Genomic DNA, 57524 nt, shown 5'->3' on the forward strand with positions numbered 1-57524 from the left:
GGCCCGCATATTGACCTGCAGCGAGGGCAAAATCAGGCGCGGCATCGCCAGGGTCGCATCCCGCGCATCACGCATCTCGACAAATTCTTCGACGCTGCGGCCCTGACCGATATGAACGTTCAGCGCCTTCTGTTCGCCAACCGTGGTCTCCCACGCGTATTCATCGCGACCAGGCGCTTTGTAATCATGGCCTACAAAAATCCGCGTCTCGTCGGGCAGAGACAGGATTTTCTGGATCGAGGCATACAGGTCCGCCGATGACCCGCCGGGAAAATCGCATCGGGCAGTTCCGAAATCCGGCATGAACAGCGTATCGCCCACAAAGGCCGCATCGCCGATCACGTAGGTCATGCAGGCTGGCGTATGGCCTGGCGTGTGCAAAACGTCCCCGCGCATCTGGCCGATGTGAAAGCTGGACCCTTCGGCAAACAGTTCATCGAACTGGCTGCCATCACGCTGAAACTCGGTGCCTTCGTTGAAGACCTTGCCGAACGTGTCCTGAACGACCACGATATTCTCGCCAATCCCGATCTGACCACCCAGCTTTTCCTGTAGGTAAGGCGCTGCTGACAGGTGATCGGCATGGACATGGCTTTCCAGAATCCATTCCACCTTCAGTCCCTGTGCCGTCACATAGTCGACAATCTGGTCGGCCGAGCTGGTGTCGGTCCGCCCCGAGGCGTGATCGAAATCCAGTACACTGTCGATGATGGCGCAGGCCTGCCCCTGAGGTTCCTGCACAACGTATGAGACGGTGAAGGTCTGCGGGTCGAAAAAAGCTTTCACACTGGGCGTCATGGGTTCCTCCGTTCAGCTTGTATACATATAACAATAGTGGAATATGTTTAAAGCCCCTAATCACGAGTTGATGTCTGTCAAAGCAATCTCCGCAATTTGAGCGTATGCTTTAGGCGACCACGGACATATTGACGGTTTTTTGCCTGAATAGGCAAGAATTCGCGATGTTTTGTTCCGGTCTCGTGCTCGTCTTAAACTCGTTACCTATATCAGGCACATTGGCACCATATGGGAGGAAGGAAATGACTGCTCAGGATCTTTTTACCGAAGCGGAACGGCTTGAACAAAAGCTGAATGGTGCGTGTCTTGAGACCCGGCTAGAGCTTCAGCCACATGTCAGCATGGTTCTGGATAAAATGCGCGCGCAGGGGGTTCATATCCCATCGCGCTTGCGTCGGCTGGATGCTGCGCTATGCGAAGACGTGCTTGAGGCGCGGTTCGACAATATGCCGATCTGATCGATCTGGTTATCCCAGCGAAATGCCCAGGATAACCATCATCAGCCCAAGTACCGACAGGAAAAGCGACGCCAGATTCCAAGGCAGAACACCCTGAACTGCAGCGCGCAACTCGTCATCCGTCAGGTTGGCTTTGCGCGCTTTCATCACTTGCAGGATGCACCAGACCAGACCGACCAGCCCGGCCACAGACAGGGCGGCCCCGCCCCAGACGATAATGTCGAACATGGTTGTTTACGCTCACCCTTTGAATCCGTGACCGCGCTTATCGGATCGGCGCAGGTCAGACAAGCCCGCCGTGCAGAATGCACGCTTGCGGTCGGGTCAGTGCCGATGTATCCGGCACCTTATTTTCAGCCCTTGGGAGAGACGCAGATGGAAGACATCACCGAAGATCAGGCCGCAGCCAACTACCGAGTGACCGCAGGCGAGCTGCGCCAGTTCGTCGAACGGTTCGAGCGTCTTGAGGCCGAAAAGAAAGACATCGCCGACCAGCAGAAAGAGGTCATGGCCGAGGCCAAGGCCCGCGGCTACGACACCAAGGTCATGCGCAAGGTCGTCGCTCTTCGCAAGCGCGACAAGGACGACATCGCCGAGGAAGAGGCGGTACTGGAAATGTACAAGGAAGCGCTGGGCATGTAGCACCAGCCGCTTACGGGTTCAGAAAACGGATATCTGGCATGGTCTGCAGCCGTGCCAGATCCTGCTCATAAAGCTCGGTAAAGGCGGTAACGATATCTTCGTTCCAGCCAGGCAGCTCCACCTCTTCTTCGATTTCATCCGTCAGCGCATGCTGCTGAAACACCTGCGCCAGCCTGCCCCTGAGTACGGGATCATTGGGGGCCGCTTGATGCTCTAACAAGCTCTGAATCTCCTGTTTGCCCATGTCTGAGACAAGTGAGGACAGCAGCGCGTATTCCTGTTCCAGCGGCGTGTCCTCGGGTAGCCCCACTAGCGCGCGCGCGATGTCGCCGCAGATCAGCGGCGAATCCTCGTTGCTCCACAAGGTGATTTTGACATCTGGCGCTAGGTCGCGAATGTCTTCGATCATGGCGAGCCAACTCAGGCAACTCAGATCGGTGGTGGCAATGATATGCTCGCGCTCAGGCGCCGACAGCAGCATCAGCACCTTGGGAATAAAGCTGCCGGGATTACGTAGCCCCACGAATAGCTCAACCGTCGAATCGCTGAACAGATTATCCAGATAGGCCAACCTTTGACCGGCATTCGCGTAAAATTGCCCATCCATGATGATGGAAGGCCGTTCCCCCAGGTAAAGCGCGCTCGACAAGATCGCCCGGTCAACCTGCTGCCCGTTGGGGAACAGTTTATGAAATCGCGCCAGTGTATCCTGATGTGATGGCCGGTCGGCAGAGGGTTTCAGCGCAGGTCGAAAGATCTTTCTGAACGGACGAAGCCCCCAAAAGGCAGTATGATTTCCCGCAACCAGATCCGCATTCACCTGCAGTAGATTGAGCAGGTGATCATGGTCGGTAAAGTGCGCTCCGGCTTGGATGACCATCTGCATATCGGAATTGTCCTTACCTCGGTCGGGATCGCCGCTTGGGTTACAACCTGTCCCCGGTGCAGTCAAATTCGGATGAGGCCTGTTATTACTGTTATCCTAAGGCAAACCAGCACAAAGTTAAGATGACCCGAAATTTCGGGCTTGCAGTCCCTGTTCCGAGATATTAATCGACACCCAGTGCCCCTATAGCTCAGCTGGTAGAGCAACTGATTTGTAATCAGTAGGTCCGCGGTTCGAGTCCGTGTGGGGGCACCATCTCTTCAGATATCTATGTATATTTGCTCGATCTGGCTCGCGACCTATGTGGTCTTGGGGGCAAATATAGGGGAACAAAAGACTCAGAAGTCGTGCTTTATTGCGCCTCAAAACTTACTGTGATGCTCCGCGCTCATCGCCCGTTTTCTACAATTAGTACGCGGCCGTCCAATGTCGGGGTTTACCAGGAACCCGGCACCCGCAACCATCGGAAACCAGCAAATATCGTATTAAGCGCTCGACCCTTAGTCTTCTTTATTAAGTTTTGATTAATCTCGAATCAAACAGACGTTGATCTCTTGTACGCTAGACGCGCCAGAGCCACTTACTCAGATAACTATTTGGTATTTGAGAGGCAATCGAGATGAACAAAGCACTGACAACCTGTGCGCTTGCGACCTCACTGCTCTTGGCTGCTTGCGGGGCTCCGACGACGCCAACTCAGGCGCAGGTACAGCAAGACGCCCGCTGCGCTGCGGGAATCCTTGGTGGCGCTGCCCTTGGGGGAGTGGTTGGAAATCGGTTCGGTGGCGGTACAGGCAAGACACTCGCGACTGCAGCAGGTGCAGGCGCTGGGATGTATGCAGGGCAATCAGCTTGCAATTGACAACCTTGCAATAAACCCTCTTACCCCAAGCTCGTTTTTGGCTCCGCAAATATTGTTTTCGCAGGTCATTTAGTTGCCCTGTCTGGCGGTTGCGCGCCTAGCTTCCTGGATGTGCCAAATTCAAGGTCAACTGGCTCAGCAGCAATCCCATTACTGCGTCGTTTCTCGCCGATGGGGTTCGCGGGTCGGAACTGAGAAAGCATAACCGTTATGGGGCAGGGTATAAGGGCCTTGCCCCTTCACGCGGTATCCTTCGATTGATTGTTATCCAATCACGGCTCGGCTGGGCGTGCTTGCTCGGGGCGCACTTCATCATCCGCCACTTCGTCCGAAGGTTTCAAAGACAAGGGCGGGTCTTCGGGCTCTTCCGAGATTGGGGCAGGGGCGGCAGGAGTTTTGGCCAAAACCTCTTCGGGTCCCGGGACTGCGCGCGCGGTTGGGGCGGTGTCCTCTTCGACGAGTTCGGGCTGTTCAGGTTTTTCCAACGCCAGAGCCCGGCGGAAAACCAACACGTTGCGCCAGTTGGTGGTTGACCCGGTCAGCCCCGAACGTTCTTCGCTGGGCAGCAATTCGGCGCGCTGATACTCCCAGCCATCCTGTCCCATCTGGTTCAGCAGTTGCTCGATCGAGGTGGCAAACCGGCCCTCGGGCGTTTTCACGCCCTTCGCCTTGGTGCCCTTTTGCGGAGCGGGGACAACTTTGTATTCGTAGCGCTGCATCAACTGGTCCTGATTGCCGTGTCGGGGCAAATTAACATTTTGACAGGCGGGCGAAAGCCAAGATCGCGCATTGGCGAATTTCGGCCCGCACTGTGGCCTTAGCTCCGCGCTGCTTTGCCTACGAGTGACAAGCAGGTTTCTGTCGCGACCGCCATGTCCTGCACCGAAATCCACTCTAGCGGTCCGTGAATACACTGCATACCCGTGAAGATATTAGGTGTCGGTGTGCCAAATTCGGTCAGGCGCGAGCCGTCGGTGCCACCCCGGATCGGCACCGAGACCGGCTCGATCCCTTGTTCACGGCAGGCCTCGCGGGCCAGATCAACCGGCGTCATGTCATTTTCCAGCCAATAGCGCATGTTGCGATACTGATGGGAGATGTCGCAGGTGATGGTCGCACGCGGCTCGGTGGCTTGTACGGCGGCGCAGACTTGTCGGACGATCTCGCGCTGGGCTTCCAGCGCATCCATCTCAAAATCGCGCAGGATCAGTTTTATCTCCATCTCGGACGAGCCGCCGTTCATATCGGTGACATGGATGAACCCCTGGCGCCCATCCGTCACCTCGGGCGTCATCGTTGCCTGAGGTAGGGTCTGCACGATCTTTGCAGCCAGATGCGCCGCGTTTACCATTTTGTCCTTGGCCAGTCCGGGGTGGATCGAAACACCGGTGATCTTGATCACCGCGCGGTCTGCTGAGAAGCTTTCGTATTCGATTTCACCCAGTTCCTGTCCGTCCAGCGTATAGGCGAAATCCGCGCCCAGATCTTTGGGCAGCTGTTCGGTAACACCGCGCCCGATCTCTTCATCCGGGGTAAAGGCGATGCGAATCGGACCATGGTGCATGTCCTTGTTCTCAAGCAGGTGTCGCGCCATCGTCATCAGGATCGAAACGCCCGCCTTGTCATCAGCCCCCAGAAGCGTGGTGCCTGAGGCGGTGATCAGGTCATGCCCGATCTTCTCGGCCAGATAGGGGTGTTCTTCGGGCGAAAGCACCAGATCGGGGTCATCGGGGAATGTAATCTCGCCCCCATTATACCCCTTGATCACCCGAGGCTTGACCCCGGTTGCGTTGAACTGAGGCGCGGTGTCGACATGCGCCAGAAACCCGATGGTCGGTCCTTCGGCCGTACCGGGGATGGTTGCCACCACGACGCTGTCACCAGTCATCTCAACATCCTGCGCACCGATTTCGGTAAGCTCTTGCTTCAGCAGGTTTAGCATGTCGAACTGGATTTCGGTGCTGGGGGTCGATGGCGAGGTCTCATCGCTCTGGCTGTCGATGGCGGCATAGCGCACCAGCCGGGTTTCCAGTTCCTGATCGAAACGATTTTTCATAGATGCTCACCTCTCTGACTTGGCGAGATGAGAATGCGCATTCGGGCAGGGAGTCAAGCCGATGGCTTGTCCGATTTGAGCGCTCTGAAATTAAGTTTTCGTTATGTACAAGTCGAACAAACCCCTGTCCGGGGTTTGTACAACTCGGAAGATTTACGAACCCAGCTTCTTGCTGACCAATTCGTTAACGGCCTTCGGGTTGGCCTTGCCACCGGTGGCCTTCATCACCTGACCGACGAACCATCCGGCCAGTTTCGGGTTCACCTTGGCCTTCTCAACCTGTGCCGGATTGGCCGAGATGATCTCGTCCAAAGCGGCCTCGATCGCGCCGGTATCTGTCACCTGTTTCATGCCGCGGTCTTCAACGATCTGCGCCGGGTCACCTCCTTCGGTATAGACGATTTCGAACAAATCCTTGGCAATTTTGCCCGAGATGGCATCCGACGAGATCAGATCAATGATACCCGCCAACTGAGCCGGAGACACCGGAGACTCGGTGATGTCGTGGTCTTCTTTTTTCAGGCGACCAAACAGTTCGTTGATGACCCAGTTCGCGGCCAGCTTGCCGCTGCGCCCCTTGGCGACCTCTTCGAAATACGCAGCCGACTCCACCTCGGCGGTCAAGACCGAAGCGTCGTAGTCGGTCAGTCCGAACTCGCTGATAAAGCGTGCTTTTTTGTCGTCTGGCAGCTCGGGCAGCTTGGCAGCGATGTCGTCGACCCACGCTTGTTCGATCTCCAGCGGCAGCAGATCGGGGTCAGGGAAGTAGCGATAGTCATGTGCTTCTTCCTTGGACCGCATCGAACGTGTCTCACCCTTGTCCGGGTCGTACAGACGGGTTTCCTGATCAACCGTGCCGCCGCCTTCAACGATTGCGATCTGGCGACGTGCTTCGACCTCGATCGCTTGCTGGATAAAGCGCATTGAGTTCATGTTCTTGATCTCGCAGCGCGTGCCCAGATGCGAAAAGTCCTGTGTTTCCTGATACTTCTCGTAAGCACCCGGCAAACAGATCGAAACGTTTACGTCCGCCCGCAGGTTGCCGTTTTGCATGTTGCCGTCGCAGGTGCCTAAGTAACGCATGATCTGACGCAGCTTGGCGATATATGCCGCGGCCTCTTCCGGCCCGCGAATATCGGGGCGCGAAACGATCTCCATCAGGCACACACCGGTCCGGTTCAGGTCGACAAAGGACATATGCGGGTCCATGTCGTGGATCGATTTGCCCGCGTCTTGCTCCATGTGGATGCGTTCGATGCGGACCATGCGCGCGGTACCGTCGCCCATCTCGACCAGAACTTCTCCTTCACCTACAATAGGCTGATAAAGCTGGGAAATCTGGTATCCTTGCGGCAGGTCGGGATAGAAGTAGTTCTTGCGGTCAAAGGCCGATTTCAAGTTGATATCCGCTTTCAGACCCAGCCCGGTGCGCACGGCCTGTTCAACGCAATACTCGTTGATCACCGGCAGCATCCCCGGCATTGCGGCGTCCACAAACGCCACGTTCGAATTCGGCTCGGCCCCGAATTGGGTCGACGCGCCCGAGAATAGTTTGGCGTTGGACGAGACCTGAGCGTGCACCTCCATCCCGATCACCAGTTCCCAATCGTGCTTGGCCCCGGCAATGGTTTTGGGTTTGGGCATTTCGTATGTCAGGTCGAGCATGGCGCGCCTCATTTCCGCAGAAGTCTAAGCCTGCGTATTAGGCCCGGCGCGCCAAAGGGGCAAGGGGCAATGGCGCTTTAGTTCCCCGAGAACTGCAGCCCCGACGGTGTAAAGGTCACACTCTGCCCACTGCGCAACTCATCCCGCAACAGATTGGCGATTGCCTTCAGCGCATCGCGGCGACCACGGGCGGCAAAACGCTCGGCCGAGTTGACGCGAAGGCTGTTATTGAACCCGTTCGCCGCGTGGGCCCAGATCAGCGGGTGCAGTTCAGTCATGTGATCGCGGATCAGCCAGTTTGCGGCCTCGCAAATCTGTTTGCGGGCGATATCGGCGCGCGGGTTCTGGCCCATTCTGTTCTGCAATGTGACCGAGCAATAGGCCGCCAGCAGGTTGATTGTCTGCTGATCCGGACGACGTGCAACGATATCGCGCAAACCTTCAAGGAAGTATTCGACATCTACCCGCGCGCAGGCCTCGTCATCCAGCGCGATGGCGTCGAATTGCACCCAGGTATACCCACCCGCACCCCAGTTTTTCTGGGTCCGTGCGGCGTTTCGCAAGGCTTGCACCTCAAGCTGTTCATAGCTGCCGAACCAGCGTGGCAGAAGGTGGCTGCCCATCGCGCGCATGTGGCGATGGTTCTGGGGATCCAGCGTGATCAGGGCCTCGTATTTATCAGCAACGCGGGTGCGCGGATCAATGTGTCCTGCCAGCAAGGCGCAATCCGCTGCAGCAATCGCCGGACTGTCGGGCAGCGCAGCGCGGCATTTCGGAAGCAGCGCAGCAGCCCGGTCGAAATGCGCGGCACAACGGGATTGGTGCAGCGCCGGCAGCGTGTCCGGGTGCGCCGTCCCGCGCCAGGCCCACGCCAAATCGATATGGGCCAAGGCAACCACAAGCGTGATCATCGGATCATCGGGATGGTTCTGAATCTCGCCTTCCAATTCCGAGATCCCGCCCAGCAGATCATAGTCTGACAGTGCTTTGCCGTCCGACAGCGCGTGCTCGGCCGCCAAAACCACATCGGACCGGGCCCCAAATGCCAACAGCTCGGAGATCGGCTGCCCGCAAGGGGTAGCCTTGCGCCCCTCATCTGCAGCGCGCATCTCCAGCGACAGTTCTGCCCACATATCCTGCCGCGCCAGATGGCGGCCACGTTCGATCACCTGATGCCCGATTGCATCATTTTCATCTGATTCTGCGATTGGGATGTTCAACTGCCCCGAGGCGACAAGCCATGCAGTAGCATCGGCGACGGACGCAGGCAGAGGTGTAGGGGTGGGATCAGAAGAACCGACAATACGGGCGGCAAAAGCCTTCAAAGACCAAAACATGGCAAAACTCGAACTGGAACAAACTTGTAACCCGTCCAGTTTGCCAAAAAATCTGCTCAAATCAAGACTGCGTCGCGGAGAACCCGCGATTCAGGTGCCAATGTGGCCCAGACTCCATGAATCGTTTCAGAAAACTCTAAAATGATGTCGTTCGACCGCGAATCCCGCCTGATTCAGGACCATTTCGAATTGCTTGTGTGGTGGCAGTGATTCATCGGGTAAACGCACGCGTTTGTCGGATTTCAGAACCGCTGAGACGCGCACCGAGAAATCCCACCGCGTGTCAAACCGGAATCGATCCACCTCGGACAGCTTGAGTTGTCCCTGACGTTGGCCGGTGTGCCAACGCAGGGTTTCATCGGTCAGCTCCATACCTGCGCTGGTGTCCTTGATGACATCCCACAGCGCGGGCAGGGTAGTCAGGGCCAGAAGCGCCATCAGCCACCAGACCGCGTTCAGCAGGATCATCAAAGCGATCAACATCGCGTAAACGCCGATCAGGATCAGAACCGTTCGCTGATTTCGGTTCTGTCGAGTGAACGTAAACGCGGTCATGCGCCCAAGATGCGCGTGACCATTTCGGTCGTGTCCCGGGACAGGTTCGGCGTGTCGGCAATGCGATTCAGTTGTGCAAGTATTAAGGCCTGACGGTCGGCGTCATAGCGTTTCCAAGTTTGGAACACGCTGCACATCCTGGCGGTGGTCTGCGGGTTTACGGGATCAAGTCGGATCAACCAGTCTGCCAGCAGCGCGTAACCTGCTCCGTTCGCTTGGTGGAAGCCGGCGTGGTTGCCTGCCAGGGATCCCATTAAGGCGCGGAAACGATTTGGGTTCTTCCAATTAAAATCAGCATGCTCGGTCAACCTGCGCGCTGTCTCAACCGATTTTTCCGGTCCGGTCATCAAGACCTGCATGGCGAACCACTTGTCCATGACCAGCCGGTCATACTGCCATTGATCATAGAAGGCGGCCAGCTCACATTCGCCTTTGCCCGCGCGTAGCAGACAAGACAACGCGGCCAACTGCAGGGTCATGTTGTCAGCACGTGCATATTGCTCTGCGGCCTTGGCACCTCCATCCAGTCTCGAGGTCAGCGCAAGCGCCGCGCTGCCCAAGGCGCGTTTGCCTGATTGTTCAGCGTCCGGCTGATAAGGCGCGTCCACCAGCGTTTCACTGTTCAGACGAGGGAGCAGGTCTTGAACGTGTTGCGCCGTGGCTTGACGCAAAGTCTCAACCGCTCGCCAGATCGCCATCGGGTCGGGGGTGATGCCCTTGTCAAATAGTGTTGCGGCCAGTTCCGATTGCGTCGGCAGACCCAGCATCAGTGCCCGGTAGGCCGGGTCCAGCGCCTCATTCCGTAGCACTGCCAGCAAGCCGTCAAGGTAGTCGGTATCAGGCGTTGCCTCATCGGTGATCATGCGCAGCAGGGTGTCCTCGGCTAGCGACCGCCCTGCCTGCCAGCGGTTGAACGGGTCGGTGTCATGAGCCAGAAGGAAGGCGCGTTCGGCATTGCTGATCTCATGTTCAAGGATCACAGGGGCCGAGAAATCGCGCAGGATCGAGGGCACAGGTTTGGCCGCGAGACCGGTAAAGGTAAAACTCTGCTCGGCTTCGGTCAGTTCCAGCACTTCGGTCGCACGTATCTCGTCCCCGTTCGGGCCAAGCAGACCCACAGCGATAGGGATGACCTGAGGTTGCTTGTCTTCTTGCCCCGGCGTCGGCTCGCTCCGTTGGCGCAGCGTCAGGGTATAGGTGCCATCGGTCCAGTCTTCGGCAACTGAGACACGGGGGGTACCGGATTGGCTGTACCAACGTTTGAACTGGGTCAGGTCGCGGCTCGTAGTGTCTTCGAATACTTTCAGCCAATCTTCGATCGTGCAGGCCTGCCCGTCGTGGCGATCGAAGTACAGGTCCAGTGCTTTGCTGTAGGCCTCATCCCCGACCAGCCGTTTCAGCATCCCGATCACCTCGGCGCCTTTTTCATAGACGGTTGAGGTGTAGAAGTTGTTGATTTCCTGAAAGCTTTCGGGTCGGACCGGGTGCGAGAGCGGCCCGTTATCTTCGGGGAATTGCCGCGCGCGCAGGTCGATGGCATCATGGATACGTTTCACAGGGGCCGAGCGCATATCCGAAGTGAACTGCGCGTCGCGGAACACAGTCAGGCCCTCTTTCAGGCACAGCTGGAACCAGTCACGGCAAGTGATGCGGTTGCCGGTCCAGTTGTGGAAGTACTCATGTGCGATGATCGCCTCGATCCGTTCGAAATTCATGTCGGTCGAGGTTTCAGGGCTGGCAAGAACGGCGGAGGAGTTGAAGATGTTCAGCCCCTTGTTCTCCATTGCGCCCATGTTGAAATCGTCCACGGCCACGATGTTGAACACGTCCAGATCGTATTCGCGGCCATAGACATCCTCATCCCATTTCATTGACTTCTTAAGGGCTTCCATGCCAAAGGCGCATTTGCCTTCATCGCCGGGGCGGACCCAGAGATTTAGTTCGACGTCGCGACCGGATTTGGTGGTGAACTGGCCGGGATGGGCGATCAGCTCTCCGGCGACCAGCGCGAACAGATAGGCGGGTTTTGGCCATGGATCGACCCATTCAGCCCAGCCCTCGCCTTTGCCCGAAGGGTTGCCGTTCGATAGTAGCACGGGAAGGTCGCCATTGATGCGCACCGTAAAGGTAGACATCACATCCGGGCGGTCGGGGTAATAGGTGATCTTGCGAAACCCTTCGGCCTCGCATTGGGTGCAATACATGCCGTTCGACATATACAGCCCCTCAAGCGCGGTGTTGTTGCCGGGATCAATCTCGACCACGGCCTCCCACACGAAAGGCGCGTCGGGCACCGTTGCGGTGAGGCCTTCGGCGGTCACTTCAGGCGTGATCACTTCACCATCAATTGCGGCACGGATCAGCTTTAGCTCTTCGCCATGCAGAAAAAACGTGCGGTCGGTCGCCTCGGGGTTCGGGCGGAAGGCGATGCGGGAAGTGACGCGAGTGGCGTGTGCGGCCAGATCGAAGGTCAGATGCACGCTGTCCACTAGAAACCCGAACGGAGTGTAGTCTTTCAGATAAATCGTTGTGGGGGCGGCGTCGCGCATCGGGGGCCTCATCGACTGGGAATCTGGCGCGACGTTATGGGCTTCGCGCGGACGCTGCAACCGATGTGCCATTGCCGCTGTTCATTTGAGACGGTTCGCGCTGGGTCAAATGCCCCTCATGTCGGGACAGAAGTTGCCTATCGGAAACGAACGCCCTAATTGAGGAGCGCATACAATGGCACACAATCGTAGGGGATTCGGAATATGAGCAGCAGAGAGACCCGCAACGGGCTGCAGATTGACCCGGTTCTGGTGGATTTCATCGAACAGAAGGCGCTGCCGGGCACGGAAGTTTCGGCAATTGATTTCTGGGCGGGTCTGGCGCGCTTGGCCAATGAACTTGGGCCGAAAAACCGGGCGCTGCTGGACAAGCGGGCTGACATTCAGGGCCGGATCGATGGCTGGCACGCGGCGCGGCGGGGGTTGCCCATTGACGCGGCTGAATATCAGTCTTTTCTGCGTGAGATTGGGTATCTGGTAGAGGAAGGCGACGATTTCGAGATCGAGACAGCCAATGTCGACCCTGAAATCGCGCTAATCCCCGGACCGCAATTGGTTGTGCCAATCACCAACGCGCGCTTTGCGTTGAATGCCGCAAATGCGCGCTGGGGCAGTTTATATGATGCGCTTTATGGAACAGATGCGTTAGGCGATCTGCCGACAGGCAAGGCTTATGACGCCGGGCGCGGTGCGCGGGTCATCGCCTGGGCGAAGGCGTTCCTGGATGAGGCTGTGCCGCTATCCGAAGGGTCCTGGGCGGAGGTCTCCGGGTTAAGCGTTAGGGACGGTGCGCTGATACCGAAGCTCGCCGACCCGTCTCAGTTCGCAGGCTACGCTGGCGCGGCTGAAGCACCGGAGTTTGTATTGCTGCGCAACAACGGGTTGCACATTCAAGTCAGGATTGATGCGCATAGCACAATTGGCGCCACCGATCCTGCAGGTATTTCTGATGTCCGTTTGGAATCCGCGCTTTCGACCATCATGGATTGCGAGGATTCTGTTGCTTGTGTCGACGCGACCGACAAGGTGTTGGCCTATGGAAACTGGCTTGGCTTGATGGCCGGCAACCTGACCGAAGAGGTTACGAAAGGCGGCACAACCTTCACGCGCAAGCTTGCTGGGGATTTGGCCTACATGGCTCCGAATGGCACGCCAGCCACTCTGAAAGGTCGGTCGCTGATGCTGGTGCGAAATGTGGGCCATCTAATGACGAACCCCGCAGTGCTGGATGCCGAAGGGCGCGAGATTGGTGAAGGTTTGATGGACGCGCTCTGCACAACGCTGATCGCCATGCATGACCTGAAGCGCGAGGGCGGGAACTCGGTCAAGGGGTCGGTCTATGTGGTCAAACCCAAGATGCACGGGCCCGAGGAGGTGGCGTTTTCGGTCGAGATTTTCGACATGGTCGAGGACATCCTGGGCCTGCCGCGCAATACGGTGAAGCTGGGCATTATGGATGAAGAGCGGCGCACATCGGCCAACCTCAAGGAATGCATCCGGGCCGCAAAATCGCGCGTGGCCTTTATCAATACCGGATTCCTGGATCGGACGGGGGATGAGATTCATACTTCTATGGAAGCAGGCCCGATGCTGCCGAAGGGCGATATCAAGGATACGCCATGGATTGCGTCTTACGAGGATCGCAATGTGGATATCGGACTGGTCTGCGGCCTGAAAGGCAGAGCGCAAATTGGCAAGGGTATGTGGGCCATGCCCGATCGGATGGCGGACATGCTGGCGACCAAGATCGGCCACCCGCAATCCGGTGCAACCTGCGCCTGGGTGCCGTCACCTACTGCGGCAACGCTTCATGCAACCCACTATCACAAGATCGATGTGTTGGCGCGCCAGGATGAATTGGCCGCTGGTGGGGCTCGCGGTACGTTGAATGCTCTGCTGACCATACCTCTGCTGGGCGGGCGTAATCTCAGCGCTGGTGAGATCACCCGTGAGATCGAAAACAACGCACAAGGAATCTTGGGTTATGTTGTGCGCTGGATTGATCAGGGTGTTGGCTGCTCGAAAGTTCCGGATATCAACGACATAGGACTGATGGAGGACCGCGCGACCTGTCGGATTTCTTCGCAGGCGCTGGCCAACTGGTTGCATCACGATGTGGTCAGTCAGGAACAGGTGATGGCGGCGATGCAGAAAATGGCCGCGGTAGTGGACCGTCAGAACGAAGGAGACCCGGCCTACAGGCCCATGGCACCGGGTTTTGACGGGGTGGCGTTTCAGGCGGCTTGTGATCTGGTGTTCCGGGGGCGGGTGCAGCCCTCGGGTTATACCGAGCCTGTGCTGCACGCCCGTCGCCTGGAACTGAAGGCAAGTTTGAGCTAGGCGCAACGGCAGGAACGAGGGGGCTGTCTGCCCCCTCGTGCTCCCCCGAAGGTATTTTTGGCCAGATGAAAAGGATCGGGCATGAACATTTCATTACGCAAAGCGCGGACCATCATTCGGAAAGCTCTGGAAAAAGGGCGCGAGATGGAGCTGAAACCGCTCTCGGTTGTTGTCCTGGACGCCGGAGGCCACGTGATCTCGTTCGAACGCGAAGACGGTGCTGCGCCGGGGCGTTTTGCAATCGCACATGGTAAGGCCTACGGATCGGTAATGCTAGGTATGGCGGGGACCGCGCAGATGCAGCGGGCCGAAGGGCAGGCCTATTTCATGGCGGCCGTGAACGGGGTTTATGGCGGTCAGGTTGTTCCGGTTCCTGGCGGTGTGCTGCTGCGTGACCGCAAGGGTGCGGTGGTTGGTGCCGTAGGTGTAACCGGCGACACTTCGGATAATGACGCAGCGGCCGCGTTGGCAGGTATCGAAGCCGCTGGGTTGACGGGCGAGATCTGACCCCTTTATCGAACTTCATCAGGGATGTGCGTCGCTGAACACGCGCTTGCGCTACCATGCAGGGTCTGTGCCGTTGCGCGCGGCCAAACCTGCCGATAGGTTTTGCAGGAAATGAGCGATACAAGGGACTTGGAATGGCGCGCCCCGTCGTTGGAATAATCGGCAACTCTTATCTGATGAATGATCAGTATCCGACCCATGCGGGCGGAACGATGAATTCCGAGGCGGTCTCGAACGTGTCTGACTGTCTGCCGCTACTGATCCCCGCCGACCCGCGTTATGTAGCGGTTGATGAGTTGCTCGAGGTTTGCGACGGCTTCCTGCTGACCGGCGGCCGTCCGAACGTTCACCCCGAAGAATATGGCGAGCCCGCGACCGAGGCGCATGGTGAGTTTGACCGCGCGCGGGATGCAATCACGCTGCCTTTAATCCGGGCTTGTGCTGAGCGGGGTCAGCCGTTCTTTGGGATTTGTCGCGGGTTTCAAGAAGTAAACGTCGCCTTGGGTGGTACGCTCTACCCTGAGATTCGTGACCTCCCGGGGCGTCAGAACCACCGGATGCCACCCGACGGCACTTTGGAGGAGAAGTTTGCTCTGCGCCATGTTGTGTCGCTAACCGAAGGTGGTGTGTTCCACCGCCTGCTGGGCGCGGCCGAAGTTATGACCAATACGTTACACGGACAAGGGATCAAGACGCTGGGCGAGAATGTGGTGATCGATGGCCACGCGCCTGATGGCACGCCCGAGGCGATCTATGTCGAGGATGCCCCCGGCTTTACTCTTTCGGTCCAATGGCACCCTGAATGGGACGCGGCGAATGACCCGGTCTCGCGGCCATTGTTCAAGGAATTTGGTCGCGCCGTATACGATTGGAAAAACGCGAAAACGGTCGGGGCGATCCGGCAGTCTGCTTAGTCACGCTAATCTGTCGATGGATCGTTCTAAGGTTTGCTGGCAACATTCGAATAAAAAGATAATTGGATATCTTCCCTGAACCGCGAATTTGCGCCGAGATACCCTTGGCCATATTCAAATCTGACTGGGTTCGGAGAAGTTCATGCACAGCTTTTCAGGAAAGTACCCTCGCGGTTTAAGAGAATTCGTTCCTGCGGCACTTTTTTTGGCGGTCCTGGGAACTGCAGGTCATGCGCAACAATGCAGCTCGGCCGGAGACCTGCTTTACATCGGGCGAACACCTGACTCTTCATCCTCATTGTGGTTATCGCAGACGGAAAGCGGTGCTTTTCGTCTGGAAGCTGCACAGGGCAACACGACCGTCGATACCTGGAGCCGATCTCGGCCTGGAGTTCATCTAAGCTTGTCTCCCTTCGTATCTAATGGATCAGGGGGCGTTCATCGTCTGTTCAAACGCGGAGGGGCACCAAATGGGCGCGACTGTCTGATCGATACGCAAAACCAAAAAAGAGATTGGACGCTGCCGGGTTGGGGTGGTGGCAATGGTGGCGGCGGGGGAGGAAACGGAGGCGGCTCGGGTGGATCCGGCGGCGGTTCCGGGGGTGGCTTCGGCGGTGGCGGCGGCTCGGGTGGATCAGGTGGCGGATTCGGAGGCGGGGGCGGCTTTGGAGGCGGCGGTTCCGGGGGTGGCTTCGGCGGTGGCGGCGGCTCGGGCGGATCCGGTGGTGGCTCTGGTGGTGGATCCGGTGGCGGATCCGGTGGTGGCTCTGGTGGCGGTTCCGGAGGGTCGGGCGGTGGAATTGGCAACATAGGCGAGACAGGTCGACCCGTTAATCCGCTCTACGTAAGTGGGCGACCATCGGGCGATGACCAAGCCTGCGTGGCGGATGCGACGGGTAAGCTTGACCCTGCCTTGTGCGATCCGGTTGTCGGCCCTCCGCTGACGGAGGGGCGCGAGTTTGGGCCAGAATCTGTTTGGAATGTATGGACCAATTTCACCTACACAGACATTGAAGACACCCGTGGAAACAGCGAACTGGATGTGAACGACAGCTTTTTCGAAATTGGGATCGACCGTCTTGTCCAAGAAAACCTCGTGCTTGGTTTGCAGCTTGAATACGAAAACACTCAGCTGGACGGCTTTCAGGGGCAGTTTTCTCAGGATACTTCGGGATTCGCGATCGGACCCTATTTCGCCTGGCGGATGTCTGAGAGGTGGGTTCTAAACGGTCTCGCCACGATCGGTCGCTTCTCCACGGATGTGGATGTGCTGGAGCTGAGCGGTGATTTTGATCGCACCCGTTGGCGCGCGAATCTCGAGGCAATCGGACAATATGAGGCTGGAGCTTACTTAATTCGTCCGTCGATCTCGTTTGATTACTATAATTACAGTGCCGAGGATTACGATCTCACCGGGACGTATCTGGGAAATCCAGCCGAGTTTATTGGTGAAATCCAAGAAGCAAAATACAGTGCCCTAACGCCCGAGGTCGAAGTAAGTCGTCCGTTCTTCAATGGCAGCTCTGTCATTTCACCTTATGCATCGCTCAGCGCGACCTATTGGTTTGAACGCGAGAACTTAGGGGGTGGAACAGTTGCAAACACTGACAATGATGTTGTTTGGTCAACCCGTTTGGGTGTGAGAGGACGCACAAGCAAGACGGTGTTTCTGGAGGCTTCAATCGGATATCTCGACATGTTCGAAAGTGATTTTGAAGCGACGGAAGCTGCAATCTTTCTCTCTGTCAACTTCTAAGGCCATCAGAAAGAGCGAGCGCCGACCCTTAGCCGGGTCGGCGCAAATTGATCATACGAGCAAGTCGAACTGCTTGTTCAGCGGCAAGCTGCGCGCGCGTTGGCCGGTCAGGTCGAACAGCGCGTTGCCCAAAGCGGGCATCGACGGCGGTGTCCCCGGTTCACCGACACCGCCCAGATGTTTGTTGGTCTCGAGTATCCGGACTTCCGTGATCGGTGTGCTTTGCATCCTTAACGCATCATAATCCGGGAAATTATACTGTTCGACCTCACCATCGGCAAAGGTGATCTCCTCTCGAACGGCGGCAGACAATCCGTAGATCATGCCGCCGATCATCTGCGCCTCGACCGTCGCCGGATCCAAAGCCAAGCCGACATCGCAGGCGATCCAGGCCTTGTTGATGCGGATGGTGCCGTCTTCGTCCACCACTTCGATGACCTGTGCGACAGGGGTGCCAAAGCTGTAGGCCATTGCCACACCACGTCCGACACCATCGGGGGTTTTGCCGGTCCAGCCTGACATCTCTTTCACGGCCTCCAGGCACCCCGCAGCCGGGGCGAACTCGGACCTTGCCAACTCCAGCCGGAACTCCAGCGGGTCGCGCCCGGCGGCATGGGCCATTTCATCCAGGAAGGTCTCGTGGAAGAAGGCATTGTGGCTGTTGCCGACCGAGCGCCAGAAACCAACCGGTACAGCCAAATCGGCAACGTGACCACTCATTCTGTAGTTCGGCACCGCGTAGGGCTGGTTGAAAAAGCCTTCGACCAGAACCTTGTCGGGGCCGCCGCCAGAGAAACCCGTCACACGTTCGACCGCTTGGTGGGTCGGGGATTGCGAAGCAACCTTACCGTCGATCAGAACGGCCTTGCCATCCTTCACTGCCCCCCGCATGCGCGCCATCGCGCCGGGGCGGTAGAAATCGTGACGCATATCCTCTTCGCGGCTCCACGTCGTTTGCACAGGGGTGCCTGGAATGGCCATGGCGACCTTTGTGGCGATCTCGCCGAAATCCAACTCGCCCCGGCGTCCGAAACCGCCGCCCAGATAGGTGGTGTGAATCTCAACCGCTTCGGTATCTAGACCGGCGGTGTTGGCTGCGCGGATCTGGATCAGGGTCGGGGCCTGATTGCCGCACCACAGGTCCAGCTTGTTACTGGTATAGAGCGCCGTGGCGTTCATCGGTTCCATTGTGGCGTGGGCCAGATAGGGCACGGTATATTCTGCCGTAATCTCGGTGGCACCTTCAGGAAGCGTTTCGACATCGCCTTCATCGCGCATGGTCGAGTTCGGGGCGTCATCAAACGCCTTGGCAATTTGCGCGAATACCGCATCAGTATCGGGCGGATAGGGGGCATCGCCCCAATCCACGTCAATCGCCTCGACCGCCTGCATGGCAAGCCAAGTGTTGTTGGCAATCACCGCGACGCCCGTGCCCAGATCGACGATCTTTTCAACGCCGGGCATGGCTTCTGCAGCACTGGCGTCAAAGCCGTTCATTGCCCCGCCCAGCTTGGGGTTCATGCGGACCGAGGCGAATTTCAGGCCCTCTGGCCTTACATCGATGCCAAAGGTGGCGGTGCCGGTGGATTTGCCCGGAATGTCGACGCGGGGCAGGGATTTGCCGATCAAACGCCATTCGGACGGATCACGCAGGGAAACCTCGGGCGGTTCGATCTGGCCTGCGGCCTCGGCCAGTTCGCTATAGGGAATGCGCGTGCCATCCGGGGCAACCACAGCACCATTTTCGGTCATGAGTTGATCGCGATCGACCCCCAGTTGGTCCGCGGCAGCCTGCTTCAAGGTTTCTCGCGCAGTAGCGCCGGCCATCCGCATCCGTTCGAACCCGTCTTTCATCGAGGTTGAGCCGCCGGTAACCTGCAGGCTTAACGTTTTGCCCAGAACACCCAGTGCCTCACCCAGATTGTGCTGGAAATCCGAGATGTCATAGCCCTTGCCTGGCAGGCTTTCCCCCATAAGAGCATGGTTGTAATAGGCGGCGGCAGCAGGTCCGTGCAGCACACGGATTTCGTCCAGCTCAACATCCAGCTCCTCGGCGATCAGTGCTGCCCAGGTGGTCATAACGCCCTGACCCATTTCAGCGCGGGGGGCGAACAGGGTCACGCCCTGCTGGTCGATCAGAACAAAGGGGCTAAGCGCGGTTTCCCCGTCACGCGGTTTCAGCGGGTTCGCAGCTGGACGCGTGACGTAGTAGGCACCGAAGGCCACTCCACCTACGATGGCGGCAGATCCGATCAGGAATGTGCGGCGAACGATTTTACCGATACGTCCCATGGCTCAAGCCTCCTTCAACTTGGCAGCGGCATCATGGATGGCCGCGCGGATGCGAGGATAGGTGCCACAGCGGCAAAGGTTGCCTTGCATCGCATCGTCAATGTCTTCGTCCGTTGGGGCCGGGTTTTCAGCCAGTAGCGATGCGGCCTGCATGATCTGGCCCGACTGGCAGTAACCACATTGGGCCACTTGGTGGTCAACCCAGGCCTTCTGGATCGTTGCCATGGCGTCAGGCGTGCCAAGCCCCTCGATCGTGGTGACATCACCCCAAACATCCGAGAGCGCTACCTGGCAGGACCGCACGGCCTCACCATCAATATGAACGGTGCAGGCGCCGCAGGCAGCCACACCACAGCCGAACTTGGTACCGGTTAGTCCAACCTCATCACGCAGAACCCATAACAAGGGCACATCATCAGGCAGATCAACCTGATGGGTCTTTCCGTTGATCTTAAGGGCCGTCGCCATGGCGCACCTCTCTTAGCTTTGGCTGGTTTCTGACATAATTAATGAAATGTGTCAGCTTGTCAATTGACAAAATGAACAAGAAGTGTCAGAGGTTCTCGCATGACGAGTGTAAGTGAAGATTCCAAGACAGCGGCCATTCTGAAATCGGCATTTCAGGCCTTTGCGACCTATGGGTTTAAGAAAACTTCGATGGATGATATTGCCAAAGGGGCAGGGATGTCCCGGCCTGCGGTCTATCTGCATTTCAAGAATAAAGAGGCCATCGTTCGCGAACTGACGCAGTTTTATTATGGCGAGAAAGTTACCCTAGTCGCTGAAGCCTTGGCCAGCGAAGGTCCTTTGCCTCAGATCCTCGCTCAGGCGATCGACGCGCAATCAAACGGGATGGCTGAAATTTTGGCCTCACCTCATGGGCTTGAAATGCTGGACGCGACCAAATCCATGTCGACGGATATCGTTCAGGAGGGCGAGGCCAAATTGACGCGACTTTACGCCGAATGGTTACGGCGCGAGGATGCGGCAGGTCGCGCGCATTTGCCTGTCGGCCCGGATGAGGCCGCAAAGACAATCACCACATCGCTGAAGGGCGTCAAGATGACAGCCTCCAGCGCTGAAGAGTTCGAACAAGGCATTTTGCAACTGGCCATGCTTTTGGGCGCGGCGCTTGAGGTCAGGTGACGCGCAGACGAACTTTGTATTCCGGTTTGTCCCACAGATTGTTGGTTATGATATCGGCCAGAATTTGGGCGGCCTGTTCTACATCCCCTTCATCGACATATAGCGGTGTAAAGCCAAACCGCATGATATCGGGCGCTCGGAAATCGCCGATCACGCCACGCGCGATCAAAGCCTGCATGGCAGCGTAACCTTCATCAAAATGAAACGAGACTTGACTTCCGCGCTGGGCTGGATCGCGGGGGCTTGCGAGTGTCAATCCCGGGCAGGTAGCCTCAACCCGGGTTATGAACAATTCGGTCAATTCGATAGACTTGGCGCGCACATCGGCCATTTTAGCCATGTCCCAGATATCCATCGCTGCCGACAGCGCTGCCATCTGAATGACCGGAGGGGTTCCGACCCGCATCCTCTCTATTCCCGCGCCGGGGCGATAGTCGAGATCGAAGGCAAAGGGGGCTTCATGCCCCAACCAGCCCGAAAGCGCCGGGCGCACGCGATCCGACAGACGCGGAGCGACATAGACGAACGCTGGCGCACCGGGACCGCCATTGAGGTACTTATACGTGCAGCCAACAGCGAAATCCGCGTTGCAACCGGACAGATCGACCGGGATTGCCCCCGCAGAATGGGCAAGGTCCCAGACGGTCACGACACCGTTCGCGTGGGCCAGTTCGGTCAAAGCCTTCATGTCATGCATACGGCCGGAACGATAATCGACCTCGGTCAGCATCAGAACGGCGACCTCTTCGGTGATATGTGCAGCGACGTTTTCGGGATCGACCACGCGCAGTTCATAATCCGTCCCCAGTGATCGCAACAGCCCATCTGCCATGTAAAGATCCGACGGGAAGTTGCCGTTGTCCGACAGGACGACCTTGCGGGTCGGGTTCAGTTCCAGCGCTGAGGCGACCGCCTGATAAACCTTGATCGACAGAGTATCGCCCACCACGACGCTGCCGGGCTCTGCCCCGATCAGCCGTCCGATCCGATCCCCCAGGCCGGTCGGCATACCCATCCACCCGGCTTTGTTCCAGCCGGTGATCAGCAACTGACCCCATTCGTCCTTCATCATGCTTCCTACACGGTCACCGGCTGATTTCGGCAACGGGCCCAGAGAGTTACCGTCGAGATAAAGAATGCCCTCGGGCAGGTGAAACATGGATTTGGTTTTGGCGAAATCGGTCATGGCGAGGCTTTGTCTTTCTGAAACAGTCAGGTTGTAACTGGCTATCTGATCCCGTTGTGTCTGTCTATTGGTGCGGGTTGTCCAGCGCCCTGGGTCGATGCGACACCCTGCGCTTTTGCCAATGCGGTCAGAAAACGATAGGAGAGCGATCAGAAGCGACATCTGCCACCATGTGTCGCCGCGTGAAGGGACAGCCATGCGCCTGATCGACATACCACCTGTTTGGCTTGTGGGCTTTGCCTTGCTCGCCTGGGTCCAGGCGCGCGTGTTGCCGCTGGGGTTGTCTCTGGATGGAGCGGTGACAGATCTGCTCAGCGGCATACTGATCGGTGGCGGTATCATTCTGGCCGTGATGGCGGTGATTGAGTTCCGCCGGCACAAAACCACGGTCTTTCCGCACGAAACACCCTCGACCATGGTGCAGACCGGGATTTATAAGCGCAGCCGCAATCCTATCTATGTGGGCGATGCGCTGATCCTGACTGGGCTGATCCTGCGTTTTGACGCGGTGTTGTCGCTGGTGCTGATCCCAGTTTTTGTCTGGGTGCTGGAACGCCGCTTTATCATACCCGAGGAAGACCGTCTGCGCCGCACATTCCGCGCCGATTTCGCCCGGTATGAACGCAAGACCAGACGATGGATATAAGGGTGTGGTCATCATGACACAGCGTCATAATTGCTGCGCTTGCGAAATAATCTTGCGCAGGATACATGTCTGCTTGTCATTCTATGCCGAACACCCACCTGGCCTGAATCAAAAATTAGGGGGAACCGACTGGTGAAAATTGGGACGCCAAAGGAAACGTACAAGGGCGAGAACCGGGTCGCGATGACTCCGGACTCGGCTGTGCAGTTGCAGAAACTGGGCTATGAGTGCCTGATCGAAAAGGGCGCAGGCGCTGCTGCGGGGTTTTCGGACGCCGCTTATGAAGCCGCAGGCGTTGAGGTCATGAAGACCGCCGCCTCGCTTTGGAAGGCGGCGGATATTATTGCCAAGGTGCGTCAGCCCGATGCCACCGAACTGAAGCGTCTGACCAAGGATAAGACCCTGATTTCCTTCTTTAACCCGGCTGGGAATGAAGATGGGATGGAGGCCGCCAAATCCAAGGGCGCGACCGTGATCGCGATGGAGATGGTCCCGCGTATCTCGCGCGCGCAGAAGATGGACGCGCTGTCTTCGATGGCCAATATCGCCGGGTACCGTGCTGTGATCGAGGCAGGCAACAACTTTGGCCGTTTCTTCACCGGTCAGGTGACGGCGGCCGGTAAGGTGCCGCCTGCCAAGGTGCTGATCGTTGGTGCTGGTGTGGCTGGTCTGGCCGCGATTGGGACCTCAACCTCGCTGGGTGCGATCACCTATGCGTTCGACGTGCGCCCCGAAGTGGCCGAGCAGGTCGAATCCATGGGGGCTGAGTTCGTCTATCTGGATTTTGAGGAAGAACAGCAGGACGGTGCATCGACTGGTGGCTACGCATCGGTCCAGTCGGAAGAATTCCGCAACGCCCAGCTTGCCAAGTTCCGGGAACTGGCACCCGAGATGGACATCGTCATCACCACGGCACTGATACCCAACCGTGAGGCACCTGAGCTTTGGACCAAAGATATGGTCGAGAGCATGAAGCCGGGTTCGGTCATCGTTGACCTTGCAGCGGAAAAGGGCGGCAACTGTAAATTGACGGTGCCGGATGAGAAGATCGTGACCGACAATGGCGTGACCATCATCGGCTATACCGACTTCCCCAGCCGGATGGCGGCGCAGTCATCGTCTCTTTACGCGACCAATATCCGTCACATGATGGCTGACCTGACACCCGAGAAGGACGGCAAGGTCAATCACGACATGGAAGATGACGTGATCCGTGGCGCGACCGTGACCCATGAGGGCGAGATCACCTTCCCGCCACCGCCGCCCAAGGTGCAGGCGATTGCGGCACAGCCTAAGGCCGAGGTCAAGGAACTGACGCCGGAAGAGAAAAGGGCGCAGGAAATCGCGGCCTTCAAAGCGCAGACCAAGCAACAGTTCACGTTGCTGGGCGTCGGCGGTGCGTTGATGTTGCTGGTGGGGTTGATCGCTCCGGCCAGCTTCATGCAGCATTTCATCGTTTTTGTGCTGGCGATCTTTGTGGGCTTCCAGGTGATCTGGAATGTGAGCCATAGCCTGCACACACCACTGATGGCGATCACCAACGCGATCTCTTCGATCATTATCGTTGGAGCCTTGATGCAGATCGGATCGGGGTCGTTCCTGGTCATTCTGCTGGCGGCGCTGTCAGTCTTCATGGCCGGAATCAACATCTTCGGCGGCTTCCTCGTAACCCGGCGCATGCTCGCCATGTTCCAGAAATCTTAAGGAGGCCGGGCACATGGAATTTGGCTTCACTACTGCCGCCTATGTCGTTGCGGCTGTCCTTTTCATCCTGTCTCTGGGTGGATTGTCGAACCAGGAAAGCGCCAAGCGGGCGGTCTGGTATGGCATTGTTGGTATGGCGCTGGCGGTTTTTGCCACGCTGGTTGGTCCGGGTTCAGGCCTGTGGCTGCTGTCGTTGCTGCTGATCGCGGGCGGTGGTCTGATCGGTCAGTACGTGGCGCAACGCGTGCAGATGACCGAGATGCCGCAGCTTGTGGCCGCGATGCATTCGCTGGTGGGTCTCGCGGCTGTGTTCGTGGGATTCAATGCCCATTTCGAGATCGGCAATGTGGCGCAAGTCATGGCGATTGCTGACAGCGCGTCTCAGGCGGACCTGTCCGATCTGGGGGCGTTCGCCAAGCTGATCGCGAAGAAGACCGCGGCCGAACTGGCGATCCTGCATGTTGAGCTGTTCCTCGGTATCTTCATCGGTGCGATCACCTTTACTGGATCGGTCGTGGCTTATGGCAAGTTGGCGGGCAAGGTGACCTCGGCGGCGACCAAGCTTCCGGGCGGTCATGCTCTGAACGCGGGTGCGGCTGCTTTGTCGTTCATCTGCCTGATCTGGTACACCAATTCGGGCGGTTTCTTCCCGCTGTTCCTGATGACGCTGGCAGCGCTGTTCATCGGCTATCACCTGATCATGGGCATCGGCGGGGCCGACATGCCGGTGGTTGTGTCGATGCTGAACAGCTATTCGGGTTGGGCGGCTGCGGCCATCGGCTTCTCGCTAGGCAACGACCTGCTGATCGTGGTTGGTGCATTGGTGGGCTCGTCTGGTGCGATCCTGTCCTACATCATGTGTAAGGCGATGAACCGTCACTTTGTCAGCGTAATTCTGGGCGGCTTTGGTGGCCCGCAGGGCGAACAGATGGCTGTTGAGGGTGAACAGATCGCCATCGAGGCAGATGGTGTCGCGGCGGCGCTGAATGATGCAGATAGTATCGTCATCATTCCCGGCTATGGCATGGCCGTGGCGCAGGCGCAGCAATCGGTGTCCGAGCTGGTTCGCAAGCTGCGCGCCAAGGGCAAGAACGTGCGCTTTGCGATCCACCCCGTTGCCGGTCGTCTGCCGGGCCACATGAACGTGCTGCTGGCCGAGGCGAAGGTACCGTATGACATTGTTCTTGAGATGGACGAGATCAACGACGACTTCCCGGATACGGATGTGGCGATCGTGATTGGCTCGAACGATATCGTGAACCCTGCGGCGCAGGAAGACCCGAACAGCCCCATCGCCGGGATGCCGGTGTTGGAATGCTGGAAAGCCAAGCAGGTGTTTGTGTCCAAGCGTGGTCAGGGCACCGGCTATTCGGGTATCGAGAACCCGCTGTTCTTCAAGGAGAACACCCGCATGTTCTATGGCGACGCCAAGGCTTCGCTCGACAAGCTGCTGCCCATGATCGATTGATCAGAAGGGACAACCTGATTGCAAAGGGCGCCTGAGGGCGCCCTTTTCTTTTGTGATGAGATGGGGGCTTGCCTCCAACCCCCTCAAGGTTTTTTAGCCATATGAAGCAAGCGGGCTGTGTTAAACTTGGCGAGTGCTCGGGATAGTAGGAGGCAGACCATGCAGAAGGTAAATGGAATTGGCGGGATATTCTTTCGGGCCCGTGATCCGCAGGCGTTGAGTGCTTGGTATGAGAAGCATTTGGGCGTCAATCACTACGATCCTGTGCCCTGGAAGCAGCGGGAAGGATATACGGTGTTCGCACCCTTTGCGCAGGACACCGAGTATTTCGGCCGCTCCGAGCAGCAATGGATGATCAATTTTCGTGTCGATGACCTGAGCGCGTTGATCGACCAACTACAGAACGCCGGAATCACCGTCGAGACGAACCCGAAGTGGGACAGCGAGGTCGGGAAATTCGCCCGCATCCACGATCCTGAAGGCAATCCCATCGAGCTATGGGAGCCGAATCAATAAGATAGCGGGATTGTATACCGTTGTATCCTTGTAAGTAATTGAAATAAATAAACAATTGATGTTGTGTCGGTCTGCCTTATAGTGCCGGTGATACACCGGAGCCTTACATGACGCCCATAGACAATCATCCGCTTCGCTATACGCTGGCCAATGAACTGCATGCACGCCCATTTCCGGTTGCACCCTTACCCAGCACGGTTGTGTTTCTGGCGATCAAGAAGCCCAAAGAAGCGGTTACGCGCGATCGTGGCGAGGATATGACCCACCTGATCAATCTGCTGGATCGCCACGGCGCGCAGCACCCTCAGCCAGAAGCCACTCACTACGCGGGTCAGATCGGGCGTCATTGGCTGAAATGGGAGCAACATACCGAGTTTGTGACCTATACCGCGATCACTCCGAACGTCAGTGAACGTGCGTTCAATCCGGCAGACTTTGAGGTGTTTCCTCCAGACTGGTTGATGGCGAGCCCGGGGCAGCGGGTGACATCGGCCTTAATTCGCGTCGTCGAATACGAGGGAGATGAGGCGGCAAAGGCTTCGCTGGCTCAGTGGTTCGAGCCGGAAAGCCTAGCAGTGGCGCGGGTGCTGGATGATGCTGCGATCTGCGCTTGTGATTTCCGAATTGATCCGGCGGGGCATATGCGGCTTGCGATGTTTGTCAAGAAAGGCACCGGGCGGCGGCGGACCGGGCGGATCGTTCAGCGGCTGTGCGAGATTGAGACCTACAAGGCAATGTCGATGCTGGGATTTGCGCGGGTCAAGCAACTGATGCCGCGCATCGGCGAACTGGATGGTCAATTGACCCGCCTGATGGGGCAGATGTCCGATGAAACAGCCCACCCGGACGAATTGTTGCCGGATCTTCTGTCTACCTCGATCGAGCTTGAGACACTTTCGGCACGGTGTTCTTTTCGGTTCGGCGCCACGGGTGCCTATGAGGCGATTGTCAATCAGCGCATCGAAGTGTTGCGTGAACAAAGATTCAATGGACGTCAGAGTTTTGCCGATTTCATGATGCGTCGTTATGACCCCGCGATGCGGACGGTTAAATCAACCGAGCGACGTTTGCAGGCCTTGTCCGACAGGGCTATTCGCGCCGGCGACCTGTTGCGTACCCGTGTCGATGTCGAACGCAGCGCTCAAAATCAGGCTCTGCTGGAAAGCATGGACCGGCGTGCTGATCTGGCCCTTAGATTGCAGCACACAGTCGAGGGATTATCTGTGGTGGCGATCAGCTACTATGCGGTGTCTCTGGTCAGCTACTTGCTCTACCCACTGACGCAGGCCGGTATTAGCAAAGGGATGCTGACGGCAATTGTGACCGTGCCTGTCATCCTTGCCGTTTGGTTCGGGGTGCGCCAGATCCGGAAGCGAATTGAATAAGCGGTCTATGCCGGGCGACGAATGATCTGTAGAACGGGTGGCGTTTGGCAGATTTTATGAGGATTCCCTGTGATCGGTATTGTTGCGGCGTGGCGGGCTGTGGCCGCCATGTTTATCCTGAACGGTGCGCTGTTCGGCATCTGGGCATCGCGCATACCTGCGGTTCGGGACAGGCTGGATCTGACGCACGAGGCGCTAGGGCTTGGTTTGCTGTTCATGGCAGCAGGGGCCGTTTGTTCGTTTCCGATCACGGGCCGTTTGACGGACAAGTTTGGGGCGGTGGCGATCACGCGGGTGATCGCGGTTCTCTACACCTTTTCCCTGATCCTTTTGGCTCTCGCCGGCGGGTTCTGGTCGCTTGCGGCGTTTCTGTTTGTATTCGGAGCCTTCCATGGCTCGATGGATGTTGCGATGAACGCCTGGGCGGCAGAGGTCGAACAGGCCTATGACAAGCCGGTCATGTCGTCCTTTCACGCGATGTGGAGCCTTGGAGCCGGACTGGGAGCGCTCAGCGGATACGGTGCCGTACAGATGGGGCTGTCGGTGTTGCAACATTTTCTGCTAGCGGGTGGCGTTGTCGTCGCGCTTGCGCTTGTTTTGTCTTGGGTACGCTGGACTTCGAAACGATCGGCTTCAAAACCTGGATCGGTGTTCGCTTTGCCATCGGGTGCCCTGATCCTTGTGGGTTTCACGGCGCTGTGCGGCGCTTTGGGCGAGGGGGCTGTTGCGGATTGGAGCGCGATTTTCCTGCGTGACGTTACCGGTGCGGCTGAGAGTATCGCGGCGTTAGGCTATGCGGTCTTCTCGGTCACGATGGTTGCGTTCCGGCTTGCGGGCGGGGTGGTGATCGCGCGTTTCGGGCCTGTTGCAACAGCACGATTTGGCGGCGTTTGCGCCGCGCTGGGCGTGTTTGGCGTGGTATCGGCGGGAGGGGCAGGATTGGCTTTGGCAGGTTTTGCTCTGATGGGAGTGGGCTATGCGGTAATCATGCCTCTGGCCTTTAGCCGCGCGGCCAACGACCCGCATGTCCCGCCCGGACAGGCGATCGCAAGCGTCGCGACTTTGGGATACGGAGGTTTATTGATTGGGCCGCCTCTGATCGGATTTCTGGCCGAGTTGATGACGCTGAGATTTGCCTTTGCAGTTCTTTTACCGCTGGCCTTTCTGATCATCGTATTGGCCGGCGCGCTGAAGCGCGCCGACTAAGTTCGCTTAACGTCCGCGAATACGTGGATCCAGCGCATCGCGCAGGCCGTCACCCAGATAATTTACACTGAGGACGGTTAGTGAGATCGCCAGTCCGGGCCAGAACACGCGCTCGGGGTATTGCTGCAGATAGTCGACGCCATCGAAGAGCAGCCGACCCCATGTCGGGAAGTCCGGCGGAAATCCGAGGCCGAGGAAGGAAAGCGCGCTTTCGGTGATGATCGCAGTTGCAATCCCCAGCGTGGCCGACACCATGATCGGAGACAGAACATTCGGCAGGATGTGCCGCGTGATGATCTGGCCATTGCTGGTGCCGATGGACCGGGCGGCCAGAACGAATTCACGCTCTTTGATCGCCAGCACATCGCCGCGCACGATCCGCGCTGTGGGCATCCATGAGGTGATGCCGATGGCGCAGACGATCAGGATGAAGATTCCACGCTCTAACCCGAAGGCGGCAGATAGCGGCTCGCGGAAGAGCAGCATCATGACCAGCAGCAGCGGTAACAACGGCAAGGCCAAGAACAGATCCGTCAGGCGCATCAGTGGGCCATCCAGCCGTTTGAAAAACCCGGCCAGAACACCGATGAACGAGCCCAGAAACAGCGCCAACAGCATCGCGGTGATGCCGACTGACACCGATGTCTGACCGCCTGACATCATGCGAGCTAGGATATCGCGGCCCAACTGGTCGGTGCCAAAGGGATGCGCCCAACTGGGGCCCTGATTGCGCGAACGGATGTCGATCTGAGTGGGGTCGATGCTCCATAAGTATGGTCCCAGATAGACGCCTGCGACGATGAAGATGAACAGAATCGCTCCGATCATCGCGCCTTTGTGGGTCTTGAACTGATCCCAGACATCGCGCCATTGGCTCCGCGGTGGGGTGGCCAGTTCTTCCATCACATCGGTGGTTGGCAGCGCTGTCGAGGCGGGCGCAAGCCCTTCGTCCGGGACCAGTGTATCGGTACGATCATGATCAGTCATAACGAATCCTCGGGTCCAGAATGCCATAGAGAACGTCGGCGATCAGATTGAACAGGACGATCAGCACGGCAAAGATGAAGGTCAGGGTTTGGACCATCGGCAGGTCGTTGGCCTGAATAGCCCCGATCAGCAACTGGCCGATGCCGTTCACTTTGAACACCTGCTCGGTAATGATCGCTCCGCCGAAGATGGCCGGAATACCCAGCGCGATAACGGTGACCACAGGGATCATCGAGTTGCGCAGGACGTGGACCATGACGACCGTGTATTCGCTGAGGCCCTTGGCGCGGGCAGTGCGGACATAATCCTGATTAAGGTTGTCCAGCATCGAGGCGCGCATGAATCGGCTGAGCTGCGCGGTGATCTGCAGAGCCAGGACCATGACCGGCATGATCATCTGTTTCAGTTGTACAACAAAGCTGTCCCAGCTGTTGACCACATGGGTAGTGTCATAGATCGACGGGAACCACCCAAGCTGGACTGAGAAGATCACGATCACCAATACGCCCGAGAAGAACGGCGGTACCGAGAAGCCGACCATCGACACGAATGTGCCCATCTGGTCGAACCAGGAATACTGCCGGTAAGCCGAATAGATACCGATGGGCAGAGCGATCAGGATGGCGACCACATACGCGGTGCCAACAACCCACAGGGTCTGCGGGATGCGCTGAACGACGATGTCCATGACGGGTGAGCGGGTCTGCCACGAAATCACGCGTAGGTCACCTTCGGAGAAGGTTGTACCAAAGATCGAGTCGACCAGTACCTGCGGTTCGATCCAGAAGAACTGCACGATCCATTTCCAGAACCGGATATGCATCGGCTGACCGAGGCCCAGTGCCTCGCGCATCTTTTCTTTGACTTCGGGGGGGACGGTAAGTGGAACCTGCGCCATCGGATCGCCGGGTGCGAGTTCGAGGAGCAGGAAGATGACGAGGCTGATGAACAGTAGCGTGGGAACGGCCAGCACCAGTCGTCTGATGGTAAAGTTGAGCATTAAGAGGCGCCTTTATATGCGTCTTCTTGTTGGAGTGGTCTGCAAATGACCGCGCCCCGATATGGGTCGGGGCGCGGTTTTGCAAGATTAACGCTTAGGAACCGGTCTTGCGGTACCAGTCCGCAATGTTCCACAGCTCGCTGTCCCAAACGTTCAGGACAACGCCACCCAGCGTATTGGCGTGTGCCGACAGACGACCACGGTGCACCAGCGGGATCATTCCGCCATTTTCAACCATGATGTCGTTCAGCTGACGCGCGATCTGCGCGCGCTCATCCGCACCTGCGGTTTCGGCCAGTTTGCCATGCAGCTTGTCGAACTCTTCGTTGCAGAAACGGCTGATGTTCTCGCCCTGCCACTGGCTTTCAGGCTTGGGTGCCTTGTCGCACAGGCCGTTGCCCAGATAGGACTGCGGGTCAGTGCCGTTGAAGGTGTTGGCATACATTTCAACGTCGGCATAGAACTTCTGGAAGGTGTCAGGCGAACCCGGATCACCACCAAAGAAGACCGAAGCATTGATGTTGCGCAGCTCAGTTTCGATACCGATTTGGCTCCACCATTCTTTGATCAGCGCCTGGAAGTCCTGGCGAACTGCGTTGGTAGAAGTCTGGTAGACAATCTTCAGCGGTACACCGTCTTTTTCACGGATGCCATCGCCATCGGAATCAACGATACCCGCGTCATCCAGAAGCTTCTTGGCACCTTCGATATCTTGAGTATCGCAGCTGAATGTGTCGGAATTCACCGCGGCAGGCGCAGGTACCCAGTTGCAGGTAACCTTACCGGCCTGACCGTAGCCGATTTCAACCAGCAGCGGCCGGTCGATGGCCAGCGACATGGCCTTGTAAACAGCAGGGTCCTGCAGGAACGGGTGCGGATGCGTTGCAGTCGAACGCTCGCCCTCCGGCAGATCTGGCGACGGGTTGGTCTGGTTCAGCATGATGCGTTCCACCAGCGGGCCGAAGCCTGCGACCGGAGTACCTTTGCCGCCTTCCTGCATCTGCGCGATCACTTCAGGCGCAAGCTGCAAGTTCCAGGCATAGTCAAATTCGCCGGTTTCCATGACCGCACGACCAGCAGCAGTTGCATCGCCACCGCCTTTGAATGTCACCGTTGCGAACGCAGGCTTTGCCGGGTCACGGTAGTTATCATTGGCCTTGAAAGTGATCACGTCATTTGGCTTGAACTCGGTGACAACAAACGGGCCTGTGCCGATCGGGTTAAAGTTCTGCTCGGTGCATTCGGGCGCTTTGGCTCCCATGCAATCCGCGAACTGTGCCGCCTGGATGATCGGGCTCTCACCACCCACGAACGGGCCGTAAGGGAACGGGGTCGGCGCATCGAATGTGACTTTGACGGTCAGATCATCGACAGCTTCGACATTGGTGACACCTTCAAATTTGGTCACCTGCGCACAACCGCCTTCTGGGTCCATGCAATAGTTTGCAGTGAACACTACATCAGCGGAGGTGAAAGGTGTGCCGTCTGACCAGGTGATTCCCGGCGCGATTTTCCAAGTGATCGAGGTCAGGTCTTCGCTGACGCCACCATTTGCAACTGTCGGAATTTCGGATGCCAGGAACGGAACCATTTCGCCATCTTGATTGTACCGGGCGAGCGGCTCAATCACTAGCGACGCGGATTCCACATCCTTGGTGCCACCCGAAAGGAACGGGTTCAGGATCGATGGGGCTTGCCAGTAAATGATGCTGACATTGCCGTCCGATCCACGCTCGGCCATGGCCATCGGGGCCATTGCCGTGCTTGCAATCGCACCAAGCAAAAGGGTTTTGATTTTCATCATACACTCCATGTTGGACACATACGTGTCTCGATTATCTCCGCGATGCCCGCGGGTTAGGCGTGGCCGTCAAAAGGGATAAGGATTTGGAATCAAACGGAAACGATTGTATCGCCTTCGTGTATTCAGACCTCTCCCCAGAACGGTTACGCGGCGTATCGAAACAGAGTTTTGGAAAATTGCAAGCCTTGCCTTGCGAAATTTGACCTATCGGTTTGACTTTTCACATCTGCCCGCCTTAGCGTTTGGCACCCAATCCGAAAAGCCGCCAAGGGGAGAGCGCGCGTGCTGGATCAGCCAATTGCCCAGATCAAAAAACTGCGGGTCGAATTTCAAACTAAAGATGGCCCAGTGGTGGGCGTCGAGGACGTCTCGTTCGAGGTTAATCCAGGCGAAACCGTCTGTATCGTGGGCGAATCGGGGTCGGGCAAATCAGTCTCATCTCTATCGCTGATGCGCTTGGTCGAGTTCGGCGGCGGTGAAATTGCTGGCGGACAACTGCTTTTCGATCGCCGCGGCGGCGAGGAAATGGATCTGTCCCACGCCGATCAAGATCTGATGAAGCAGATTCGCGGAAATGAGATCGGAATGATCTTTCAGGAGCCGATGACGGCCTTGAACCCGGTTTTCACCGTCGGACGGCAGCTCACCGAAGGATTGCGAATCCACAAGGACATGAACAAAGCGCAGGCCGAAGAGCGAGCGCTGGAACTATTGCGTCAGGTGCGCATCCCTGAGCCCGAGCGACGTTTGAAGCAATATCCGCATGAACTGTCCGGTGGCATGCGCCAGCGTGTGGTGATCGCCATGGCCATGGCGTGTGAGCCACGCCTGTTGATTGCGGATGAACCCACTACTGCATTGGATGTGACCATCCAGGCCGAGATTCTGGCGCTGATGGACCGCCTCAAACGCGAGACCGGAACGGCGGTGATGTTTATCACCCATGACATGGCTGTCGTCGCGCAGATGGCGGACCGGGTGGTGGTCATGTTCCGCGGCAACAAGGTCGAGGAAGGCACCGTCAAAGAAATCTTCGAAAACCCGCAGCACGATTACACCAAGGCGTTGCTGGCGGCGGTTCCGAAATTGGGCGAGATGCAGGGTAAAGCCGCGCCCGAGCCAATGAAACTGCTGGGTGAGGAAGGCCAGAAGATCGCTCCGATCCCGGGTACGAACGAAGTGTTGCTGACGGTCAAGAACCTGACCACGCGATTTGCGGTGAAAGGCGGATTGCTGCGTCGGACCATCTCGAACGTGCATGCAGTCGAAGATGTCTCGTTCACGCTGAACCGGGGGCAAACACTCAGCCTCGTTGGCGAATCTGGGTGTGGCAAGTCGTCGGCGGGGCGCTCGATCCTGCGGTTGGTGGAGCCGATGGCGGGTGAGGTTGATCTGGACGGTGTCGACATCATGAAGCTGGACCAGGCCGGCCTGCGCAAAGCGCGGCTGGACATGCAGATGATCTTTCAGGATCCGTTCGCCTCGCTAAACCCTCAGATGCAGTTGGTTGATCAAGTCGCTGAACCGATGCGGAACTATGGGGTTGCCTCGGGGTCAGAACTGCAGGACCGGGTAGCGCAACTGTTCGACAAGGTGCAACTGCCGCGCAGCTTCATGCGCCGCTTCCCGCATGAGATGTCGGGTGGTCAGCGGCAACGGATTGCGATTGCGCGAGCACTGGCGCTGAATCCCAAGCTAATCATCGCGGATGAGGCCGTTTCGGCGCTGGACGTCTCGGTTCAGGCGCAGGTGCTGAACCTGATGATGGAGCTGCAATCGGAACTTGGCCTAAGCTATCTGTTCATCAGCCATGACATGGCGGTGGTCGAGAGGGTCAGTCACCATGTCGGTGTGATGTATCTGGGCCGCATTGTCGAACTGGGTCCGCGTGCTCGGGTGTTTGAGAACCCACAGCACCCTTATACGCAGGCGCTGATGAAGGCGGTTCCGATAGCCGATCCGAACAAGCGCAAGTCGGAAAAAGACTTGAACTTCAAACCGATCCCGTCGCCAATTCATCCGATTGGATACGCGCCCGAACCCTCGCAATACAACGAGGTTGAACCGGGCCATTTTGTTTTGACCACTGACAGCGGATATTGACCCTCATGGCTGAGCGCCTGTCTCCGCTAGAGATCATGACTAAGCTGATCTCATTCCCGACTGTCAGTCGCGATACGAATTTACCGTTGGTGGATTGGGTCGAGGCGTATCTGCAAAGCCACGGGATCGAACCGCATCGTTGGCCTGATCCGGATCAGCCGCATAAGGCGGCTCTGTTCGCGCATGTCGGCCCGTGGGAAGAGGGCGCGATTGTCCTATCAGGTCACACTGATGTTGTTCCCATCGATGGCCAGCCTTGGAACACCGATCCATTTGTCGTGACCGAGAAAGATGGCAAGTATTTCGGGCGTGGCACCTGCGACATGAAGGGCTTTGACGCGCTGGCGATCTGGGCCTTGGTCGAGGCGCATCACGCTGACACCAAACGCCCCCTGCAACTGGCGTTGAGCTTTGATGAAGAGGTTGGCTGCACCGGCGCGCCGCCGATGATCGCCCACATGCAGGAGGTTCTGCCCAAAGGATCAGCCGTGATTGTGGGCGAGCCGTCGATGATGCAGGCCGTCACCGGCCATAAGGGCGGGTTTGGCTTTGACACGCATGTGGTGGGGTTCGAAGTTCACAGCTCAATCATGCACACAGGCGTCAATGCGATCATGGAGGCCGCGCCGCTGATCAATTGGGCCAATGATCGGAACGCCGAGAATATGGCGGCGCAACCTTCAGGCATTGCGTCAGTGTTCGATCCGCCTTGGACTACCTGCCATGTTGGTATGATCGAAGGCGGAACCGCGCATAATATCACTGCCAAAGACTGTCGCTTCATGATGGATTTCCGCACCGTTCCGGACGATGAAAAATCGGTCTGGCAGAAGGCCTATTTCGATAAGGTTCGTGAAGTCGAGGCGCGGATGCAAGCGGTTCATCCCGACGCCCGGATCGAGCTGTCCGAGCATTTTTCGATCCCAGGTCTTGTGCCTGAAGAAGATGGCGAGGCTGAGACGCTGGTGCGCGCGCTCACCGGTGACAATGCGACACATGTGGTAAGCTATGGCACCGAGGCGGGGCAGTTTCAGGAAGCTGGTTATTCCGCTGTTATCTGCGGCCCAGGTGATATCGCGCAGGCCCATCAGCCGAATGAGTTCATTACGATTTCTCAATTCAACGCAGGTCAAAAATTTATGGAGCGTCTGGTAAAGAGGCTCTGCGAATAACATCTCAAAGGAGAGGTTAAAGATGCCCGTCAAGAACCGGCTCGCCGAAATGCATGGCGAGATCACCAAATGGCGCCGTCACCTGCATATGCATCCCGAGCTGATGTACGATGTGGAAGAAACGGCAGGGTTTGTGGTCGACCGACTGAAGGAGTTCGGTGTGGATGAGATCACGCCCGGCATCGGCAAGACTGGCGTGGTTGCTGTCATCAAGGGACGTCGGGATACGCTAGGCCGTGTTATCGGGCTGCGTGCCGACATGGATGCGCTGCCCATTCAAGAGGCGACGGGGCTGGACTATGCTTCGACGGTTTCTGGTAAGATGCATGCCTGTGGTCATGACGGTCATACCTCGATGCTGTTGGGCGCCGCGCAGTATCTGGCCGAGACGAGGAATTTTGACGGTACTGTTGTTTTGATTTTCCAGCCTGCCGAAGAAGGCGGGGCAGGTGGTCTGGCCATGTGTCAGGACGGGCTGATGGAGCGCTGGGGTATTCAGGAAGTCTATGGCATGCACAACATGCCGGGAATGCCGGTTGGTGAGTTTGCCATTCGACCAGGCGCATTGCTGGCTTCTTCGGATGAATTCGAAATTGTTGTAACGGGTAAAGGCGGTCATGCTGCCGCCCCGCATGAGGCGGTAGATACAACGCTGATTGCGTCGCACATTGTTGTAGCTTTGCAATCAGTGGTGTCGCGTACCGTGGACCCTATCAAAAGGGTGGTGCTGACCGTCGGGACTTTTGAAACCGATAGTGTGGCCTCGAATGTGATTGCCCATACGGTGCGGTTGCGGGGAACTGTTCGCACACTTGACCCAGAATATCGAAAGGTCGCTGAAGAACGCGTGCGCCGGATCGCCGAAGACACTGCCTCGGCCTTTGGAGCTTCGGCTAAGATGACGTGGACACCGGGCTATCCGGTGACGGTGAATTCGGACGATGAAACCATCTATGCTGCTGAGGCCGCGCAGGCCGTGGCAGGCAAGGTCAATGACAGCACCGATCCAATCATGCCGTCAGAAGATTTTGCTTACATGCTTGAAGAACGGCCCGGAGCCTACATCTTTATCGGAAACGGGGACACGGCCATGTGCCATCACCCGGAATACAACTTCGACGACGACGCCATTCCCGCCGGTTGCAGCTGGTTTGCTGAGCTGGTGGAACGACGATTACCCGTCGCCTGATTTGGGAGGATCAGATGCCAATCAAGAACCGACTTGCCGAAATGCACGAAGAAATCACCGGTTGGCGGCGGGATATTCATCAACACCCTGAGATCCTCTATGACACCCACCGCACCAGCGCCTTGGTGGCTGAAAAGCTGAAAGAGTTCGGTTGCGATGAGGTTGTGACGGGCATTGGCCGCACCGGTGTTGTTGGCGTCATCAAGGGCAAGACCGACACGCAGGGTCGTGTGATCGGCCTGCGTGCCGATATGGACGCGCTGCCGATGCAGGAGCAGACGGGCCTTGATTATGCCTCGAAAACCGATGGCGCCATGCATGCCTGTGGCCATGATGGCCATACGGCGATGGTGTTGGGCGCGGCGAAATACTTGTCTGAGACGCGGAACTTCGACGGCACGGCCATTGTGATTTTCCAACCAGCGGAAGAAGGCGGCAATGGGGCCGAGGCGATGTGCAAAGACGGTCTGATGGATCGGTTCGGCATTCAGGAAGTCTATGCCATGCACAATGTGCCAGGTGTGCCGACGGGGCAGTTCGCGATCCGGTCTGGCCCGCTGCTGGCGGCTGCGGATGAGTTCGACATTCATCTGGAAGGTCGAGGCGGCCACGCGGCGAAACCGCATGAAACAATTGATACTACAGTGATGTTGTCGCAACTGATCGTGGCACTTCAGACCATCGTGTCGCGTAACGCGGACCCTATTTTACAGGCGGTTCTGTCTGTGACTTCGGTCGAGACCTCATCCAAAGCGTTCAATGTGATCCCCCAATCGGCGCAGGTGCGCGGTACTGTACGAACGCATTCGAACGAAATGCGCGACCTGATCGAGACGCGGCTAAGCGAGGTGGCTGAGGGTATTGCTGAAACCTTCGGTGGCACTGTCAAAGTCTCATACACGCGTGGAGTTCCGGTGACGATCAACGCCGAAGAACAGACGGAATTTGCCGCTGAGGCCGCCATTTCCGTAGGTGGCAGCTGTGATGAAGCGCCCATGGTGATGGGCGGCGAAGATTTCTCGTTCATGCTGGAAGAACGCCCCGGAGCGTTCATCGTGCTGGGCAATGGCGACAGCGCCGGGCTGCACCACCCTGAATACAATTTTAACGATGAGATCATCCCGATAGGATGCTCATGGTTTGCCGAAATGGTCGAGCGCCGGATGCCGGCGGCTTGAATTAAGAGAGAGAAGACATGCCAGTTAAGAACCGCTTTGCCGAATTGCAGGCCGAAATCACCGAATGGCGACGGGATATTCATGAAAACCCCGAGATTCTGTTTGAAACCCACCGCACCAGTGCTTTGGTCGCGGACAAACTGAAAGAGTTCGGCTGCGACGAGGTCGTTACCGGGATCGGTCGCACCGGGGTTGTCGGTGTGATCAAGGGCAAATCAGACTCGAGTGGCAAAGTCATCGGTCTGCGTGCTGATATGGATGCGCTGCCGATTCACGAGGCGACGGGGTTGGATTACGCCTCGAAAACCGATGGGGCGATGCATGCTTGTGGCCATGATGGACATACGGCGATGCTGCTCGGGGCGGCGAAATACCTTTCGGAAACGCGTAATTTTGACGGTACTGTAGTGGTGATCTTCCAGCCCGCTGAAGAAGGTGGCGGCGGTGGTCGCGAAATGTGCGAAGACGGCATGATGGCGCGCTGGAACATTCAGGAAGTCTACGGCATGCACAACTGGCCGGGCCGTCCGGTCGGCAGCTTCTCGATCCGTCCGGGTTCGTTCTTTGCCGCGACCGATCAGTTCGACATCACCTTTGAAGGACGCGGTGGCCACGCCGCGAAACCGCAGGAGACCGTGGATACGACCGTGATGGCCGCGCAGGCGGTTCTTGCGTTGCAGACGATTGCCTCGCGCAATGCCGACCCGATCGATCAGGTCGTGGTGTCTGTGACATCATTCGAGACATCCTCGAAGGCGTTCAATGTCATTCCTCAAACTGTGCAGATCAAAGGCACCGTACGTACCATGAGCAAAGAGATGCGCGATCTTGCCGAGAAACGGATCAACGAGATTTGCGCAGGAGTTGCAGCGACCTTTGGTGGCACGGCGGATGTGACCTATATTCGTGGCTATCCGGTGATGGTGAACAGTGACGAGCAGACCGATTTCGCGGCCGAGGTGGCGAAATCGGTCTCGGGCAGCTGTGACGAGGCGCCCCTTGTCATGGGGGGTGAGGATTTTGCCTTTATGCTCGAAGAGCGTCCGGGGGCTTATATTCTGGTGGGCAATGGAGATACGGCCATGGTTCATCATCCCGAGTATAATTTCAACGACGAGGCCATTCCTGCCGGGTGTAGTTGGTGGGCCGAGATTGTTGAGCAGCGGATGCCTGCTGCTTGATGGGAAGGGTGGGGGCTCTGCCCCCACACCCCCGAGGTATTTTTAGCCTGATGAAGAGGGATCGGTGTGTTTTGTCAGCCGAGAGACAGGCGGGAGCAGAGCGTTTCGATCACCGCATCCAAAGCCGAACTCTGTGTTTTCACGCAGGCATCGGCTGCCATTCGAGCGGTGCGCAGTTCGGCTTTGTCCGACAGCCAGAGGGTGACAGCATCTGACAATGCGTTGGCCGAGTTGATCCGGACGGCGCCGCCCGTTTTGATGAGCGGCTCAAATGTCTCGGCAAAATTGAAATAACCAGGGCCGGTGATCACCGCAGCCCCCGCCTGAACCGGTTCAAACGGATTATGGCCGCCGATCTCTTTCAGCGATCCCCCTAGGAAAACGATGGGGCAGAGGGCGTACCAGGTTCCGGTTTCACCCAATGTATCCGCGACATAGACCTGTATGTCTGATGCTATCTGTTGGTCAGCGCTGCGTCGTGCTTGCGAAAGACCAGCATCACTCACCAATTTAGCAACGTCGTCTCCACGCTCCGGATGGCGAGGGATCAGCAGCAATAGCAGGTCGGGCCAGCGCTGTAGCAACGCTTTGTGGGCTGCCAGAACCGTTTCTTCTTCCCCTGCATGGGTAGAACTGGCAATCCATATCGGGCGACCATCTATCTGCGCTTGGGTTTCGGTCAGGACATCCTGATTTACGGGCAGCGGGTCAGACATGGCCTTGAGGTTGGTGCCGGGCTGTACGCGATCCGCGTCGGCACCAATTGCGATCAGATTAGCGGCGGTTTTGTCGTTCTGGGTCAGAAATACCTTGAAATGATCCAGAATGAAGCGCGCCGTGTTCGGGCGCTTGTTCCAACTATCCACTGATTTGTCAGATAGCCGGGCATTCAAGAGCGCCAGTGGCGTGCCGCGATTTGCGGCCTCTACGATCAGCCGGGGCCAGATTTCACTTTCTACAAAGATGCCTGCATCGGGTTTCCAGTGGTCCAGAAACTCGCGCACCGGAGCGGCGCTGTCCAATGGCGGATATTGGTGGCGCGTCCGGGCAGGCAAGCGCTTAGCAATCAACGTCGCCGAGGTCGGGGTGCCTGAGGTGATGAGAAACTCAGCATTCGGCAGGCGCTGCCCCAGACGGTTGATCAGGCTTAGAACCGATAGGCTTTCACCCACACTGGCCGCGTGAAACCAGATCAGCTGCCCATCTGGGCGCGGCAAACTGGCATGGCCAAGCCGTTCTTGCTGGCGGCTTTCGGGAACACCCGCAGCGTGCAGTTTGTTGCGTACTTTTCGCCAAATCAGGGGTTCGGCAATAGATATGAGACCGCAGTACAGTTTGTACAGCAGCGTTGGCTGCGCGGGTGTGCCGGGCATCTCAGCCGCCCGTATGACTCATGTGGCGGCTCATCTGACCGTCGACGGCTTGCCGGGAATAGTCGAAATCATGGCCCTTGGGCTTGAGGTTGATGGCTGCACGGATCGCGTCTTCCAACGGTTTCTCGGTATCGGGATGATCGCGCAGGGGTGCGCGCAGATCAGCCATATCTTCCTGGCCAAGGCACATGTAGATCTCACCAGTGCAGGTCAGGCGCACGCGGTTGCAGCTTTCGCAGAAGTTATGGCTGAGTGGCGTTATGAAACCGATCTTTTGTCCGGTCTCCTCAAGCCTGACATACCGCGCCGGACCACCTGTCCGTTCGGCCAGATCAGTGACCGTATAGTGGTTCTGGTATTCCTTGCGGACGTCCTTGAGCGACCAATACTGATCCAGCCGGTCTTCGTTGCCTATGTCGCCCATGGGCATCACCTCGATCCAGGTCAGATCCATATCACGTTCGGCACACCATTCGGTGATCTTGGGTAGCTCGGGCTCGTTGAACCCTTTCAGAGCGACAGCGTTGATCTTGATCCGCAGGCCAGCCTTCTGCGCTGCGTCAATGCCGTTCAGCACCTGTTTCAGGCGGCCCCATCGGGTGACCTTGGCAAATTTGTCTTCATCCAGCGTATCGAGCGATACATTCACGCGCCGCACGCCCGCTGCGTAAAGATCATCCGCAAATCGGTGCAATTGTGATCCGTTGGTTGTCAGCGTCAGCTCCTTCAGGGCGCCGCTGTCCAGGTGTCGGGTCATGCTGTTGAAGAATGACATGATGTTTCGCCTAACCAGTGGTTCGCCCCCGGTGATGCGCAATTTCTCGACGCCCAAATTGACGAAAGTCGTGCACATACGATCCAACTCTTCCAGAGTCAGAAGGTCTTTCTTGGGAAGAAACTTCATATCTTCGGACATGCAGTAGACGCAGCGGAAATCGCAGCGATCCGTAACGGAGACGCGAAGATAGGTGATGGCGCGGGCAAACGGGTCTATAAGCGGAGCTGTCATGGCTCATAGGTAAAGCGGAGGCATGTTCGCGGCAAGTGCCATCTGCGTTTTGGACTGGTACAGTTAGGCGCAGCGCTCTAGGTTTTGTGTTATGAAATATGCTTTGGTTTTAGCTTTTAGCCTCGTTGCCGGTTGCGATGCCGTTCGGTCCACGACGGATCGGGTGTTCGGAAGTTCATCCAACGAGACGGCGGCTGAACCCGTTACAGCAGAGGCGACGGAGGTAACTCCTGAGCCTGTGGCTGCCGCAGGGTGGTCTGGCGCCAAAACGACCGTTGCCGGGCTGGGCGATCCCAACACACCGGGGCGTTGGTTGCAGACGCCTCTGGTACAAACTGAAATCAACGGCCGCGTGGTTGTGCCGCGCACGGGTGCGCAGGCCTATGTCACGCTTGTTCCCGCACCAGGCCCCGAAGGCGGTGGCGGACGGCTGTCGCTTGAAGCCATGCGCGCGCTGTTGGTGCCATATGACGAGTTGGTGGAACTGGAAGTCTATTCCGACTGAGCGCGCAGGTATTTCCCAGCCTCTTTGCGGGCAAAGGGTTTCATGTTTGCGCCGTGCGTTTCCAGAAACGCGACTACGCGCTCTGGATCATGCTTTGACAATTCGCGCAGCCACCATGCGATGGCCTTCTGGATAAACCATTCCCGATCGGAGACATACGTGGCAGCCCAGCCGAGTATACGGTCACGGCATGCCAGGTCTTTCGGTTTGGGATGGTTCTGTTTGGTCCAGGGCAAGGTGGCGACCAGCGCGGCGCGTTTGGTCCACATGTGGCCCGACGTAGTCCAGCGTTCGACCTGATCCAGCCGGGTTGGATCCGCCGAAAGACGCTTTTGCATCGCCATACAGGCATGATCGGCCACTGCCCAGGCGTCAAAATCCGGTAGCCAGCTTTGCAGCAGGTCCCACACCGCGTCATCCGGTCGGATACGGGCTTGGGTCAGCAGCTTTGCTGCCGCGACCCGCGCCTCGTGAATGTTGGTCTGCCACAACCCATCGGCGACGGAGATGCGGTCAGCGACCTCAAGTTCGCGTCGCCACGCCTTGGTCAGATCGTTCAGAACCGGGTTCGGAACACCCAGATAGGGGCGGTCTACCTTGTGATAGGCCGCCACCTGTTCTGCGCGTTCGGGATCGGCATGGGCTTTGATCTGATCAAGATAGGCTTGCATACCTGATCACTCAACCGTGACGGATTTTGCCAGATTACGGGGCTGATCAACATCTGTGCCTTTGGCCACCGCCGTGTGGTAGGCTAGCAATTGCGCGGGCACCGAATAGAGAATCGGGGCAAGGCTGGTGTGCACATGTGGCATACGGATCGTGCTCCAAACTCCATCTTCTGCCTCAGCGATACCGTCATCATCCGAGACAAGGATAACCTTGCCCTTGCGCGCCATCACCTCCTGCATGTTCGAAACTGTCTTGTCGAAAACTGCGTCGCGCGGTGCCATGACAACAACCGGCATATGCTTGTCGATCAAGGCGATGGGGCCGTGCTTCAACTCACCCGAGGCATAGCCTTCGGCGTGAATATAGCTGATTTCCTTGAGTTTCAGCGCGCCTTCCATCGCCAGCGGGTACATGAGGCCACGGCCCAGGAACAGCACGTCGCGCGCCTCGGACAGGCGCTGGGCAGATTGGCGAATAGCGTCATTTTGATCCAGCGCAGCATTCAGAACAGTCGGCAAACCGCGAAGGGCGGCCGCGTGATCGGCGATCTCTTCATCGCTAAGCGTGCCTCGATCTGCAGCGGCCTTGAGGGCAAGCATCAGCAACACGCTAAGCTGACAGGTGAACGCCTTGGTCGAAGCAACACCGATCTCAACACCCGCATGGATCGGCAACGCCACATCGCTTTCGCGCGCAATCGAGCTTTCCGCGACATTCACGACCGAGACAATCTTGTCCGCCTTGCCCTCGCAATAGCGCAGGGCAGCAAGCGTGTCGGCGGTTTCGCCCGACTGGCTTACAAACAACGCCAACATCCGGTCCGAGATTGGAGGCTCGCGATAGCGGAACTCGCTGGCGATATCGACTTCAACCGGCATCTTGGCCAGCTGTTCGAACCAGTATTTTGCCGTCAGGCAAGCATAGAATGCCGTGCCGCAAGCCACCATGGTCAGACGGTCCAGCTTGGTGAAATCCAGACCGTCGCCGGGCAATACAACCTGATCGCCTCCGGTCGGAAGATACGAGCGGATGGCTTCGGCCACCACAACAGGCTGCTCGGCAATTTCCTTGGCCATATAATGCTTGTGGCCGCCTTTGTCGGCACGGGTCTGATCGATTTGAATCTGCCGAATTTCGCGGTTGGCAAGCTCTCCCGATTCGGTTCGAATCTCAAGCGAAGTGCGGGTCAGAACCGCCCGATCGCCTTCCTCAAGATAGGTGATGCGATCCGTCAGGGGGGCCAGCGCGATCGCATCAGACCCAACAAACATCTCACCATCGCCGTGACCAATTGCAAGGGGCGAGCCCTTGCGCGCCGCAACAATCAGGTCTTCTTGACCGTCGAACAGAAAGGCGAGCGCAAATGCACCTTTGAGTCGATCAATGGTTTTAAACGCGGCGTCGACCGGAGACAGCCCTTCGGACATGTAGCGTTCCGTCATCAGGGCGACGGTTTCAGTGTCGGTATCCGTCACGAAACCGACCCCATTATCGGCCAGTTCGGCCCGCAGTTCACGATAGTTTTCAACGATGCCGTTGTGCACTACGGCGACAGGCCCGGCCTTGTGCGGATGTGCATTGTTAACCGATGGGGCACCATGGGTGGCCCAGCGTGTGTGACCGATACCGGATTTACCTGGAAGGGGGTTGTGAACCAGAAGGTCGCTTAGGTTCACCAACTTGCCGACAGCCCTCCGACGGCCCAAAGCTCCATCGTTCACAGTCGCGATACCGGCGCTGTCATAACCGCGATACTCAAGCCGCTTCAGTGCTTCGACCAGGATAGGGGCAGCTTCGTGACTGCCCAGAACACCAACAATTCCACACATAACTCAGGCTCCTTTGTCGCGGCGAGCCTTCTTCGCCTTCAACATTTCAAACAATTTACGCGCATAGCCGGGTTTGTTTTCCTGCTTAGAGCGCGCCACGGCTAGTGCGTCTGGCTCAATATCCTTGGTCACTACGGTCCCCGTGGCGGTCATTGCGCCATCACCCAGAGTGACCGGGGCCACCAGCATCGTGTTCGATCCGATGAACACGTTTTCCCCGATGGTCGTTTTATGCTTCATCACGCCGTCATAGTTGCAGGTGATGGTTCCCGCACCAATATTTGTCGCCGCCCCGACTGAGGCGTCGCCGATATAGCTGAGGTGATTCACCTTAGCGCCTTCGGCGATTTCGGCGTTCTTGATCTCGACAAAGTTGCCAATTTTGGCGTTTTCAGCCAGCTCTGTACCCGGACGCAGCCGGGCATATGGTCCGACCACCGAACCTCGGCTGACATGGCAGCCTTCGAGATGTGAAAACGCCCGGATCGTTGCGCCGCTTTCCACGGTCACTCCGGGGCCAAAAACCACATTGGGTTCAATGACAGTGTCGCGGCCAATGACGGTATCTGCGGCCAGATAAACCGTTTCAGGGGCCATCAGAGTGACCCCCAGATCCAGCAATGCAGACCGTGCTTGCACCTGAAACACCGCATCCGCCGCCGCCAGATCAGCGCGCGAATTGATGCCCAGCGTCTGAGCTTCGTCGCAGGCAACTGCAGTTACGGTCAGCCCTTGGCTGCGGGCGATCTCGACTACGTCAGTCAGATAGTATTCACCCGAGGCGTTGTCATTGCCAACGGCATCGATCAGCGAGAACAAGGTTTCGGAATCGCATGCCAAAAGTCCTGAGTTACAGAAGGTTATAGTGCGCTCTTCATCTGTGGCATCCTTGAATTCGACGATCCGCTCCAAGGCGTCCCCGTTCATCACAAGGCGGCCATAACGGGCGGGGTCTGCAGCTTCGAATCCAAGAATGACCAGATCGTTTTTTGCGCGCGCTTCGATCATCCGCTGCAGGGTGTCGGGCTGTAGAAACGGGGTGTCACCATAGAGGACGACCACATCCCCCTGAAAGCCCTCCAGCGCTGCACGCGCCTGCGCAACCGCGTGGGCGGTGCCAAGTTGTTCTTCCTGCACCGCAATGCTGGCGTTTTCATCTTCGGCTTCAGCCACACGCGCGACTGCTTCCGCACCGTGGCCGGTAACAATCACCGTGCGCTCGGGCGACAGGACAGCACCGGCGCGCATGGCGTGAACCAGCATTGGGGCCTGAGCGATCGGATGCAGGACTTTGGGAATATCAGAGTTCATCCTTGTGCCTTTTCCGGCGGCAAGAATGACAAGGGCAGTGCTCATGAAATCGTTTTCTCTTTTGTTTTGTCGCCGCCCGTTTTATCCGCTGTGGGCAAAGGCGCAAGCGGTTCAGCCATCAAAGAAGATTGCCGTTTGCAACACGACATGGCGGAAACCCGCCGGTTCAGGAGGTAAGCATGCGAACGGTAATCTTTGATCTGGATGGAACTTTGGCGGATACATCTGGTGATTTGCTGGCCGCTGCAAACCATTGTTTTCGCGAGATGGGTCATGGGGATGTTCTGTCGCCCGAGCTTGATGCGGCGGTATCGGTACGCGGTGCACGCTTGATGTTGTCCCATGGATTGAAGCGGGTCGGCGCCTATGACGCGGACGTTGTTGAAGCCTATTATCCGGTCTTTTTGGACGTCTATGGGCAGGCGATCGATACGCATACCTATTTCTATCCCGGTGCGCTTGAAGCCGTCGAAGCACTGAAAGATGCAGGTTATGGCGTGGGGATTTGCACCAACAAGCCCGAAGGCCTGGCTGATTTGCTGCTGACCCGGATGGGTGTCCGTGATCACTTTGCTTCACTGATCGGTGCAGACACATTACCGGTGCGGAAACCCGACCCTGAACCGTTACGCGAAGCAGCGCGTCGCGCCGGAGGGCACCCTGACCACTGCGTATTGATCGGCGACTCAGATACCGACCGAAATACGGCGCGGGCTGCGGGAGTGCCGTCGGTACTGGTGACATTCGGCCCGTCGGGCGATGAGATGGCTGCGCTGGAGCCCGAGGCGTTGTTGCATCATTTTGATGATTTACCGAAACTGGTCTCCGATTTGATCGGAGCGGCGGCCTGATCCCTTGACCCGCTTAACACTCAGCATAAAAACGGATTCATGACTGAGACATTCACAGGTAATTTCACCCAGCAAGAACCCATTCCCGAAGAGGCGATCGAGGCCGCCATGGCCGTTTTGCGCCATGGTCGTTTGCACCGCTACAATGTTGCCCCTGGCGAATTGAGCGAGACGGCTTTGTTGGAGCAGGAATTCGCCGCCCAAATGGGTGCGAATTACTGTCTGGCAGTCTCGTCGGGTGGCTACGCTCTGGCCACTGCGTTGCGTGCGGTGGGGGTCAAGCCGGGCGATCCGGTTCTGACCAACGCGTTCACTCTGGCGCCGGTGCCGGGGGCGATTGCGTCCGTAAGCGCAAAGCCGGTCTTCGTTGGTGTGACCGAAGCCCTGACCATCGATCTGGATGATCTTGAGGCCAAGCTGGATCAGGCGAAGGTGTTGATGCTGAGCCACATGCGAGGGCATCTATGCGATATGGATCGCCTGATGCAGATGTGTGATGCGGCGGGTGTGATCGTGATCGAAGATTGCGCCCATACCATGGGTGCCGCCTGGCGCGGGCAGCTGTCTGGGCGGCAGGGGGCCATTGGATGTTACTCGTGCCAGACCTATAAACATGTCAATTCGGGCGAGGGCGGGTTGCTGATCACGGATGATCCGGAACTGGCCGCCAAGGCTACGATGTTGTCCGGGTCTTACATGCTTTATGAACGCCATCTGGCCGCGCCTGGGCCGGAGGTGTTCGAGCAGATCAAGTACACAACCCCCAATGTCTCGGGTCGGATGGATAATTTGCGTGCAGCGATCTTACGTCCGCAGTTGCGTGATCTTGATCGGCAGGTACAGCGTTGGAATGAACGCTATGTTGAGATTGAGCATGGCCTGCGTGAAACGCCGGGTTTGACGATGGTGGAGCGGCCTGATGCTGAGACCTATGTCGGTTCATCGATACAATTCCTGTTGCTGGACTGGACACCCGAGCGCATTGCCGAGGTAATCCAGCGTTGCGCCGCGCGCGGGGTCGAACTGAAGTGGTTCGGGGGGGCTGAACCGTCGGGCTTTACCTCACGCTATGACAGTTGGCGTTATGCCGACAGCGCCCCGATGCCGGTCAGTGATCGGATATTGGCAGGGATCATGGATATGCGCGTTCCACTGACTTTTTCGCTGGAAGATTGTGCCCAAATTGCACGCATTATCCGGGCTGAAGTCAGCGCTGTCTATCAGTCATAGTCCAGCGGAGCGCGCTTTCAGCGCACGCTCGATTTATCTGAAAACGCCGCCCCTTGCCGGGCGGCGTTTTGCGTTGGCCTGCGTGTCGTCATTGACCAGAGGAGGAAACGCTGCTATCTGATTATTGAACGTTTGTTCATTAATGCAATCGGAGGAGCCCTGCATGTTTATGGCCACAATGCAATTCGATCTGGGCGAGGACGTGAACGCCCTGCGTGAGATGGTGCACCGCTGGGCTCAGGAACGGGTCAAGCCGATGGCGGCCGAGATCGACGCGTCCAATGCCTTTCCGAATGAGCTGTGGAAAGAGATGGGTGAGCTTGGTTTGTTGGGCGTCACAGTCCCTGAAGAATATGGCGGGGCCGGTATGTCCTATCTGGCGCATACGGTGGCAGTTGAGGAAGTGGCGCGCGCCTCGGCCTCGGTATCTTTGTCATATGGGGCGCATTCGAACTTGTGCGTGAACCAGATCAAGCTGAACGGAACGGATGAGCAGAAGAAAAAATATCTGCCCCGTCTGATTTCGGGTGAGCATGTCGGGGCGTTGGCTATGTCCGAGCCCTCGGCTGGGTCGGATGTGGTTTCCATGAAGCTACGTGCAGAAAAGCGAAACGATCACTATCGGCTGAATGGCAACAAATACTGGATCACTAACGGGCCGGATGCAGACACTCTGGTCGTCTATGCCAAGACCGATCCGGACGCCGGGTCAAAGGGGATCACGGCTTTTCTGATCGAGAAAGAGATGACCGGGTTTTCGACTTCGCCTCATTTCGACAAGCTTGGCATGCGCGGCTCGAACACCGCTGAGTTGATCTTTGAAGATGTTGAAGTGCCGTTCGAGAATGTTCTGGGCGAAGAAGGGCGGGGTGTAGCCGTTCTGATGTCCGGTCTGGACTATGAGCGTGTGGTTCTTGCGGGAATTGGAACCGGGATCATGGCCGCCTGCTTGGACGAAGTGATGCCCTATCTGGCCGAGCGTAAGCAGTTCGGAAAACCGATCGGGAGCTTCCAGCTCATGCAAGGCAAGATCGCGGATATGTACACAGCCATGAATTCGGCGCGGGCCTATGTCTACGAAGTTGCCAAGGCATGCGACCGCGGGGATGTAACCCGTCAGGATGCTGCAGCGTGCTGCCTATATGCCTCGGAACAGGCGATGGTGCAGGCGCATCAAGCCGTTCAGGCGTTGGGTGGTGCCGGATTCCTGTCGGATTCGCCGGTCAGCCGGATTTTCCGAGATGCAAAGCTGATGGAGATCGGCGCGGGCACCAGCGAAATCCGCCGCATGCTGATTGGGCGCGAAATGATGAACGAGATGTTGTGACGGAAAACCCCGCAGTTCATTGAACCACGGGGCTTCTTACGATTGGATCAGAAACGATGAACGTAGGACAGGCCAATCAGGAACGGGTCGATTTCGGCGGTGCCGATGTCGTTGCCGTCAAGTTTGACGTCCGAGTCGATGTCGAACCAGCGCACGTTCAGACGCACCGCGCCTTTTTCCGTGACCATGTAATCCAGACCGGCCTGCAGAGAAACGCCGAAGGAGTTGTCCAGATCGAGATCGCCCAAAGGCGAGTCTTCCTCGAAGAAGATGGTGTAGTTCAGACCAGCGCCGACATAGGGCTTCCACGCGCTATTGGTCGGGAAGTGATAGTTCAGCGACAGAGTAGGCGGAAGATGCTTGACGCTGCCCGCGTCAACGCTGCCACTGAGAGTGACGTCATGCTTGTAGGGGGTCGAGGCCAAGAGCTCGATCCCGAGATTGTCCTGAACGAAGTATTCGACGGTGAAAATCGGACGGGTGTCCGAGTCGATTTCGGCGTCGAACCCGGCCAGAGTACCGTTGTCGGATTTGGGGTCCAGATAGCCGACACCAACACCGACAGTCCAATCGCCCTGGGATTGGGCGAAGGCTGGGGCAGCCAGAGCGACAAGTGCGGTAGAAAGGGTCAAAGCGGCGAGTTTCTTTGTCATATTCGTGCCTTTGCTTGCGTTGATGTCGATGTTTTGGATGCCGCGGCGCAGAAACGCTCTGATCTGCATCAAACTCCGGAAATTGCTGAAGCGGGGAGGCTAGCTGCAACCGCTAATGAAATAAGGGAAAATCAGCATGCATCCCGCTGAGCGCATACCGGGTTTGCGCGGCGACCAAAGCTGGGCGATCCCTGATCGGCTGAACATGGCGCAGCAATGCCTGTCGCAACAATCCGATCGGGTTGCTTTGCTGGATCTGACCCAGGGCGATCCGAGCGTGGTAACATTTGGCGAACTGGAGCTTATGGTTGATGGCATCGCTCGCGCGTTGATAGCTCGGGTCCAGCCAGGAGACCGGGTTGGCGTCTTGCTCAGCCAGTCGCCGTGGTGTGCCGCCGCGCATCTGGCGATCTGGAAGATCGGTGCGATTTCGGTGCCGTTGTTCAAGCTGTTCAAACACGATGCGCTGGCATCGCGCGTCAGAGATGCAGGTGCGCGGATCGTTTTGACGGATACAGAAGGGGCCGCGTTGCTGGGGGATCTGGCCCAGCCACTTTTGGTTGACGAGATCGGGCAGGAGGGGGAACCGGTGCCCTTTGCCGATACCGGCCCCGAAGATCCGGCGGTCCTGATCTACACGTCCGGCACCACTGGCAGTCCCAAGGGTGCGCTGCATGGTCATCGTGTGCTGCTGGGCCACCTGCCGGGCGTCTCGATCAGCCACAACCACCTGCGTGATGGGGATTGCCTGTGGACTCCAGCAGACTGGGCGTGGATCGGCGGTTTGTTCGACGTTCTGATGCCCGGGCTTGCGCTGGGTGTTCCGGTGGTTGCCACGCGTTTGGACAAATTCACCCCAAAGGCCTGCGCCGATGTGGTCGCGCGGGCGGGGGTGCGGAACGTCTTCTTTCCGCCGACGGCTTTACGGATGCTCAAAGCTGCGGATCAGTCGATACCGGGATTGCGGTCGGTGGCGTCTGGGGGCGAGCCTTTGGGCGCTGAGATGTTGGCTTGGGGCCAGCAGGCGTTTGGTCTGACGATCAACGAGTTTTATGGCCAGACCGAGTGTAACATGGTCGTATCCTCCTGCGCCGAGGACTTCCCCGTTCGCCCCGGCTGTATCGGTAAACCGGTGCCGGGTCATGAGGTGGCGGTAATTGACGATCATGGCCAACCGACGACGGAGGAAGGCGATGTTGCCATCCGGCGCGGTTCGGCCTCAATGCTGCTGGAATACTGGAATAATCCGCAAGCAACGGCTGAGAAATTCCGAGGTGATTGGCTGATCACCGGTGACCGTGGCGTGTGGGAAGGGGACTATCTGCGCTTTGTCGGTCGCGATGATGACGTGATTACCTCGGCAGGTTACCGGATTGGCCCGGCTGAGATCGAGGATTGCCTGCTGACCCACCCGGCAGTGGCAACGGTGGGCGTGGTCGGCAAGCCCGATGAGCTTCGGACCGAGATCGTGAAGGCCTATGTGGTGTTGAAGCCGGGGGCTGAGGCGTCGGGCGCTGAGTTGCAGGACTGGGTTAAGGACCGTTTGGCGCAGTATTCCTATCCGCGTGAGGTGTCGTTTCTGGAAGAGTTGCCGATGACGGTGACAGGAAAGGTGATCCGGAAGGAATTGAAGGCGCGGGCTGCAGGGGAGGCAATTACATGATGCGAATTGCACTTGCTGCGACGCTTGTACCATCGCTTGTTTCCGCTCAGGGCGCTTGGGTAGACCAGTCGTATATTCAACAATGTTTTTCTCAGACGCAGCATGGCGATAGCTTGTCATCATGTCTCGGTACAGCTGCCAATGCCTGCCAAACTATACCGGGAAATGAAACAACCCTTGGCATCACCGAGTGTATTCAAGCCGAAACCCAAATTTGGGATTCATTTCTAAACGAACAGTATAAACTGCGTCGAGCAGAACTGGCTGAACAAAGTCCCGAACTTTCGGACCAGTTGCGAGATGCTCAACGCGCATGGATCGGATTTCGGGATGCTGAATGTGCTCTGGCCTACGGCATATGGTCTGATGGAACGATACGCTCGATTGTTGCCGCAAATTGCCTGCTGACCGAAACCGCTGAACGCGCTGTGGAATTGCGCGACTTGGGGAAGATGGAATGAAACTAAAATCCAAAGCCATACCAACCTCTGAGGGGTTTAAGGCGAACCGAGCCGCACATCTGGATGCGCTGGCACATATTGCGGATGCCGCCGAAGCGGCCCGCATGGGTGGCGGTGAAAAATCGCGGGCGCGGCATGAATCGCGGGGCAAGATGCTGCCGCGTCGTCGGGTGGCGAACCTGCTCGATCCGGGTTCTCCGTTCTTGGAAATCGGCGCGACGGCGGCACATGGGATGTATGGAGATGCCGCGCCCTGTGCCGGGGTGATCGCGGGGATTGGCCGGGTGCAGGGGCGCGAGGTCATGGTGGTGTGCAACGACGCCACTGTGAAAGGCGGCACATATTATCCGCTGACGGTCAAGAAACACCTCCGCGCGCAGGAGATTGCCGAGGAAAACCATCTGCCCTGCATCTATTTGGTCGATAGCGGCGGTGCGAACCTGCCCAATCAGGATGAGGTTTTCCCCGACCGCGATCACTTTGGCCGCATCTTCTATAATCAGGCGCGGATGAGCGCGAAGGGGATTGCTCAGATCGCCGTTGTAATGGGGTCGTGTACGGCGGGCGGGGCTTACGTTCCGGCGATGTCCGACGTGACGATCATCGTGAAAGAGCAGGGGACGATCTTTTTGGCCGGACCGCCTTTGGTCAAGGCCGCGACGGGGGAGGTTGTGACAGCCGAAGATCTGGGTGGCGGCGATGTGCATACGCGCCTGTCCGGCGTGGCGGATTATCTGGCCGAGGACGATGCGCATGCGTTGGCCTTGGCTCGGCGGGCCGTCGGGTCGTTGGGGGGTGCAGGGCTGAAGCCTGGCCTACAGTTCGAAACACCGGAAGAGCCTGCCTATGATCCCGAGGAAATTTTGGGCGTAGTTCCGGCCGATCTGCGCACGCCCTATGACATCCGCGAGGTGATTGCGCGGCTGGTCGATGGCTCTCGGTTCGACGAGTTCAAGCCGCGATTTGGTGAGACGCTGGTGACCGGTTTTGCCCATGTCAAAGGCTGCCCGGTCGGGATCATTGCCAACAACGGTGTGTTGTTTTCTGAGGCCGCGCAGAAGGGTGCGCATTTTGTCGAACTGTGCTCGCAGCGCAAAACCCCGCTGGTCTTCCTGCAGAACATCACCGGCTTCATGGTCGGCCGCAAATACGAAAACGAAGGCATCGCGCGGCACGGGGCCAAGATGGTGACGGCGGTGGCGACGACGAGCGTTCCAAAGATCACAATGCTTGTCGGAGGGTCCTTCGGAGCTGGAAACTACGGCATGGCAGGACGCGCCTATCAGCCTCGGTTCCTGTGGACTTGGCCGAATTCGCGTATCTCAGTGATGGGGGGCGAGCAAGCTGCAGGTGTCCTAGCGACTGTCAAACGCGACGGGATTGAACGGCAGGGCGGTACGTGGTCCGCCGATGAAGAGGCTGAATTCAAACGCCCGACGCTGGACATGTTCGAGGAACAATCTCACCCGCTTTATGCCTCGGCCCGGCTCTGGGATGACGGCATCATCGACCCGCGCAAAAGCCGCGACGTGCTGGCCTTGTCGCTGAGCGCCGCACTAAACGCCCCGATTGAGGAGACACGTTTCGGCGTGTTCAGGATGTAAGATGAGCGTTTCATTGAATGAAGTAATGGCCCGCTACCCGGGCGCGCAGACCTTCAAGTTTGGAGACAGCGCATCGCTAAGTGCCGAGCTGCTGGCGTTGGTAAGATTAGGCCGAAAAACGGCGACATGTGGTGCTTTGCGAGACTACCCAGAAGGCAGTGCTGATACCCCGGTCGTTGGGCGTCAGGATATTGCGCTGGAATGGGATGATCGCCCCGCTTTGGTGATCGAAACGGTCGAGGTCTCGACCTGCCGATATTGCGATGTGACCGAAGACTTTGCGTTGGCCGAGGGTGAGAATGAAACGCTTGAGGGATGGCGCGAGGATCATCGCCGGTATTTCGAACGCAATGGCGGGTTCGATCCCGAGATGGAATTGCTGTGCGAACGCTTCCGCCTTGTCGAAGATCTGGCGGTTAAGGGGTAAGCTATGTTTAACAAAATCCTGATTGCCAACCGCGGCGAGATCGCCTGCCGGGTCATGGAAACTGCTCAGAAGATGGGCGTATCTTGTGTGGCTGTGTATTCGGATGCTGATGCATCGGCCAAGCATGCGCAGATGGCGGATGAAGCGGTGCATATTGGTGGCGCGGCCCCAGCCGAAAGCTATCTGAAGGGTGACGTGATCATTCAAGCGGCGCTGGATACAGGAGCGCAGGCGATCCATCCTGGTTATGGGTTCTTGTCCGAAAACCCGGATTTTGTGGATGCAGTCGAGGCTGCAGGTCTGACCTTCATCGGGCCATCGGCGGACGCGATCCGCAAGATGGGCCTTAAGGATGCGGCCAAGGTGTTGATGGAGGACGCAGGGGTTCCCGTCGTCCCCGGCTATCATGGCGACAATCAGGACCCCGAACATCTGGCTGGCGCGGCAGACACAATCGGGTATCCCATTTTGATCAAGGCCGTTGCAGGTGGTGGTGGCAAGGGGATGCGGCTGGTCGAGGCGCCCGAGGAGTTCTCGGCTGCATTGGACAGCGCGCGCGGTGAGGCAAAGACGGCGTTCGGTAACGATGCTGTACTTGTCGAGAAATTCGTCGCCAAGCCCCGCCATATCGAGGTGCAGGTGTTCGGCGATGGCACCCATGCGGTGCATCTGTTTGAACGCGACTGCTCGTTGCAGCGGCGACATCAGAAAGTGATCGAAGAGGCCCCAGCCCCTGGAATGACTGCCGAGATGCGTGAGGCGATGGGGCAGGCGGGCGTGCGCGCGGCTGAGGCGATTGGCTACAAAGGTGCAGGGACGGTTGAGTTCATCGTCGATGCCTCGGACGGGCTGCGCCCGGATCGGTTCTGGTTCATGGAGATGAACACGCGCCTGCAAGTCGAGCACCCGGTGACCGAGACCATTACCGGCGTCGATCTGGTCGAATGGCAGTTGCGCGTAGCAGCGGGTGAAAGCCTGCCGAAGCGGCAGGGCGATTTGTCGATCCGCGGGCATTCCTTTGAGGCGAGGCTTTATGCCGAAGATGTGCCCAAAGGCTTTCTGCCTGCGACGGGTACGCTGACTCATCTACAGTTCCCGGAAGGCTGCCGTGCCGACAGTGGCGTGCGCGCCGGGGATACGATCAGCCCATGGTACGACCCTATGATCGCCAAGGTCGTGGTGCATGGCCCGACACGCGCGGTCGCTTTGGAAAATCTCCACCGGACCTTGCGCCAGACCGAGGTCGCCGGGACTGTCACAAATCTCGCCTTCCTTGGTGCTCTGACGCGGCACAGCGGGTTTGCGTCGGGCGACGTGGATACCGGGCTGATCGGGCGGGATCTTGATGATCTGGTGCAGGAAGCTGGCGTAAGCAACGCTTCGGCAGTGGCTGCGGCGATGACGGCGTTGGGTCTGGCCGAGACGGTCTCTGAAACGGGCTTTACGCTATGGGCACCGTTACATCGCGCTGTGCAGTTACTGCGGGACGGAGAGGTTGTTGATCTGGATGTCCAGGTCGAAGGCCCGGATCGGCAGATTTGGGAGATCGAAGGTGCGCAGCTTGTTGCGCGGCGGCGTGGCGCTGGCTGGACCATCGATGGGACACCCATGCCCAATGTTGTCATGGCCGGGTCACAGGTCACTGTATTCGACGACTATGGGCAGGTATTTGAGGTCATTGACCCTCTGGACCGCGATGCCAGTGCTGCAGGTGACACCAACGTGATCGAAGCGCCGATGCCCGGGCTGGTCAAGGCCGTCTTCGCCTCGGCGGGGCAGGAGGTGAAAGAGGGCGACCGGCTGGCCATTCTGGAAGCCATGAAGATGGAGCATTCTCTATTAGCCGCCCGCGATGGTGTGGTTGCAGAAGTGCTGGCCGAAGCGGGGGCACAGGTCGAGGCAGGTGCGGCGTTGGTTCGGTTGGCCGAGGATTGATCTGTTCGGCCCGTGGATTGCGTGGCAAAGTCGGGCCATCCGCAATTGAAACGATAAGAAACCGGGAAGGGATGCGCTGATGAAAGAACGGGTCGAAATATTCGAGGTCGGGCCACGCGACGGCCTGCAGAACGAACAGCGCGAGATCCCGGTGGCCGAGAAGGTCGCCTTGGTCGATTGCCTCAGCCGGGCCGGTTTCAACCGGATCGAAGTTGCCAGTTTTGTCTCACCGAAATGGGTCCCGCAAATGGCGGGCAGCGGTGAAGTTATGGCTGGAATCACACGGACCGAAGGCGTGCGGTACGCTGCGCTGACGCCGAATATGCGCGGGTATGAGGACGCGTTGGCAGCCAAGGCAGATGAGATCGCGGTGTTTGCTTCGGCGTCCGAGGGATTCTCGAAAGCGAACATAAACGCGACGATTGCCGAATCCATCGAACGGTTTGTGCCCATTCTTGAAGCGGCACGACATATTGATCTGCCCGTCCGGGGCTATGTCTCGTGCGTGACCGACTGTCCCTATGACGGCCCGACCCCACCCGAGAAGGTGGCCGAGGTGGCGGACGCGCTGTTTGCCCATGGCTGCTATGAGATTTCGCTGGGGGACACAATTGGGCAGGGAACGCCGGACAAGATTGCTCATATGCTGCTGGCCGTGCGCGAACGAGTGCCGGTTACCCGGCTTGCAGGACATTTTCATGATACCAACGGGCGGGCAATCGACAACATAGACGCTTCGCTTGCCTTGGGTGTGCGGGTATTTGATACCGCCGTGGGCGGGCTGGGTGGTTGCCCTTATGCGCCGGGTGCGGCCGGTAATGTCGCAACCGAAGCCGTGACCGCACATCTGGAACGGTTGGGATATGAGACCGGTCTGGATGTGCCGGTTCTGGAACAGGCGGCGCGCATGGCGCGGGCAATGCGGGCGGAATAAGATATGTTCGAGACCATTACGCTGAACACAGACGCGCGTGGCGTGGCTACTCTGACGCTGGATCGACCCGAGAAGCACAACGCACTGTCGGCGCAGATGATTGCAGAGCTAACCCAGGCCGCTGGGCAATTGGCAAATGATGATGCGGTGCGGGTGGTGGTTCTGGCCGCCGCGGGCAAGAGCTTTTGCGCCGGGGGAGATCTGGGTTGGATGCAGGTGCAGATGGCTGCCGATCCCGAGACGCGTTTTGCC

At 57.9% G+C, this 57524-nt stretch carries 51 protein-coding genes and 1 tRNA gene (2 of these 52 running past the window's edge); 31 read left to right on the forward strand and 21 right to left on the reverse strand.

Features of this window, described 5'->3' with window-relative positions:
• Window positions 1-798 carry the 5' portion of an MBL fold metallo-hydrolase gene (locus ACR0BT_RS16175; RefSeq protein ID WP_480763588.1) on the reverse strand. The gene continues 66 nt to the left of window position 1, outside the view, so only the first 798 of its 864 coding nucleotides appear in the window; it begins with the start codon at window positions 796-798; the stop codon falls past the left edge of the window.
• 242 nt (window positions 799-1040) lie between these two features.
• Here ACR0BT_RS16175 and ACR0BT_RS16180 point away from each other — a divergent pair, with 242 nt between their 5' ends.
• Entirely contained in the window at window positions 1041-1256 is a 216-nt protein-coding gene (locus ACR0BT_RS16180; RefSeq protein WP_170397156.1) for a hypothetical protein, read from the forward strand.
• A gap of 9 nt (window positions 1257-1265) precedes the next feature.
• Here the strand turns inward: ACR0BT_RS16180 and ACR0BT_RS16185 are convergent, their stop codons facing one another.
• On the reverse strand, window positions 1266-1484 hold the full coding sequence (locus tag ACR0BT_RS16185; protein ID WP_170397154.1) for a hypothetical protein: 219 nt from the start codon (window positions 1482-1484) through the stop codon (window positions 1266-1268).
• 147 nt (window positions 1485-1631) lie between these two features.
• On the opposite strand from ACR0BT_RS16185, the gene ACR0BT_RS16190 reads away from it, so the two are divergent.
• Window positions 1632-1898 carry a DUF2312 domain-containing protein gene (locus tag ACR0BT_RS16190; protein ID WP_170397751.1) on the forward strand — a complete coding sequence of 89 codons (267 nt, stop codon included), beginning with the start codon at window positions 1632-1634 and terminating at the stop codon, window positions 1896-1898.
• A 10-nt stretch (window positions 1899-1908) separates the two neighbouring features.
• Here ACR0BT_RS16190 and ACR0BT_RS16195 read toward each other — a convergent pair whose 3' ends face one another.
• Window positions 1909-2784 (reverse strand): hypothetical protein, encoded by an 876-nt coding sequence (locus tag ACR0BT_RS16195; RefSeq protein ID WP_170733218.1) that lies wholly within the window; start codon window positions 2782-2784, stop codon window positions 1909-1911.
• Window positions 2785-2963: 179 nt separating this feature from the next.
• On the opposite strand from ACR0BT_RS16195, the gene ACR0BT_RS16200 reads away from it, so the two are divergent.
• Both ACR0BT_RS16200 and ACR0BT_RS16205 read left to right on the forward strand, forming a co-directional pair.
• Window positions 2964-3039, forward strand: a tRNA-Thr gene (locus ACR0BT_RS16200).
• Between the two features lie 364 nt (window positions 3040-3403).
• A complete protein-coding gene (locus ACR0BT_RS16205) occupies window positions 3404-3646 on the forward strand; it encodes a glycine zipper 2TM domain-containing protein (protein WP_170397150.1) in 243 nt (80 codons plus the stop codon).
• Between the two features lie 272 nt (window positions 3647-3918).
• Here ACR0BT_RS16205 and ACR0BT_RS16210 read toward each other — a convergent pair whose 3' ends face one another.
• The 6 genes from ACR0BT_RS16210 to pepN all read right to left on the reverse strand — a co-directional run bounded on the left by ACR0BT_RS16210 (window position 3919) and on the right by pepN (window position 11808).
• Window positions 3919-4365 (reverse strand): DUF4177 domain-containing protein, encoded by a 447-nt coding sequence (locus tag ACR0BT_RS16210; protein WP_170397148.1) that lies wholly within the window; start codon window positions 4363-4365, stop codon window positions 3919-3921.
• Between the two features lie 98 nt (window positions 4366-4463).
• Window positions 4464-5702 (reverse strand): peptidase T, encoded by a 1239-nt coding sequence (gene pepT / locus ACR0BT_RS16215; protein WP_170466024.1) that lies wholly within the window; start codon window positions 5700-5702, stop codon window positions 4464-4466.
• 153 nt (window positions 5703-5855) lie between these two features.
• Window positions 5856-7367: an Asp-tRNA(Asn)/Glu-tRNA(Gln) amidotransferase subunit GatB gene (gene gatB / locus ACR0BT_RS16220; RefSeq protein WP_170564871.1), complete on the reverse strand. Its 1512-nt coding sequence runs from the start codon at window positions 7365-7367 to the stop codon at window positions 5856-5858.
• A gap of 77 nt (window positions 7368-7444) precedes the next feature.
• Complete coding sequence (locus ACR0BT_RS16225) at window positions 7445-8704, reverse strand: hypothetical protein (RefSeq protein WP_170404131.1); 1260 nt, start codon at window positions 8702-8704, stop codon at window positions 7445-7447.
• Window positions 8705-8830: 126 nt separating this feature from the next.
• Complete coding sequence (locus ACR0BT_RS16230; RefSeq protein WP_170397141.1) at window positions 8831-9259, reverse strand: hypothetical protein; 429 nt, start codon at window positions 9257-9259, stop codon at window positions 8831-8833.
• A complete protein-coding gene (gene pepN / locus ACR0BT_RS16235) occupies window positions 9256-11808 on the reverse strand; it encodes an aminopeptidase N (protein WP_480763589.1) in 2553 nt (850 codons plus the stop codon). Before pepN ends, ACR0BT_RS16230 begins: the two co-directional genes overlap by 4 nt.
• Before the next feature lie 204 nt (window positions 11809-12012).
• Here pepN and ACR0BT_RS16240 point away from each other — a divergent pair, with 204 nt between their 5' ends.
• From ACR0BT_RS16240 to ACR0BT_RS16255, 4 genes are all read left to right on the forward strand, one after another.
• Window positions 12013-14148: a malate synthase G gene (locus ACR0BT_RS16240; protein WP_480763590.1), complete on the forward strand. Its 2136-nt coding sequence runs from the start codon at window positions 12013-12015 to the stop codon at window positions 14146-14148.
• Window positions 14149-14229: 81 nt separating this feature from the next.
• Window positions 14230-14655, forward strand: a complete 426-nt coding sequence (locus ACR0BT_RS16245; protein ID WP_170466015.1) for a GlcG/HbpS family heme-binding protein — start codon at window positions 14230-14232, stop codon at window positions 14653-14655.
• Between the two features lie 134 nt (window positions 14656-14789).
• Complete coding sequence (locus ACR0BT_RS16250) at window positions 14790-15569, forward strand: gamma-glutamyl-gamma-aminobutyrate hydrolase family protein (RefSeq protein WP_170397133.1); 780 nt, start codon at window positions 14790-14792, stop codon at window positions 15567-15569.
• A gap of 403 nt (window positions 15570-15972) precedes the next feature.
• Window positions 15973-17325, forward strand: coding sequence for an autotransporter outer membrane beta-barrel domain-containing protein (locus tag ACR0BT_RS16255; RefSeq protein WP_480763591.1), 1353 nt, complete (start codon window positions 15973-15975; stop codon window positions 17323-17325).
• Between the two features lie 51 nt (window positions 17326-17376).
• Here ACR0BT_RS16255 and ACR0BT_RS16260 read toward each other — a convergent pair whose 3' ends face one another.
• Complete coding sequence (locus tag ACR0BT_RS16260) at window positions 17377-19617, reverse strand: molybdopterin cofactor-binding domain-containing protein (protein ID WP_170663826.1); 2241 nt, start codon at window positions 19615-19617, stop codon at window positions 17377-17379.
• A 3-nt stretch (window positions 19618-19620) separates the two neighbouring features.
• Entirely contained in the window at window positions 19621-20085 is a 465-nt protein-coding gene (locus tag ACR0BT_RS16265) for a (2Fe-2S)-binding protein (RefSeq protein WP_170397127.1), read from the reverse strand.
• 99 nt (window positions 20086-20184) lie between these two features.
• On the opposite strand from ACR0BT_RS16265, the gene ACR0BT_RS16270 reads away from it, so the two are divergent.
• Window positions 20185-20763, forward strand: a complete 579-nt coding sequence (locus ACR0BT_RS16270) for a TetR/AcrR family transcriptional regulator (protein ID WP_170663825.1) — start codon at window positions 20185-20187, stop codon at window positions 20761-20763.
• On the opposite strand, the gene kynU is transcribed toward ACR0BT_RS16270, so the two are convergent.
• Window positions 20756-21949, reverse strand: a complete 1194-nt coding sequence (gene kynU, locus ACR0BT_RS16275) for a kynureninase (protein ID WP_223117759.1) — start codon at window positions 21947-21949, stop codon at window positions 20756-20758. The genes ACR0BT_RS16270 and kynU overlap by 8 nt on opposite strands.
• Before the next feature lie 196 nt (window positions 21950-22145).
• On the opposite strand from kynU, the gene ACR0BT_RS16280 reads away from it, so the two are divergent.
• The 6 genes from ACR0BT_RS16280 (at window position 22146) to ACR0BT_RS16305 (ending at window position 28874) form a co-directional block, all read left to right on the forward strand.
• The gene (locus tag ACR0BT_RS16280; RefSeq protein WP_223117760.1) at window positions 22146-22595 is read left to right on the forward strand and encodes a methyltransferase family protein; all 450 of its coding nucleotides are present in this window, start codon (window positions 22146-22148) and stop codon (window positions 22593-22595) included.
• A 132-nt stretch (window positions 22596-22727) separates the two neighbouring features.
• Window positions 22728-24299 (forward strand): Re/Si-specific NAD(P)(+) transhydrogenase subunit alpha, encoded by a 1572-nt coding sequence (locus ACR0BT_RS16285; protein ID WP_170397119.1) that lies wholly within the window; start codon window positions 22728-22730, stop codon window positions 24297-24299.
• 13 nt (window positions 24300-24312) lie between these two features.
• Window positions 24313-25767 (forward strand): NAD(P)(+) transhydrogenase (Re/Si-specific) subunit beta, encoded by a 1455-nt coding sequence (locus ACR0BT_RS16290; RefSeq protein WP_170397117.1) that lies wholly within the window; start codon window positions 24313-24315, stop codon window positions 25765-25767.
• A 159-nt stretch (window positions 25768-25926) separates the two neighbouring features.
• Entirely contained in the window at window positions 25927-26283 is a 357-nt protein-coding gene (locus ACR0BT_RS16295) for a VOC family protein (RefSeq protein WP_170397115.1), read from the forward strand.
• A gap of 107 nt (window positions 26284-26390) precedes the next feature.
• The gene (locus tag ACR0BT_RS16300) at window positions 26391-27668 is read left to right on the forward strand and encodes a DUF3422 domain-containing protein (protein ID WP_170511543.1); all 1278 of its coding nucleotides are present in this window, start codon (window positions 26391-26393) and stop codon (window positions 27666-27668) included.
• A gap of 69 nt (window positions 27669-27737) precedes the next feature.
• On the forward strand, window positions 27738-28874 hold the full coding sequence (locus ACR0BT_RS16305; protein WP_480763592.1) for an MFS transporter: 1137 nt from the start codon (window positions 27738-27740) through the stop codon (window positions 28872-28874).
• Window positions 28875-28880: 6 nt separating this feature from the next.
• On the opposite strand, the gene ACR0BT_RS16310 is transcribed toward ACR0BT_RS16305, so the two are convergent.
• The 3 genes from ACR0BT_RS16310 to ACR0BT_RS16320 all read right to left on the reverse strand — a co-directional run bounded on the left by ACR0BT_RS16310 (window position 28881) and on the right by ACR0BT_RS16320 (window position 32662).
• Window positions 28881-29861, reverse strand: coding sequence for an ABC transporter permease (locus tag ACR0BT_RS16310; protein ID WP_170397109.1), 981 nt, complete (start codon window positions 29859-29861; stop codon window positions 28881-28883).
• A complete protein-coding gene (locus tag ACR0BT_RS16315) occupies window positions 29854-30861 on the reverse strand; it encodes an ABC transporter permease (RefSeq protein ID WP_170397107.1) in 1008 nt (335 codons plus the stop codon). Before ACR0BT_RS16315 ends, ACR0BT_RS16310 begins: the two co-directional genes overlap by 8 nt.
• A gap of 94 nt (window positions 30862-30955) precedes the next feature.
• On the reverse strand, window positions 30956-32662 hold the full coding sequence (locus tag ACR0BT_RS16320) for a peptide ABC transporter substrate-binding protein (protein WP_170397105.1): 1707 nt from the start codon (window positions 32660-32662) through the stop codon (window positions 30956-30958).
• A 285-nt stretch (window positions 32663-32947) separates the two neighbouring features.
• On the opposite strand from ACR0BT_RS16320, the gene ACR0BT_RS16325 reads away from it, so the two are divergent.
• The 5 genes from ACR0BT_RS16325 to ACR0BT_RS16345 are packed head-to-tail and all read left to right on the forward strand — an operon-like array spanning window position 32948 to window position 39488.
• On the forward strand, window positions 32948-34768 hold the full coding sequence (locus ACR0BT_RS16325; protein ID WP_170397103.1) for an ABC transporter ATP-binding protein: 1821 nt from the start codon (window positions 32948-32950) through the stop codon (window positions 34766-34768).
• 5 nt (window positions 34769-34773) lie between these two features.
• Window positions 34774-35940: an acetylornithine deacetylase gene (gene argE, locus ACR0BT_RS16330; RefSeq protein ID WP_480763593.1), complete on the forward strand. Its 1167-nt coding sequence runs from the start codon at window positions 34774-34776 to the stop codon at window positions 35938-35940.
• 22 nt (window positions 35941-35962) lie between these two features.
• Window positions 35963-37129 (forward strand): M20 aminoacylase family protein, encoded by a 1167-nt coding sequence (locus tag ACR0BT_RS16335; RefSeq protein ID WP_480763594.1) that lies wholly within the window; start codon window positions 35963-35965, stop codon window positions 37127-37129.
• Between the two features lie 14 nt (window positions 37130-37143).
• Window positions 37144-38307, forward strand: coding sequence for a M20 aminoacylase family protein (locus ACR0BT_RS16340; RefSeq protein WP_480763595.1), 1164 nt, complete (start codon window positions 37144-37146; stop codon window positions 38305-38307).
• A gap of 17 nt (window positions 38308-38324) precedes the next feature.
• A complete protein-coding gene (locus ACR0BT_RS16345) occupies window positions 38325-39488 on the forward strand; it encodes a M20 aminoacylase family protein (RefSeq protein WP_480763596.1) in 1164 nt (387 codons plus the stop codon).
• A gap of 74 nt (window positions 39489-39562) precedes the next feature.
• Here the strand turns inward: ACR0BT_RS16345 and ACR0BT_RS16350 are convergent, their stop codons facing one another.
• Window positions 39563-40861, reverse strand: a complete 1299-nt coding sequence (locus ACR0BT_RS16350; RefSeq protein ID WP_480763597.1) for a 3-deoxy-D-manno-octulosonic acid transferase — start codon at window positions 40859-40861, stop codon at window positions 39563-39565.
• A gap of 1 nt (window position 40862) precedes the next feature.
• Window positions 40863-41870, reverse strand: a complete 1008-nt coding sequence (gene moaA, locus ACR0BT_RS16355; RefSeq protein WP_170404063.1) for a GTP 3',8-cyclase MoaA — start codon at window positions 41868-41870, stop codon at window positions 40863-40865.
• 91 nt (window positions 41871-41961) lie between these two features.
• On the opposite strand from moaA, the gene ACR0BT_RS16360 reads away from it, so the two are divergent.
• Window positions 41962-42375, forward strand: coding sequence for a hypothetical protein (locus ACR0BT_RS16360; RefSeq protein WP_170404060.1), 414 nt, complete (start codon window positions 41962-41964; stop codon window positions 42373-42375).
• On the opposite strand, the gene ACR0BT_RS16365 is transcribed toward ACR0BT_RS16360, so the two are convergent.
• The 3 genes from ACR0BT_RS16365 to glmU are packed head-to-tail and all read right to left on the reverse strand — an operon-like array spanning window position 42363 to window position 46232.
• Window positions 42363-43046, reverse strand: coding sequence for a DNA alkylation repair protein (locus tag ACR0BT_RS16365; protein ID WP_480612870.1), 684 nt, complete (start codon window positions 43044-43046; stop codon window positions 42363-42365). The genes ACR0BT_RS16360 and ACR0BT_RS16365 overlap by 13 nt on opposite strands.
• A 6-nt stretch (window positions 43047-43052) precedes the next feature.
• The gene (gene glmS, locus ACR0BT_RS16370) at window positions 43053-44876 is read right to left on the reverse strand and encodes a glutamine--fructose-6-phosphate transaminase (isomerizing) (RefSeq protein ID WP_480763598.1); all 1824 of its coding nucleotides are present in this window, start codon (window positions 44874-44876) and stop codon (window positions 43053-43055) included.
• Between the two features lie 3 nt (window positions 44877-44879).
• Window positions 44880-46232: a bifunctional UDP-N-acetylglucosamine diphosphorylase/glucosamine-1-phosphate N-acetyltransferase GlmU gene (gene glmU / locus ACR0BT_RS16375; protein WP_480763599.1), complete on the reverse strand. Its 1353-nt coding sequence runs from the start codon at window positions 46230-46232 to the stop codon at window positions 44880-44882.
• Between the two features lie 134 nt (window positions 46233-46366).
• Here glmU and ACR0BT_RS16380 point away from each other — a divergent pair, with 134 nt between their 5' ends.
• From ACR0BT_RS16380 to ACR0BT_RS16390, 3 genes are all read left to right on the forward strand, one after another.
• Entirely contained in the window at window positions 46367-47038 is a 672-nt protein-coding gene (locus ACR0BT_RS16380) for an HAD-IA family hydrolase (protein WP_170424133.1), read from the forward strand.
• 39 nt (window positions 47039-47077) lie between these two features.
• On the forward strand, window positions 47078-48268 hold the full coding sequence (locus ACR0BT_RS16385) for a DegT/DnrJ/EryC1/StrS family aminotransferase (RefSeq protein WP_480763601.1): 1191 nt from the start codon (window positions 47078-47080) through the stop codon (window positions 48266-48268).
• 163 nt (window positions 48269-48431) lie between these two features.
• Window positions 48432-49595, forward strand: a complete 1164-nt coding sequence (locus ACR0BT_RS16390) for an isovaleryl-CoA dehydrogenase (RefSeq protein ID WP_170397077.1) — start codon at window positions 48432-48434, stop codon at window positions 49593-49595.
• 47 nt (window positions 49596-49642) lie between these two features.
• Here ACR0BT_RS16390 and ACR0BT_RS16395 read toward each other — a convergent pair whose 3' ends face one another.
• Window positions 49643-50248, reverse strand: a complete 606-nt coding sequence (locus tag ACR0BT_RS16395; protein ID WP_480763602.1) for an OmpW/AlkL family protein — start codon at window positions 50246-50248, stop codon at window positions 49643-49645.
• A 136-nt stretch (window positions 50249-50384) separates the two neighbouring features.
• Here ACR0BT_RS16395 and ACR0BT_RS16400 point away from each other — a divergent pair, with 136 nt between their 5' ends.
• The 7 genes from ACR0BT_RS16400 to ACR0BT_RS16430 all read left to right on the forward strand — a co-directional run.
• The gene (locus ACR0BT_RS16400; RefSeq protein ID WP_480763603.1) at window positions 50385-51911 is read left to right on the forward strand and encodes an AMP-binding protein; all 1527 of its coding nucleotides are present in this window, start codon (window positions 50385-50387) and stop codon (window positions 51909-51911) included.
• Complete coding sequence (locus ACR0BT_RS16405) at window positions 51908-52372, forward strand: lysozyme inhibitor LprI family protein (RefSeq protein WP_480763604.1); 465 nt, start codon at window positions 51908-51910, stop codon at window positions 52370-52372. Before ACR0BT_RS16400 ends, ACR0BT_RS16405 begins: the two co-directional genes overlap by 4 nt.
• Window positions 52369-53976 (forward strand): carboxyl transferase domain-containing protein, encoded by a 1608-nt coding sequence (locus ACR0BT_RS16410; RefSeq protein ID WP_480763605.1) that lies wholly within the window; start codon window positions 52369-52371, stop codon window positions 53974-53976. The genes ACR0BT_RS16405 and ACR0BT_RS16410 overlap by 4 nt, the downstream gene beginning before the upstream one ends.
• Window position 53977: 1 nt before the next feature.
• Window positions 53978-54403 carry an ASCH domain-containing protein gene (locus ACR0BT_RS16415; RefSeq protein ID WP_170465996.1) on the forward strand — a complete coding sequence of 142 codons (426 nt, stop codon included), beginning with the start codon at window positions 53978-53980 and terminating at the stop codon, window positions 54401-54403.
• A gap of 3 nt (window positions 54404-54406) precedes the next feature.
• Window positions 54407-56338 (forward strand): acetyl/propionyl/methylcrotonyl-CoA carboxylase subunit alpha, encoded by a 1932-nt coding sequence (locus ACR0BT_RS16420; protein WP_480763606.1) that lies wholly within the window; start codon window positions 54407-54409, stop codon window positions 56336-56338.
• Between the two features lie 79 nt (window positions 56339-56417).
• The gene (locus tag ACR0BT_RS16425) at window positions 56418-57272 is read left to right on the forward strand and encodes a hydroxymethylglutaryl-CoA lyase (protein ID WP_170397063.1); all 855 of its coding nucleotides are present in this window, start codon (window positions 56418-56420) and stop codon (window positions 57270-57272) included.
• A gap of 3 nt (window positions 57273-57275) precedes the next feature.
• Window positions 57276-57524: the 5' portion of a crotonase/enoyl-CoA hydratase family protein gene (locus tag ACR0BT_RS16430; protein ID WP_170397061.1), read on the forward strand. It continues 534 nt past the right edge of the window; only the first 249 of its 783 coding nucleotides appear in the window; its start codon is at window positions 57276-57278; its stop codon lies beyond the right edge, outside the window.

It is taken from the genome of Ruegeria sp. CJ6 (assembly GCF_056536665.1).

Excerpts from the sequence above, each read along its gene's own strand:
- ACR0BT_RS16180 (WP_170397156.1), top strand. The coding sequence starts at position 1,041 with ATGACTGCTCAGGATCTTTTTACCGAAGCGGAACGGCTTGAACAAAAG.
- ACR0BT_RS16185 (WP_170397154.1), bottom strand. The coding sequence starts at position 1,484 with ATGTTCGACATTATCGTCTGGGGCGGGGCCGCCCTGTCTGTGGCCGGG.
- ACR0BT_RS16190 (WP_170397751.1), top strand. The coding sequence starts at position 1,632 with ATGGAAGACATCACCGAAGATCAGGCCGCAGCCAACTACCGAGTGACC.
- ACR0BT_RS16195 (WP_170733218.1), bottom strand. The coding sequence starts at position 2,784 with ATGCAGATGGTCATCCAAGCCGGAGCGCACTTTACCGACCATGATCAC.
- ACR0BT_RS16205 (WP_170397150.1), top strand. The coding sequence starts at position 3,404 with ATGAACAAAGCACTGACAACCTGTGCGCTTGCGACCTCACTGCTCTTG.
- ACR0BT_RS16210 (WP_170397148.1), bottom strand. The coding sequence starts at position 4,365 with ATGCAGCGCTACGAATACAAAGTTGTCCCCGCTCCGCAAAAGGGCACC.
- pepT (WP_170466024.1), bottom strand. The coding sequence starts at position 5,702 with ATGAAAAATCGTTTCGATCAGGAACTGGAAACCCGGCTGGTGCGCTAT.
- gatB (WP_170564871.1), bottom strand. The coding sequence starts at position 7,367 with ATGCTCGACCTGACATACGAAATGCCCAAACCCAAAACCATTGCCGGG.
- ACR0BT_RS16225 (WP_170404131.1), bottom strand. The coding sequence starts at position 8,704 with ATGTTTTGGTCTTTGAAGGCTTTTGCCGCCCGTATTGTCGGTTCTTCT.
- ACR0BT_RS16230 (WP_170397141.1), bottom strand. The coding sequence starts at position 9,259 with ATGACCGCGTTTACGTTCACTCGACAGAACCGAAATCAGCGAACGGTT.
- pepN (WP_480763589.1), bottom strand. The coding sequence starts at position 11,808 with ATGCGCGACGCCGCCCCCACAACGATTTATCTGAAAGACTACACTCCG.
- ACR0BT_RS16240 (WP_480763590.1), top strand. The coding sequence starts at position 12,013 with ATGAGCAGCAGAGAGACCCGCAACGGGCTGCAGATTGACCCGGTTCTG.
- ACR0BT_RS16245 (WP_170466015.1), top strand. The coding sequence starts at position 14,230 with ATGAACATTTCATTACGCAAAGCGCGGACCATCATTCGGAAAGCTCTG.
- ACR0BT_RS16250 (WP_170397133.1), top strand. The coding sequence starts at position 14,790 with ATGGCGCGCCCCGTCGTTGGAATAATCGGCAACTCTTATCTGATGAAT.
- ACR0BT_RS16260 (WP_170663826.1), bottom strand. The coding sequence starts at position 19,617 with ATGGGACGTATCGGTAAAATCGTTCGCCGCACATTCCTGATCGGATCT.
- ACR0BT_RS16265 (WP_170397127.1), bottom strand. The coding sequence starts at position 20,085 with ATGGCGACGGCCCTTAAGATCAACGGAAAGACCCATCAGGTTGATCTG.
- ACR0BT_RS16270 (WP_170663825.1), top strand. The coding sequence starts at position 20,185 with ATGACGAGTGTAAGTGAAGATTCCAAGACAGCGGCCATTCTGAAATCG.
- kynU (WP_223117759.1), bottom strand. The coding sequence starts at position 21,949 with ATGACCGATTTCGCCAAAACCAAATCCATGTTTCACCTGCCCGAGGGC.
- ACR0BT_RS16280 (WP_223117760.1), top strand. The coding sequence starts at position 22,146 with ATGCGCCTGATCGACATACCACCTGTTTGGCTTGTGGGCTTTGCCTTG.
- ACR0BT_RS16290 (WP_170397117.1), top strand. The coding sequence starts at position 24,313 with ATGGAATTTGGCTTCACTACTGCCGCCTATGTCGTTGCGGCTGTCCTT.
- ACR0BT_RS16295 (WP_170397115.1), top strand. The coding sequence starts at position 25,927 with ATGCAGAAGGTAAATGGAATTGGCGGGATATTCTTTCGGGCCCGTGAT.
- ACR0BT_RS16300 (WP_170511543.1), top strand. The coding sequence starts at position 26,391 with ATGACGCCCATAGACAATCATCCGCTTCGCTATACGCTGGCCAATGAA.
- ACR0BT_RS16310 (WP_170397109.1), bottom strand. The coding sequence starts at position 29,861 with ATGACTGATCATGATCGTACCGATACACTGGTCCCGGACGAAGGGCTT.
- ACR0BT_RS16315 (WP_170397107.1), bottom strand. The coding sequence starts at position 30,861 with ATGCTCAACTTTACCATCAGACGACTGGTGCTGGCCGTTCCCACGCTA.
- ACR0BT_RS16320 (WP_170397105.1), bottom strand. The coding sequence starts at position 32,662 with ATGAAAATCAAAACCCTTTTGCTTGGTGCGATTGCAAGCACGGCAATG.
- argE (WP_480763593.1), top strand. The coding sequence starts at position 34,774 with ATGGCTGAGCGCCTGTCTCCGCTAGAGATCATGACTAAGCTGATCTCA.
- ACR0BT_RS16335 (WP_480763594.1), top strand. The coding sequence starts at position 35,963 with ATGCCCGTCAAGAACCGGCTCGCCGAAATGCATGGCGAGATCACCAAA.
- ACR0BT_RS16340 (WP_480763595.1), top strand. The coding sequence starts at position 37,144 with ATGCCAATCAAGAACCGACTTGCCGAAATGCACGAAGAAATCACCGGT.
- ACR0BT_RS16345 (WP_480763596.1), top strand. The coding sequence starts at position 38,325 with ATGCCAGTTAAGAACCGCTTTGCCGAATTGCAGGCCGAAATCACCGAA.
- ACR0BT_RS16350 (WP_480763597.1), bottom strand. The coding sequence starts at position 40,861 with ATGCCCGGCACACCCGCGCAGCCAACGCTGCTGTACAAACTGTACTGC.
- moaA (WP_170404063.1), bottom strand. The coding sequence starts at position 41,870 with ATGACAGCTCCGCTTATAGACCCGTTTGCCCGCGCCATCACCTATCTT.
- ACR0BT_RS16360 (WP_170404060.1), top strand. The coding sequence starts at position 41,962 with ATGAAATATGCTTTGGTTTTAGCTTTTAGCCTCGTTGCCGGTTGCGAT.
- ACR0BT_RS16365 (WP_480612870.1), bottom strand. The coding sequence starts at position 43,046 with ATGCAAGCCTATCTTGATCAGATCAAAGCCCATGCCGATCCCGAACGC.
- glmS (WP_480763598.1), bottom strand. The coding sequence starts at position 44,876 with ATGTGTGGAATTGTTGGTGTTCTGGGCAGTCACGAAGCTGCCCCTATC.
- glmU (WP_480763599.1), bottom strand. The coding sequence starts at position 46,232 with ATGAGCACTGCCCTTGTCATTCTTGCCGCCGGAAAAGGCACAAGGATG.
- ACR0BT_RS16380 (WP_170424133.1), top strand. The coding sequence starts at position 46,367 with ATGCGAACGGTAATCTTTGATCTGGATGGAACTTTGGCGGATACATCT.
- ACR0BT_RS16385 (WP_480763601.1), top strand. The coding sequence starts at position 47,078 with ATGACTGAGACATTCACAGGTAATTTCACCCAGCAAGAACCCATTCCC.
- ACR0BT_RS16390 (WP_170397077.1), top strand. The coding sequence starts at position 48,432 with ATGTTTATGGCCACAATGCAATTCGATCTGGGCGAGGACGTGAACGCC.
- ACR0BT_RS16395 (WP_480763602.1), bottom strand. The coding sequence starts at position 50,248 with ATGACAAAGAAACTCGCCGCTTTGACCCTTTCTACCGCACTTGTCGCT.
- ACR0BT_RS16400 (WP_480763603.1), top strand. The coding sequence starts at position 50,385 with ATGCATCCCGCTGAGCGCATACCGGGTTTGCGCGGCGACCAAAGCTGG.
- ACR0BT_RS16405 (WP_480763604.1), top strand. The coding sequence starts at position 51,908 with ATGATGCGAATTGCACTTGCTGCGACGCTTGTACCATCGCTTGTTTCC.
- ACR0BT_RS16410 (WP_480763605.1), top strand. The coding sequence starts at position 52,369 with ATGAAACTAAAATCCAAAGCCATACCAACCTCTGAGGGGTTTAAGGCG.
- ACR0BT_RS16415 (WP_170465996.1), top strand. The coding sequence starts at position 53,978 with ATGAGCGTTTCATTGAATGAAGTAATGGCCCGCTACCCGGGCGCGCAG.
- ACR0BT_RS16420 (WP_480763606.1), top strand. The coding sequence starts at position 54,407 with ATGTTTAACAAAATCCTGATTGCCAACCGCGGCGAGATCGCCTGCCGG.
- ACR0BT_RS16425 (WP_170397063.1), top strand. The coding sequence starts at position 56,418 with ATGAAAGAACGGGTCGAAATATTCGAGGTCGGGCCACGCGACGGCCTG.